General features: G+C 57.7%; 48 protein-coding genes, 2 tRNA genes and 3 rRNA genes (2 of these 53 cut by a window edge). 24 read left to right on the top strand and 29 right to left on the bottom strand.

The window, feature by feature from the left end; all coding sequences use genetic code 11:
- From LOY56_RS22445 to ppk2, 3 genes are all read right to left on the bottom strand, one after another.
- Nucleotides 1-15, bottom strand: the 5' portion of a protein-coding gene (locus LOY56_RS22445) for an AI-2E family transporter (protein ID WP_258617163.1). 1,086 nt of this gene lie to the left of the window's left edge; only the first 15 of its 1,101 coding nucleotides appear in the window; it begins with the start codon at nt 13-15; its stop codon lies off the left edge, out of view.
- A 99-nt stretch (nt 16-114) separates the two neighbouring features.
- On the bottom strand, nt 115-1,896 hold the full coding sequence (locus LOY56_RS22440) for a SulP family inorganic anion transporter (protein ID WP_258622842.1): 1,782 nt from the start codon (nt 1,894-1,896) through the stop codon (nt 115-117).
- Nucleotides 1,897-1,945: 49 nt separating this feature from the next.
- Entirely contained in the window at nt 1,946-2,770 is an 825-nt protein-coding gene (ppk2, locus tag LOY56_RS22435) for a polyphosphate kinase 2 (protein ID WP_258622841.1), read from the bottom strand.
- A gap of 340 nt (nt 2,771-3,110) precedes the next feature.
- Here ppk2 and LOY56_RS22430 point away from each other — a divergent pair, with 340 nt between their 5' ends.
- Both LOY56_RS22430 and LOY56_RS22425 read left to right on the top strand, forming a co-directional pair.
- Nucleotides 3,111-3,800, top strand: a complete 690-nt coding sequence (locus LOY56_RS22430) for an energy-coupling factor ABC transporter permease (RefSeq protein ID WP_258617162.1) — start codon at nt 3,111-3,113, stop codon at nt 3,798-3,800.
- 63 nt (nt 3,801-3,863) lie between these two features.
- Nucleotides 3,864-4,079, top strand: a complete 216-nt coding sequence (locus tag LOY56_RS22425; protein WP_258617161.1) for a hypothetical protein — start codon at nt 3,864-3,866, stop codon at nt 4,077-4,079.
- 9 nt (nt 4,080-4,088) lie between these two features.
- On the opposite strand, the gene yacG is transcribed toward LOY56_RS22425, so the two are convergent.
- The 5 genes from yacG to pilB are packed head-to-tail and all read right to left on the bottom strand — an operon-like array spanning nt 4,089 to nt 8,700.
- Nucleotides 4,089-4,289 (bottom strand): DNA gyrase inhibitor YacG, encoded by a 201-nt coding sequence (gene yacG / locus LOY56_RS22420; RefSeq protein ID WP_258617160.1) that lies wholly within the window; start codon nt 4,287-4,289, stop codon nt 4,089-4,091.
- The gene (coaE, locus tag LOY56_RS22415; RefSeq protein WP_258617159.1) at nt 4,286-4,909 is read right to left on the bottom strand and encodes a dephospho-CoA kinase; all 624 of its coding nucleotides are present in this window, start codon (nt 4,907-4,909) and stop codon (nt 4,286-4,288) included. The genes yacG and coaE overlap by 4 nt, the downstream gene beginning before the upstream one ends.
- Nucleotides 4,906-5,778: an A24 family peptidase gene (locus tag LOY56_RS22410; protein WP_258617158.1), complete on the bottom strand. Its 873-nt coding sequence runs from the start codon at nt 5,776-5,778 to the stop codon at nt 4,906-4,908. The genes coaE and LOY56_RS22410 overlap by 4 nt, the downstream gene beginning before the upstream one ends.
- Nucleotide 5,779: 1 nt before the next feature.
- The gene (locus LOY56_RS22405) at nt 5,780-6,997 is read right to left on the bottom strand and encodes a type II secretion system F family protein (RefSeq protein ID WP_258617157.1); all 1,218 of its coding nucleotides are present in this window, start codon (nt 6,995-6,997) and stop codon (nt 5,780-5,782) included.
- Nucleotides 6,998-6,999: 2 nt separating this feature from the next.
- Entirely contained in the window at nt 7,000-8,700 is a 1,701-nt protein-coding gene (pilB, locus tag LOY56_RS22400; protein ID WP_258617156.1) for a type IV-A pilus assembly ATPase PilB, read from the bottom strand.
- Between the two features lie 226 nt (nt 8,701-8,926).
- Here pilB and LOY56_RS22395 point away from each other — a divergent pair, with 226 nt between their 5' ends.
- Both LOY56_RS22395 and LOY56_RS22390 read left to right on the top strand, forming a co-directional pair.
- Nucleotides 8,927-9,337, top strand: a complete 411-nt coding sequence (locus LOY56_RS22395; protein WP_258617155.1) for a pilin — start codon at nt 8,927-8,929, stop codon at nt 9,335-9,337.
- A 314-nt stretch (nt 9,338-9,651) separates the two neighbouring features.
- Nucleotides 9,652-10,008, top strand: a complete 357-nt coding sequence (locus LOY56_RS22390) for a BON domain-containing protein (RefSeq protein WP_258617154.1) — start codon at nt 9,652-9,654, stop codon at nt 10,006-10,008.
- Nucleotides 10,009-10,209: 201 nt separating this feature from the next.
- Here LOY56_RS22390 and LOY56_RS22385 read toward each other — a convergent pair whose 3' ends face one another.
- From LOY56_RS22385 to dksA, 15 genes are all read right to left on the bottom strand, one after another.
- Nucleotides 10,210-10,500, bottom strand: coding sequence for a DUF2845 domain-containing protein (locus LOY56_RS22385; protein ID WP_258617153.1), 291 nt, complete (start codon nt 10,498-10,500; stop codon nt 10,210-10,212).
- On the bottom strand, nt 10,500-13,478 hold the full coding sequence (locus LOY56_RS22380) for a DUF748 domain-containing protein (protein WP_258617152.1): 2,979 nt from the start codon (nt 13,476-13,478) through the stop codon (nt 10,500-10,502). The genes LOY56_RS22385 and LOY56_RS22380 overlap by 1 nt, the downstream gene beginning before the upstream one ends.
- Before the next feature lie 61 nt (nt 13,479-13,539).
- A complete protein-coding gene (locus LOY56_RS22375) occupies nt 13,540-14,556 on the bottom strand; it encodes a class I SAM-dependent rRNA methyltransferase (protein WP_258617151.1) in 1,017 nt (338 codons plus the stop codon).
- A 199-nt stretch (nt 14,557-14,755) separates the two neighbouring features.
- Nucleotides 14,756-16,693, bottom strand: coding sequence for an acetate--CoA ligase (gene acs, locus LOY56_RS22370; protein ID WP_258617150.1), 1,938 nt, complete (start codon nt 16,691-16,693; stop codon nt 14,756-14,758).
- Nucleotides 16,694-16,925: 232 nt separating this feature from the next.
- A complete protein-coding gene (gene pgi / locus LOY56_RS22365) occupies nt 16,926-18,590 on the bottom strand; it encodes a glucose-6-phosphate isomerase (protein WP_258617149.1) in 1,665 nt (554 codons plus the stop codon).
- 230 nt (nt 18,591-18,820) lie between these two features.
- Nucleotides 18,821-19,201: an aspartate 1-decarboxylase gene (panD, locus tag LOY56_RS22360; RefSeq protein ID WP_258617148.1), complete on the bottom strand. Its 381-nt coding sequence runs from the start codon at nt 19,199-19,201 to the stop codon at nt 18,821-18,823.
- A gap of 190 nt (nt 19,202-19,391) precedes the next feature.
- Nucleotides 19,392-20,252: a pantoate--beta-alanine ligase gene (gene panC, locus LOY56_RS22355; RefSeq protein WP_258617147.1), complete on the bottom strand. Its 861-nt coding sequence runs from the start codon at nt 20,250-20,252 to the stop codon at nt 19,392-19,394.
- Nucleotides 20,249-21,049 (bottom strand): 3-methyl-2-oxobutanoate hydroxymethyltransferase, encoded by an 801-nt coding sequence (gene panB / locus LOY56_RS22350; RefSeq protein ID WP_258617146.1) that lies wholly within the window; start codon nt 21,047-21,049, stop codon nt 20,249-20,251. The genes panC and panB overlap by 4 nt, the downstream gene beginning before the upstream one ends.
- A gap of 307 nt (nt 21,050-21,356) precedes the next feature.
- Complete coding sequence (gene folK / locus LOY56_RS22345; RefSeq protein ID WP_258617145.1) at nt 21,357-21,842, bottom strand: 2-amino-4-hydroxy-6-hydroxymethyldihydropteridine diphosphokinase; 486 nt, start codon at nt 21,840-21,842, stop codon at nt 21,357-21,359.
- A gap of 3 nt (nt 21,843-21,845) precedes the next feature.
- Nucleotides 21,846-23,246 (bottom strand): polynucleotide adenylyltransferase PcnB, encoded by a 1,401-nt coding sequence (locus LOY56_RS22340; protein WP_258617144.1) that lies wholly within the window; start codon nt 23,244-23,246, stop codon nt 21,846-21,848.
- A gap of 710 nt (nt 23,247-23,956) precedes the next feature.
- Nucleotides 23,957-25,393 (bottom strand): sigma-54 dependent transcriptional regulator, encoded by a 1,437-nt coding sequence (locus LOY56_RS22335; protein ID WP_258617143.1) that lies wholly within the window; start codon nt 25,391-25,393, stop codon nt 23,957-23,959.
- Between the two features lie 22 nt (nt 25,394-25,415).
- Nucleotides 25,416-28,370, bottom strand: coding sequence for a sensor histidine kinase (locus LOY56_RS22330; RefSeq protein WP_258617142.1), 2,955 nt, complete (start codon nt 28,368-28,370; stop codon nt 25,416-25,418).
- On the bottom strand, nt 28,354-28,530 hold the full coding sequence (locus LOY56_RS22325; protein ID WP_003176118.1) for a hypothetical protein: 177 nt from the start codon (nt 28,528-28,530) through the stop codon (nt 28,354-28,356). The genes LOY56_RS22330 and LOY56_RS22325 overlap by 17 nt, the downstream gene beginning before the upstream one ends.
- 77 nt (nt 28,531-28,607) lie before the next feature.
- Nucleotides 28,608-29,504, bottom strand: a complete 897-nt coding sequence (gene gluQRS / locus LOY56_RS22320; protein ID WP_258617141.1) for a tRNA glutamyl-Q(34) synthetase GluQRS — start codon at nt 29,502-29,504, stop codon at nt 28,608-28,610.
- A 169-nt stretch (nt 29,505-29,673) separates the two neighbouring features.
- Nucleotides 29,674-30,117, bottom strand: a complete 444-nt coding sequence (gene dksA / locus LOY56_RS22315) for an RNA polymerase-binding protein DksA (protein ID WP_030130357.1) — start codon at nt 30,115-30,117, stop codon at nt 29,674-29,676.
- 333 nt (nt 30,118-30,450) lie between these two features.
- On the opposite strand from dksA, the gene LOY56_RS22310 reads away from it, so the two are divergent.
- Both LOY56_RS22310 and sfsA read left to right on the top strand, forming a co-directional pair.
- Nucleotides 30,451-31,623 (top strand): pyridoxal phosphate-dependent aminotransferase, encoded by a 1,173-nt coding sequence (locus LOY56_RS22310; RefSeq protein WP_258617140.1) that lies wholly within the window; start codon nt 30,451-30,453, stop codon nt 31,621-31,623.
- Entirely contained in the window at nt 31,623-32,336 is a 714-nt protein-coding gene (sfsA, locus tag LOY56_RS22305) for a DNA/RNA nuclease SfsA (protein ID WP_258617139.1), read from the top strand. Before LOY56_RS22310 ends, sfsA begins: the two co-directional genes overlap by 1 nt.
- Here sfsA and LOY56_RS22300 read toward each other — a convergent pair.
- Nucleotides 32,333-32,650 carry a Rieske (2Fe-2S) protein gene (locus LOY56_RS22300; protein ID WP_258617138.1) on the bottom strand — a complete coding sequence of 106 codons (318 nt, stop codon included), beginning with the start codon at nt 32,648-32,650 and terminating at the stop codon, nt 32,333-32,335. The genes sfsA and LOY56_RS22300 overlap by 4 nt on opposite strands.
- A 211-nt stretch (nt 32,651-32,861) precedes the next feature.
- Between LOY56_RS22300 and LOY56_RS22295 the strand changes: the two genes are divergently transcribed.
- Nucleotides 32,862-33,731 carry a ChaN family lipoprotein gene (locus LOY56_RS22295; protein ID WP_258617137.1) on the top strand — a complete coding sequence of 290 codons (870 nt, stop codon included), beginning with the start codon at nt 32,862-32,864 and terminating at the stop codon, nt 33,729-33,731.
- 266 nt (nt 33,732-33,997) lie between these two features.
- Here LOY56_RS22295 and LOY56_RS22290 read toward each other — a convergent pair whose 3' ends face one another.
- From LOY56_RS22290 to LOY56_RS22280, 3 genes are all read right to left on the bottom strand, one after another.
- On the bottom strand, nt 33,998-34,270 hold the full coding sequence (locus LOY56_RS22290) for a TfoX/Sxy family protein (RefSeq protein WP_007902045.1): 273 nt from the start codon (nt 34,268-34,270) through the stop codon (nt 33,998-34,000).
- Nucleotides 34,271-34,509: 239 nt separating this feature from the next.
- Nucleotides 34,510-34,854, bottom strand: coding sequence for a pentapeptide repeat-containing protein (locus LOY56_RS22285; protein ID WP_258617136.1), 345 nt, complete (start codon nt 34,852-34,854; stop codon nt 34,510-34,512).
- A gap of 91 nt (nt 34,855-34,945) precedes the next feature.
- Entirely contained in the window at nt 34,946-36,502 is a 1,557-nt protein-coding gene (locus LOY56_RS22280) for a bifunctional aminoglycoside phosphotransferase/ATP-binding protein (protein ID WP_258617135.1), read from the bottom strand.
- Between the two features lie 118 nt (nt 36,503-36,620).
- On the opposite strand from LOY56_RS22280, the gene mrcB reads away from it, so the two are divergent.
- Genes mrcB through LOY56_RS22265 form a run of 3 tightly spaced genes read left to right on the top strand, consistent with a single transcriptional unit; the run spans nt 36,621 to nt 40,025 of the window.
- The gene (gene mrcB, locus LOY56_RS22275) at nt 36,621-38,939 is read left to right on the top strand and encodes a penicillin-binding protein 1B (protein WP_258617134.1); all 2,319 of its coding nucleotides are present in this window, start codon (nt 36,621-36,623) and stop codon (nt 38,937-38,939) included.
- A gap of 16 nt (nt 38,940-38,955) precedes the next feature.
- The gene (locus LOY56_RS22270; protein ID WP_258617133.1) at nt 38,956-39,690 is read left to right on the top strand and encodes a M48 family metallopeptidase; all 735 of its coding nucleotides are present in this window, start codon (nt 38,956-38,958) and stop codon (nt 39,688-39,690) included.
- Nucleotides 39,690-40,025, top strand: coding sequence for a YqcC family protein (locus tag LOY56_RS22265; protein ID WP_258617132.1), 336 nt, complete (start codon nt 39,690-39,692; stop codon nt 40,023-40,025). The genes LOY56_RS22270 and LOY56_RS22265 overlap by 1 nt, the downstream gene beginning before the upstream one ends.
- Here LOY56_RS22265 and LOY56_RS22260 read toward each other — a convergent pair whose 3' ends face one another.
- Nucleotides 40,026-40,448, bottom strand: coding sequence for a DUF4124 domain-containing protein (locus tag LOY56_RS22260; RefSeq protein ID WP_258617131.1), 423 nt, complete (start codon nt 40,446-40,448; stop codon nt 40,026-40,028).
- A 401-nt stretch (nt 40,449-40,849) separates the two neighbouring features.
- Here LOY56_RS22260 and LOY56_RS22255 point away from each other — a divergent pair, with 401 nt between their 5' ends.
- The 14 genes from LOY56_RS22255 (at nt 40,850) to LOY56_RS22190 (ending at nt 56,287) form a co-directional block, all read left to right on the top strand.
- Nucleotides 40,850-42,574 carry an acetolactate synthase 3 large subunit gene (locus LOY56_RS22255; protein ID WP_258617130.1) on the top strand — a complete coding sequence of 575 codons (1,725 nt, stop codon included), beginning with the start codon at nt 40,850-40,852 and terminating at the stop codon, nt 42,572-42,574.
- Between the two features lie 2 nt (nt 42,575-42,576).
- Nucleotides 42,577-43,068, top strand: coding sequence for an acetolactate synthase small subunit (ilvN, locus tag LOY56_RS22250; RefSeq protein ID WP_003176102.1), 492 nt, complete (start codon nt 42,577-42,579; stop codon nt 43,066-43,068).
- A 48-nt stretch (nt 43,069-43,116) separates the two neighbouring features.
- Nucleotides 43,117-44,133: a ketol-acid reductoisomerase gene (gene ilvC / locus LOY56_RS22245; RefSeq protein WP_007948647.1), complete on the top strand. Its 1,017-nt coding sequence runs from the start codon at nt 43,117-43,119 to the stop codon at nt 44,131-44,133.
- 146 nt (nt 44,134-44,279) lie between these two features.
- Nucleotides 44,280-45,137, top strand: a complete 858-nt coding sequence (gene pssA / locus LOY56_RS22240; protein ID WP_095055878.1) for a CDP-diacylglycerol--serine O-phosphatidyltransferase — start codon at nt 44,280-44,282, stop codon at nt 45,135-45,137.
- 63 nt (nt 45,138-45,200) lie between these two features.
- Nucleotides 45,201-46,214 carry a protein-methionine-sulfoxide reductase catalytic subunit MsrP gene (gene msrP, locus LOY56_RS22235; protein ID WP_258617129.1) on the top strand — a complete coding sequence of 338 codons (1,014 nt, stop codon included), beginning with the start codon at nt 45,201-45,203 and terminating at the stop codon, nt 46,212-46,214.
- Nucleotides 46,214-46,834 carry a protein-methionine-sulfoxide reductase heme-binding subunit MsrQ gene (gene msrQ / locus LOY56_RS22230; protein ID WP_258617128.1) on the top strand — a complete coding sequence of 207 codons (621 nt, stop codon included), beginning with the start codon at nt 46,214-46,216 and terminating at the stop codon, nt 46,832-46,834. Before msrP ends, msrQ begins: the two co-directional genes overlap by 1 nt.
- 545 nt (nt 46,835-47,379) lie before the next feature.
- Nucleotides 47,380-48,916: ribosomal RNA gene (locus LOY56_RS22225) — 16S ribosomal RNA — on the top strand.
- Nucleotides 48,917-48,998: 82 nt separating this feature from the next.
- Nucleotides 48,999-49,075: transfer RNA gene (locus LOY56_RS22220), tRNA-Ile, on the top strand.
- A gap of 30 nt (nt 49,076-49,105) precedes the next feature.
- Nucleotides 49,106-49,181, top strand: a tRNA-Ala gene (locus tag LOY56_RS22215).
- A 235-nt stretch (nt 49,182-49,416) separates the two neighbouring features.
- Nucleotides 49,417-52,308, top strand: a 23S ribosomal RNA gene (locus tag LOY56_RS22210).
- A gap of 148 nt (nt 52,309-52,456) precedes the next feature.
- A 5S ribosomal RNA gene (rrf, locus tag LOY56_RS22205) occupies nt 52,457-52,572 on the top strand.
- The 16S, 23S and 5S rRNA genes sit together here with 2 tRNA genes alongside, the layout of an rRNA operon.
- A gap of 149 nt (nt 52,573-52,721) precedes the next feature.
- Entirely contained in the window at nt 52,722-53,381 is a 660-nt protein-coding gene (locus tag LOY56_RS22200; RefSeq protein ID WP_258617127.1) for a paraquat-inducible protein A, read from the top strand.
- Nucleotides 53,368-53,991: a paraquat-inducible protein A gene (locus LOY56_RS22195; RefSeq protein WP_258617126.1), complete on the top strand. Its 624-nt coding sequence runs from the start codon at nt 53,368-53,370 to the stop codon at nt 53,989-53,991. Before LOY56_RS22200 ends, LOY56_RS22195 begins: the two co-directional genes overlap by 14 nt.
- Nucleotides 53,984-56,287 carry an intermembrane transport protein PqiB gene (locus LOY56_RS22190; protein WP_258617125.1) on the top strand — a complete coding sequence of 768 codons (2,304 nt, stop codon included), beginning with the start codon at nt 53,984-53,986 and terminating at the stop codon, nt 56,285-56,287. Before LOY56_RS22195 ends, LOY56_RS22190 begins: the two co-directional genes overlap by 8 nt.
- Nucleotides 56,288-56,413: 126 nt before the next feature.
- On the opposite strand, the gene mksF is transcribed toward LOY56_RS22190, so the two are convergent.
- Nucleotides 56,414-57,671: the 3' end of an Mks condensin complex protein MksF gene (gene mksF / locus LOY56_RS22185; protein WP_258617124.1), read on the bottom strand. It continues 1,583 nt past the right edge of the window; 1,258 of the gene's 2,841 nt are visible here — the last part of the coding sequence; its start codon lies off the right edge, out of view; its stop codon occupies nt 56,414-56,416.

The following is a 57,671-nucleotide window of genomic DNA, read 5'->3' as shown; positions in this document are numbered from 1 at the left end:
GGGCGTGGGAACCATTGATTACCTCCAGTAGAGAGTTACAAAGGCTGCGATCGGTAAGTCCAGCATAGACGCGCTGGCAATCTGCGTGCTGGTCGCGGGTATCTTCGATGCTACTCAGTGATCCTGGTCCTCCCAATCCACCGGATGAATCATCAGATAGCTGTCGACTGCAGTGCCTATTGTTGGAAAGAACGCCGTTTCGCCAAGTCGCGCGAAAAGCCCGAATCGCTTCAGCTTGTCCTTGACCGGATCCTTCATCTCGGCCACGCACAACTTGATACCCGCCGCGTGCAAGGTTTCGTCCAGCTCCGCCAACATGTCGGCGGAGGTCACGTCCACGCTGGTGACAGGTTCCGCCGCAACGACCAACCAGCGCACTGGCGTAGGCGATGCCGCCACGGCGTCGAGCACTCGGTCGTGGAACAACTCGGCGTTGGCGAAAAACAACGGCGCATCCCAGCGAAACAGTACTAGACCGGGTACAAGGCGCGCGTCGGGATAGCGCTTGATGTCGTGATAACCCTTGACGCCTTCCGCGCGTCCCAGAACGGCAGAGTAAGGGCGCCAGCCATCCCACAGAAATTCGATGACGGCGATCACGATGGCCAGGCCGATGCCTTCAATCGCCCCCAGCACGGCCACGCCGACGGTGCAGACGATTGACAGCCAGAACTCCCAACGCTGGATTCGATAAATTCGTCGCAGGTCGCTGACCTCGATCAGGCCGATGGCGGAGGCGATCACCACCGCAGCCAGTGCGCTGGTAGGTAAATCCTTCAACAGGTCCGGTGCCACCACCAGCAGTAAGGCAACCGCAAGCGCGCCGATGACTCCGGTCAACTGGGTTTTGGCGCCTGCGGCCTCGGCCACGGGCGTACGTGACGAACTGCTGCTGATTGCAAAACCCTGAAAAAATCCGGCGGCCAGGTTGGCGACGCCGAGGCCCACCATTTCCTGGTTCGGGTCGACATAGGTACGGGTCCGCGCCGCATAGACACGCGAGAGCACGCTGGTATCGGCAAACGAAACCAGGGCAACGGCACAACCGCCGATCAGGACGGGGACGATATCGTCACGAGTGATCCAGGGGATGGCGAACGCAGGCAAGCCTTGTGGAAGAGAGCCGAGGACCGATATTCCGGACCGCGCTGCAAGGTCCAGCATGCCCACAACGACGGTCGCCCCTGCCACGGCAATCAGAATGCCCGGCACGCGCTTGTTGCCCTTGAGCAGCATAATCACGGCCAAGGTGCCTGCGCCGACCATGAACGCGGTCCAGTTGGTTTTCCCCTCCATTACAGCTGTAGCGATCGCCCACAGGTTTCTTAGCGGGCCGTCGGATTCAATCGAAAAACCGAAAAATTTGGGCAGTTGGCTGATCAATACCGTCAGCGCGATCCCGTTCATGTACCCGTAGCGGATCGGTTTGGAAAGCAGCTCCGTGACAAAACCCAGGCGCGCTATGCCGGCCAGGATGCACACAACCCCCGATACGATCGCCATCATGCTCGCAAGGGCGATGGCACGATGCGGATCACCGCCGGACAGTGGCAGCACGACGGCGAGAATGACGGCCGCCAGCGAGGAATCCGGCCCCAGCACCAGAATCCGGCTGGGTCCGAACAGCGCATAAGCGAGCAGCGGAACGATGGTCGCGTAAAGGCCATAGATGCCGGGTACGCCCGACGCCACTGCGTAGGCGATGCCGACAGGCACCAGCATCGTGGTCAGTACCAAACCGGCCACAAGGTCGTGCCTCAACCAGGCAATTTTGTATCCGCGTAGCGTGCGCAGTCCCGGTAGCCAGCGATCCCAACCGGCCTTGTCGCCGCCGGTATCCCGATGGGCAATCCGGCCCGGTTCCGGGACGGGAGGCGAAGCATCCGAATGGCTCATAGGACTGTGGCCCTCTGGTATACAGCGCAGATCCGCTTGAACGTGCCGGTCAGAATTTTTCTGGAATTCGCCGCAGCGGATGATTCGGTTCACGATAGCCGCCTGGTTTCTGCCGTTTGGGCAAAATCACCTTCTCGCGCGGTACATTCTTGTACGGAATGCGGCTGAGCAAATCAGAGATGATGTTGAGGCGGGCCCGCTTTTTGTCGTTCGAGTTGGCCACAAGCCAGGGAGCATGATCGGTGTCGGTCGCCTTGAACATGTCGTCGCGTGCGCGCGAGTAGTCATACCAGCGGCTGTATGACTTGAGATCCATTGGCGTCAGTTTCCAGATTTTGCGGCCATCCTTGATCCGCGCCTCGAGCCGGCGGGTCTGCTCCTCTTCGCTGACTTCCAGCCAGTACTTGAACAGCATTACGCCCGAGTCGACCATCATGCGTTCCATGAGGGGAGCCAAGGCCAGGAAACGGGTCGTCTGTTCATCGGTACAAAATCCCATCACCCGTTCGACCCCTGCGCGGTTGTACCAACTGCGATCGAAGATCACCACTTCGCCGGCCGCTGGCATGTGCGACATGTAGCGCTGCATGTACATCTGGCTCTTCTCGCGATCGGTCGGTGCAGGTAGCGCGACCACCCGAAAGACACGCGGGCTCACCCTCTCAGTGAGCGCCTTGATCGTGCCGCCCTTGCCGGCACCGTCGCGCCCCTCGAAGACGATACAAATCTTGATGCCTTTCTGTTTCACCCATTCCTGCAACTTGACCATTTCGATGTGCAGCCGGCGTAACTGCTCAAGATAGTCTTTGTTCGTCAGTTTCAAGGGTTCAGCGGCGTTACTTTTAACAGCGGGTTTCTTCTTATCCTTTGCCATGACCAAAGCCTCACAGATGCCAGTCGCATTGCTTCGAGCAAAACTGGCGTCAGTCGTGGACGGCCCTCTGCTCTTGACGTTCAACTTCATACCAACCGCGTGAGTCTAGTTCATTGTTCAACCTCCATTTCCTTGCCGTCACCGAACAGTGAAGAATTCGGATAAACCTCTACCTTGACCTCGGATTCTCTACTCGCCGGGGTAAACGCGCGACACGGCCAGTCAGAAACGCCGGTATAGACTGAGAGCAATCACGACGGGAGAGACGCGTGAAATATAGAACAGTGTTGCTGCTCAGTCTTTTGCTTCGGGGAGCCCCGGCGCCTAGGAATGCACGCCCATGATTGGCGCTGAACTGCTGTCACCGCAAAGCCTCACAGTCGGCTGGCTGATTTACCTGCCGGCGGTGATCTGGGCTGTCTGTCGAGCGCCCTGGGTTGAATTGTTCAGCGATAGCCGCCGTCAGCATCTGTTGTTCGGCACGGTGTTCGCGCTGTTCATGCTTTGGCTGGTGCGACGGGACTTTGATACTGGCGTGTCCTATCACTTCATCGGCATGACGGCGGTGACGTTACTGCTGGATTGGCCGTTGGCGATTGTCGGCGGGTTGGTCGCGCAAACGGGATTGGTGCTGCTCGGGCGGCAGGACATGGCGGCCATGGGGGTCAACGGCGCGCTGCTGATTCTGCTGCCGGTGCTGATTACCGAGTGCTGCGCCATCCTGGTCGAGCGCGCGCAGCCGCGTAATCCCTTTGTGTACATCTTCTGTTCCGGCTTTTTTGCCGCTGCGTTGTCGGCCCTGTTGTGTTTGATTCTGGCGCTCACGCTGCTGTGGTACGACGAACGTTTCGCCATGCCCTATTGGCTGGAAGATTTTGTCGGTTACCTGTGGCTGCTGATTTTCCCGGAAGCGTTTATCAACGGCATGGTGGTCAGCGCATTGGTGGTGTTCTGCCCCGAATGGTTGGAGACGTTCAATCGCACGCGCTACCTTTCGGCCCCCTGGAAAGATGACGACCCCAAATCTTGATCCACATCAAATCCAAAAAACGTTGCCGAATCCATGCTCTGGAAAACCTTCAGGAGCAACGGCATGAGTGTGTACGAGTGGGCCAGACAGGAATTGCGTCAGAGTGTGGATATGGCGCAAGAGGTGGGCTTCGATCCGGGATTGAGCCTGCGCGCCTTGCTCAGTGCGGTAGTGCAGCAGAGCAAGGCGGTACGCAATATCGAAGACCTGGCCGATGAGTTGCGGTTTCTCGCCGAGAACCTCGACGAAGGCCAGGACTACGGCTTTATGCGGCCCTGAGGGTCGGGATCAGTGACGCGGGTCGAAGTCTTCGCTGAACAGTTCGTCTTCGGCATCCGGGCTCACCGGGATCTTGTGTTCTTCCGACGCCCAGGCGCCCAGGTCGATCAGTTTGCAACGGTCCGAACAGAACGGCCGGAACGTATTTTCGGGGCTCCATTCGACAGGGGCGCCACAGGTTGGGCAATCGACGGTTGGGGTTTGGCTCATGACTGGCCTCCACGCAAAGTAAGGTAAAAGTGATGCAGGCGTTCGACCTCGCTGTGCAGCCAGGCGAGGTCGCGGTCGTTGACCACCACATCGTCGGCATGGCTCACGCGGTCCTGTCGGCTGGACTGGGCCTTGAGGATCGCCTGGACCTGCTGTTCGCTGGTCTGGTCACGCTGCAGGGTGCGTTCGATCTGTAACTGTTCCGGGGCATCGATCACCAGGACCCGTTGGGTCATGGCGTACTGCCCGGACTCGATCAGCAGCGGCGAAACCAGAATCGCGTAAGACGATTGTGCCTTGGCCAGATGGTGGGTGATTTCTTCGGCGATCAGCGGATGCAGCAGCGCTTCGAGCCAGCGGCGTTCATCCGGCACTTCGAAGATCAGCTTGCGCAGCGCCGCGCGATCCAGTTGGCCGTCGACTTGCAGCACGCCGGGGCCAAAGTGCTCGGTAATCTTCGCCAGTGCCGGGCGACCGGGTTCGACCACCCAGCGAGCTGCATGATCAGCGTCCACCACGTGCACGCCCAGATCGATGAAGTGCTGGGCTGCCGCGCTTTTGCCGCTGCCGATGCCGCCGGTCAGGCCGAGAATCCAGGGTTTTTCCACAGGGGTATTCATTTCAAACCGACAAACTGCCAATAGAAGCCGGTTATTTGACCACCCCAGAGCAAGGCAATCCAGCCGGCAATCGCCAGATAAGGGCCAAAGGGCAGCGGCGTCGAGGTTTTCGCGTCCCGCAGGCGCAGTAAAATCACCCCGATGATGGCGCCCAGCAGCGATGACAGCAGGATGGTCATGGGCAGTATCTGCCAGCCGCCCCAGGCGCCGAGCATCGCCAAGAGCTTGAAGTCACCGTAGCCAATGCCGTCCTTGCCGGTGATCAGCTTGAACAGCCAGAACACCGTCCACAAAGCCATGTAGCCGGCCACCGCACCCCAGAGCGCATCATGCAGTGAGACGAAGAGCCCGAAGCTGTTGACGATCAACCCCAACCATATCAACGGCAGCACCAGCACGTCCGGCAACAGCTGATGCTCGGCATCGATCAGGCTCATCGCCAAAAGGCCCCAGCTCAGGACCAGCACCATGCAGGCCTGCCAACCGAAGCCGAAATGCCAGGCGACGAACGCCGACAGCACGCCACAGGCCAGTTCGGTCAGCGGGTAACGTTTGCTGATCGGCGCCGCACAGTTGGAGCATCGCCCGCGTAAAAACAGGTAACTGAGCACGGGAATGTTTTCCCACGCTCGAATCCGATGGCCGCAGTCGGGGCACTCGGAGTGAGGAAGTATCAGGTTGTAAGCCGGGCCGGGGGCTTCGGGTGGCAAATCCAGTACGTCATGGGCCTGCAGGCGCCATTCACGCTCAAGCATTTTCGGCAAGCGCCAGACCACCACGTTGAGGAAACTGCCGATCAGCAAACCGATCACCAATGCCGTGATCGTGAAGGCCAGCGGGTTGAGACTCAGAAATTCGTTCAAGGACATATCAGATCGCTGAGCCAAGTTGGAAGATGGGCAGGTACATCGCAACCACCAGGCCGCCGACGATAACCCCCAGCACCACCATGATGAAAGGCTCCATCAGACTGGTCAGGTTATCGACCATGTTGTCCACCTCAGCCTCGTAGAAACTCGCGACCTTGTCGAGCATGTCGTCCAGAGCGCCGGACTCTTCGCCAATGGCCGTCATCTGAATCGCCATGTTCGGAAAGATGCCAGAGGTGCGCATGGCAAAATTCAGCTGCATGCCGGTGGAAACGTCCTGCTTGATACGTAACACCGCGCGCTTGAACACGATATTGCCGGTTGCGCCCGCCACTGAATCCAGAGCTTCGACCAATGGCACCCCGGCGGCAAATGTGGTCGACAAGGTGCGGGCGTAACGGGCCACGGCGGACTTGTACATGAGCGCGCCCACCAACGGCAGTTTCAGCAGCCAGGTGTCCATCCGGTCACGAAAGCCCGGGGACTTTTTAAAGGCGTGACGCACGCCGAAGAATGCTCCAGCCAGCACGCCGAGCAGCATCCACCACCAGGCCTGCATGAACTCCGACAAGCCGATGACCATCACGGTGAATGCCGGCAACTCGGCACCAAACCCGGAGAACACCGACTCGAATTGCGGCACCACCTTGACCAGTAGAATCCCGGTCACAATGATCGCGACGAATACCACGGCCAGTGGGTAGGTCATGGCTTTCTTGATCTTGGCCTTGAGGCTTTCGCTCTTTTCCTTGTAGGTCGCCACCCGTTCCAGCAACGTATCCAGAGCGCCGGCCTGCTCGCCGGCATCCACCAGGTTGCAGTACAGCTCATCGAAATACTGGGGTTTCTTGCGCAGGGCCGCGGCGAAACTGTTGCCGGCCGCGACTTCCTGTTTCACCTCGTCCACCAGCTTGCGCATGTTCGGGTTGTCGAAGCCCTCGCCGATAATGTCGAACGATTGCAGCAACGGTACGCCGGCTTTCATCATGGTCGCCATCTGCCGGGTAAACAGAGCAATGTCCAAGGGCTTGATACGTTTGCCGGCACTGAAAATGGACGCGGTTTTTTTTCGAACCTTGCCCGGGTTGATGCCTTGCTTGCGCAACTGCGCCTTGATCAGCGCGGGATTCTGGCCGGTCAATTCGCCGGTCATTCTTGTGCCTTTTTTGTCTTTGCCTTCCCAGGCATATACGCTGATTTTCGCTGCTTTGACCGCCATGTTCAGTCCTTGGTGACCCGGTTGATTTCTTCAAGGCTGGTGATGCCTTGCATGGCCTTGAGCAGGCCCGAAGTACGCAGGTCATTGAAGCCGTCCTTGCGCATCTGGATATCGATTTCCAGTGAATTGCCTTCGGCCATGATCAGCCGTTGCAGGTCCGGAGTATTTTTTACCACTTCATAAATCCCTACGCGCCCTTTGTAACCGCCGTTGCATTGATCGCAACCGACCGGTTCATAGATCGTGAACGAGCCGATCCGTTCCTCGGGAAAGCCTTCTTTGAGCAACGCCTCGCGGGGAATCTCGATGGGTTTCTTGCAATGGCTGCACAGTTTGCGCGCCAGGCGCTGGGCGATGATCAGGCTGACCGAGGTCGCGATGTTGAACCCCTGAATCCCCATGTTGTGCAAGCGGGTCAGGGTTTGCGCGGCGCTGTTGGTGTGCAGGGTGGAAAGCACCATGTGCCCGGTCTGGGCGGCCTTGATGGCAATTTCGGCGGTTTCGAGGTCGCGGATTTCGCCGACCATGATCACGTCCGGGTCCTGACGCAGAAACGAGCGCAGCGCCTGGGCGAAATCCAGTCCTTGCCGGGCATTGACGTTGACCTGGTTGATGCCTTCGATGTTGATTTCTACCGGGTCTTCGGCAGTGGAAATATTGATGTCGACGGTGTTGAGTATGTTCAGCCCGGTATAAAGCGACACCGTCTTGCCCGAACCGGTGGGGCCGGTTACCAGGATCATCCCCTGTGGCTGCTTGAGGGCGGCCATGTACAGGTCTTTTTGCTCGGGTTCGTAACCGAGGGCATCGATGCCCATTTGTGCACTGGACGGGTCGAGGATCCGGATCACCACCTTCTCGCCCCACAGGGTCGGCAGGGTATTGACCCGGAAGTCGATGGATTTGCTTTTGGACAGATGCATCTTGATTCGCCCGTCCTGGGGTTTGCGCCGCTCGGAGATGTCGAGACTGGCCATGACCTTCAGCCGGGAAGCAATGCGGTTGGCCAGTTGCGTCGGCGGCCTGGCGACCTCCCGCAGCATGCCGTCGGTGCGCATCCGCACGCGGTAGATTTTTTCATAGGGCTCGAAATGCAGGTCGGAAGAGCCGCTCTTGATCGCATCGAGTAGCATCTTGTGGACGAAGCGAACCACGGGCGCGTCATCGGTATCTTGCCCTGCAATGGGGTCCTGTTTCTGCTCATCGACCGACTCGATGTCCAGCCCGTCGAGCTCGACATCGGCCATGTCTTCGAGGCCGGTGGAGTGGTTGTCGAAGAATTTTTCGATGGCGTCGCTGAGCTTGTCTTCCTCGACCAGAATGGCTTCGGTGTTCAGCCCGGAGCTGAACTGGATGTCGTTGATGGCTTGATGATTGGTCGGGTCGGAAATCCCCACGAATAGCTTGTTACCTCGCCGCCAGAGGGGCAGGGCATGGTGCTGACGGATCAGCTTCTCACTGACCAGTCCTCGGGGTTGGGTGTCCTTATCCAGGCAGTTGAGGTCCAGCAGGGCCATGCCGAAATGCTCCGAAGCCACCTCGGCGACCTGCCAGCTTTTCAGCAGTTTGTTTTGCACCAGATAGCTGACCAGCGAGATTCGATTGCGTTGGGCTTGCTGATGCGCCTGTTGCGCACTTTGATCAGTGATGAGTTCGGCCAGCACCAATTGCTTGGCCAGACCGCTAAGGGCAATGTCATTCATTGGGACACCGGACGCAGACAGTTAATGACTTATAGCCTAGTCAAGCAGTGGAACCAAACCAGCCGGGGTGAGGTGACAAAAAGTGTCAGATAGTGCGGATCCTTGGAGTAGGAAAGATCTTTACCGCGCGCTTTTGGCCCGCAGGCAGGGGGGCGCGCGGCTTGGCATGACCTGTGCTGTGCCTTGTTCAGATCATGAGATTTCGACTCATGCATGGAGCCTGTCTATGAAAAATCAAAATGGTTTTACTCTGATCGAACTGCTGATCGTGGTGGCGATCATCGGGATTTTGGCGACGTTTGCATTGCCGCAGTATTCGAAGTACCAGTCGCGGGCGAAAGTCACTGCTGCGCTTGCAGAAATTTCGGCACTGAAAGTGCCTTTCGAAGACATCATCAACCAGGGCACTAACCCCACCCTCGCACTGATCGGCGGTACGCTGACCACCGGTAATTGCACGATTACGGCATCGGGTACCGCCTCTGACGGTGCAGGTACAATTGGTTGCACGATTCTCAACGCTCCAGGGCCGGTACTCAGCAAAACCATCACACTTACGCGCACGCTCGCCGGTGGGTGGACTTGCGCCACGACGGCTGCACAGGAATACGCGCCTAAAGGCTGCACTGGCGCCTGATCCATTTTCATCCTTCAAAGGCCCCGCGTTCCACGACGCGGGGCATTTTTTTGCTCGGCATTTAAGGGCGATTTAGATAATCAAGAAAATCCCGACAATTCATGGCCTTAGGCCTGCGTTAAAACCCGCAAGTTGCATGTAGATAATTTCGTAGTCATGCAATTTGCATGATTTCGAAAGTTGCCTTTTTTTATAAGCTATTGATTTACGGTGTTTATTTTTTATCGAGTCGTTGGCACAGCGTTCGCACTATCTCCTGTAACCCTGCTGACAAGACACGCAGCAGACTTTCCAGAAATACAGGAGTTACTCGTATGAAGAAGTTCGCTATCGCTGCCGCTACTGCTACCGCGTTGACCCTGACTATGGCCAACGCCGCATTTGCAGAGACCACCCAAGCGACTCAGGCACCCATGATGCTGGCCGCCGGTGAAGTTACTGAAGCGAAAGAGGATGTTTCCGATACCTGGATCACCACCAAAGTCAAAGCAGACCTGGTCACCGAAAAAGGCATCCCAGGCACCGACATCAAAGTCGAAACCAACAAAGGCGTTGTTTCCCTGTCTTCCATGACCGTTCTGACAGACGCTCAGAAAACAACCGCCGTGGCGATCGCCAAGAACATCAAAGGTGTCAAAGCGGTGTCCGCTGACGGCCTGAAGTCCGAGTAAAACAAGGCTTCTCGCCTGGACCGGGAGAAGGTGCGGTAGACGGGCCGGGTCATACGTCTGCCGCGACTTGAGAGTTCATGCGAAGGCCACAAGGATGTGGCCATTACAGGCCCCGGCATTCGTGTCGGGGCCTGTTCTATTGGGAGCAACGCAAAAACAACTGTGGGAGCGGGCTGGTACCCACATTGGATTGTGGTGGATTCAATTCCCACGCTTGCTGGTGATTCGAACCAACCGGTTTCCTTCAAAGCGCAGGTACTGATACATCCCGCTGTTGGGCCCGTAGGTCCATTCCTCGACCTGAAACTCTTCGCGCCGATTGGCGCTGCGCTTGTAGCCCAACGCGTCGCGGGCCACGGGCTCTCCACATTTGTGCAGCACTTCGCCGGCCCTGTCCCCCACGCTGATCAATTGACTGCCGCAGCGCAGGGTATCGGCCGCCGCTGCCTGGCCGGCAATCAGCATCAGGCCCAGACACCATCGCAGGCTCATCACTCGGCATCCAGGTGCAGAGGGGTTACGACGCGACCATCGCTTTCAGCCTCACCGAGGCTGGCGTCGACGAAGTACACGCGGTCATCGGCCAATTGCCCCTTGTCCACCAGATAATCCTTGATGCTGCTGGCCCGTTCTTGCCCCAGTTGACGCAACAGTACCTCACTGGAACTCCAGAAGCCGATCACGCTTTCGCGCATTTTTTTGCTGCGTTCTTCCTTGCCAAGATCCTTCCATTCGGCGGGCGGCTGGGTCTTCAGGCGGGTGCGGTAGATCCCTTCAAGCAGCGGGCCTTTCTCGTTGTCCGGAACATCCAGCAACGAGGCCTGGGCCGGCACCTTGTCACCGCGGCGCTGGAGCATTTTGTAGTAGTTGTACTGGTATTCCCGCTCCAGTCGTTGCTCGGCAATCAGCGGGCCATCGCTGCGCTTGGCGGCGGTGCCTTCGATTTCCAGGCGCAGCGCCGGACGTTCCTTGAGCGCCTGAGACAGTTTGACCAGCGCCGCTTCGGCGTCTTTGCTCAGGTCGCTTGAACCCGGTGCGAACGCCACGGTGCCCAAGTCTTGCGAACCACCACCGCTGACCAGCCCGCCAATCATTTTGAAGGGCGCTGCGGCGGCTTTGACGATCAGATTACGCAGGGTCTGCCAGATAATCGGCATGACACTGAACTGCGGGTTGTTCAGGTCGCCGCTCACCGGCAGCTCGATGGAAATCTTGCCATCGACATCCTTGAGCAAGGCAATCGCCAGCTTCAGCGGCAGGCTCACGGCATCTGGGCTGTCGACTTTCTCACCCAGTTGCAACTGCTCGACCACCACTTTGTTTTCGGCCAGCAGCTGACCGTTGGTGATCTTGTAATGCAGGTCGAGATTGAGTCGGCCCTTGCGGATTCGGTAACCGGCGAACTTGCCGGAATAAGGTGTCAGGGTGGTCAGTTCCACCCGTTTGAAACTGGTGGCGATGTCCAGGCTGGCCATCGGATCGAACGGGTTGACCGAACCCTTGATGGTCACCGGCGCATAGCGGTCGACCTTGCCTTTGACGTCGACGCTAGCCGGTTTTGCATGGCGGCTGTCGATGGTGCCGATCTTCCCGTTGAGCTGTTGAATGGCGGTGGCGAAGTTCGGGGTCAGGCTGAAGTCGGCGAAGTTTGCCGAACCGTCATTGATGGCAATGCCGCCGATGTGAATGCCCAGCGGTTTTTCTTTACCGGTTGCCGGTTTGGCCGCGACGGTTTTGGTGCCGGAGTCGGCCGGTTGCGGGATCAGCAGGTCATCGATATTGGTGGTGCGGTCATCGTTGATCATGAAGCGTGCATAGGGCTGGAACAGGTTGACCTTGTCGATCGACAGGCTATCGCCATGCTGGTAGTTCAGGCCTTCGAGCACCAGTTGCTGCCACTTGAGGAAGTCGCGGGTTTTCAGGGTGTCGAGGGTGTGCAGTTGATCGACCTGGGCACGGCCGGTGACGCTGAACGCCAACGGCTCGGTGCTTTTCAGGTCGACCGCCAGATCACTGCCCAGCATGCCGCTTCGCAGTTCGAGACGAATGAACGGGTTGATGTAGGACTGCGCAACGCGCAGGTCGATGTCTTGGGTCTGCACGTTCAACTTCGCGCTGATCGGGGCCAGATTGACCACACCGTCCGCGGTGATCTTGCCTTGTTTGCCCACGCCGGCGTCGAGCTTGAGATTGAAAGGGGAACCATTGAGGCTGTCGAAATTCTGCAGGTCCAGGTTCAGCGGGCCCAGCTCCAGCGCCACCGCCGGTTGTGCCTTGCGGTCGGCCAGGTGCACCTGATAATCACGTAGCTGCACGTCTTTGAGCAGCACCTGCCAAGGCTTACTCGGCGCAGGCTTCGGCGAATCGGCCGCTGCTGGTGCACTGATCGGTTCGGCATTGGCCTTGGCGGCTGCTTTGGACGGCTGACTGGCGAACAGTTTTTGCCAATCGAGTTGCCCATCGGCCTCGAGGGCGGCCCAGGTTTCCAGTTTCTGGCTGCGGATCTTGCCGACCACCACTTGCTGTTTGGCCAGATCCACGGTGGTTTCGCTGATCTCTAGCCGCTCGAGCTTCGCCAGTGGTCGACCGTCCGGAGTCTGGATGGCGAAAGGGGCGACGCTGACGGCAACGTTGCTCAACAGCAGTTCGGTTTCCTTGGCCAGGTTGAGTTTGTAGTCGGTGCTAAGGCTGACGACCCCATCTTTGAGTGCGAGTGGCACAGCATCGCGCACATAGGGCCAAAAGGATTTCATCTTGCCATCGGTGATTTTCAGCTTACCTTCGGACGCGATCGGGATCAGGCTGAAGTTACCGGTCCAGTCGATCTGTCCTCCTGCCGGGCCGACGGCCACCAGCGTCATGTCGGCGCTGTCTTCGGGTAGGGTGCTGAGGTTTTTCAGTTCGAAGTCGAGTTTGTCGTAGAGGAATTCGATGGGTTCGCTGGGCCGTGCATCCTCGAAATGGACGGAGCCGCTGGCCAGTTTGATCCGCTCCACGCGCAGCGGGAATGGTTTGGCGTCCGGATCGACCGGAGTCGGTTCGCTGGCGGGGATGTTGAACAGGCCGAGCAGGTTGAGTTTGCCGTCCTTGCCGAAAAGGATTTCGGTCTTGGGTTTGTCCAGTTCGATATCGGACAGGTGCAACGCCTTGGTCCAGAGACTGTCAATCTGCAGGTTGGCATACAGGCGCTCGAAGCCCACTTGTTCCTTGCCCGGCTCGCCGATGACCAAGCCCCAAAGAGTGACTTCAAGGCTGAACGGGTTGAGTTCGATCCGCTGAATCGTCGCGGGTATGGTGGCGTAGTTGGCCAATTGTTGGTTGGCAACCCGCAACGCGATGCCCGGCAAAATCAAAAAACCCAGCAGGCTATAAAGCGCCAGGGCAGTCAACAAGGCGCCGATAGCGCGAATCAATCCTTTGGGCATGTGTGGCTTCATCTGTCGGAATCGGAGAGCCTTGGAGTATGGCATGCGTTAGCGGTTCCGAAGCAATTGCCCTTTATAGGAATTGTCTGATTATCGGCGCGGATTTTCAGAGTTGCAGGATCAGCGTTTTCAACGGCGGCTGTTGATCCATCGACGGGAAATCGCTGCCCGGTGTCAGCGCCGTCCACTCGCGCACTGGGCGCCCTGCCTTCTCTGCGCAGCGCAGAACCTGTTCGCGCCAGTCGTCCATGCTGACCTTCGCCAGGTTGTTGCAGCAAATCAGTACGCCATCGTCGGCGGTGGTCAGCAGCGCCGGTTTGAGCAGGCTCTGATAGTCGCGCAACAGGTCGACCGTGCCGAAAGCGCTCTTGGCCCATGCCGGAGGATCAAGCAGCACCAGATCGTACTGACGCGGGTCCATGCGTTGATAGTTCGGCAGTTTCTGGCCGCGACGCTGGCTGATCGGCAGACCGGCCAGTTGGCGGATCGCCGGGAAATAATCGGACTGAATGAATTCCATCGTCGGCAATTGTGGGTTGAGCAAACCGTTCTCACGGCCGACCGCCAGATTGCCTTCGGCAAAGTCCAGGTTACACACCTCGCTCGCACCACCCGCCGCAGCGCTGAGGCCGACGCCACAGGTGTAGGCAAACAGGTTCAGCACACTTTTGTTTTTGCTGTGCGCCTTGACCCAGCCACGAGCGTTGCGCAGGTCGAGAAACAGCAATGGGTCCTGGCCGGCATGACGCCCGCGAACCCGGTAGTTCAGTCCCCATTCGTGGCCGATCAAATCTTGCAGGGCGGCTTCGTCGGCGCGGTAGACGGTGTCTTCGCGGTCGATGCGCGAGTTGCCACGGGAACGGTCGTTGTAGACCAGCAGGGTGTCGAGGCCCAGCTGTTGATTGACGGTCTCGTGCAGTTGCAGCAGGGCGTCACGCTCCAGTGCCTGATGAAAACTCTGCACCAACAGTTGCGGGCCGTAGCGGTCGATGGTCAGGCCGCCAGCGCCTTCCTGGCTGCCGTGGAACAGGCGATAGCAATCGGTGCCTTGCTGATGCAGCTCGGCAAGCAGGTCTTGACGATGATCGAGGGCGGCGCGCAGCGCCTGATTCAAGGAAGACATGCTGGGCGCCTTGCAGGAGGGAATTGGGGGCGCGGGAGTTTAACAGCTTGGACGATGAAGAACCTGTACCTGTAGCGAGGCTTGCCCGCGAAGAGCGATAACTCGGTGCAGCAGATAAACCGCGTCATCGTTCTTCGCGGGCAAGTCGGATCGCCGCAGCGCTCGCGCCTACAAGGATGTGATTAGCGCTCACACGGGCTCATTGGTTCAGGCGTTGATCGATCAGCCCTTGTACCACGCTCGGATCGGCGAGAGTCGAGGTGTCACCGAGGCTGTCCAGCTCGTTGCAGGCGATCTTGCGCAGAATTCGTCGCATGATCTTGCCCGAACGGGTTTTCGGCAGGGCCGGAGCCCACTGGATCAAGTCCGGTTTGGCGAAACTGCCGATTTCCTTGCTGACATGCGCCAGCAATTGTTTCTTCAATTCGTCGTTGGGTTCGGTGCCATTCATGGGCGTGACGAAGGCATAGATGCCCTGGCCTTTTATGTCATGGGGGTAACCGACCACGGCGGCCTCGGCAATGCTGTCGTGCAGCACCAGCGCGCTTTCCACTTCGGCCGTGCCGATGCGGTGCCCGGAGACGTTGATCACGTCGTCGATGCGCCCGGTGATCCAGTAGTCGCCGTCCTCGTCGCGACGTGCGCCGTCGCCGGTGAAGTAATAGCCGGGGTAGGGTTTGAAGTAAGTTTCGATCATCCGTTTCGGGTCGCCGTAGACGCTGCGGATCTGCGCCGGCCAGCTGGACTTGATGGCCAGTATGCCGCTGCCCGCGCCTTTGATTTCCTTGCCGTGTTCGTCGAGCAATACCGGTCGCACGCCGAACATCGGTTGGGTGGCGCAACCGGGTTTGATCCGTTGGGTGCTGACCAGCGGACTCAGCATGATTCCGCCGGTTTCGGTCTGCCACCAGGTATCGACAATCGGGCAGCGCTGCTCGCCGACCGTATTGAAATACCACTCCCAGGCTTCCGGGTTGATGGGTTCACCGACGGTGCCGAGTAATCGCAGGCTCTCGCGGGACGTTTCCTTCAACGGTTCGGGGCCTTCACGCATCAGCGCACGTAACGCGGTCGGAGCGGTGTAGAAGATGTTCACGTGGTGCTTGTCGATCACCTGCCAGAAGCGCGAGGTGCTGGGGTAACTCGGCACGCCTTCGAAGATCAGCGTGGTCGCCCCGTTGGCCAGCGGCCCGTAGACGATGTAGCTATGGCCGGTGACCCAGCCGACATCGGCGGTGCACCAGAAGACTTCACCGTCGCGATAGTCGAGGACGTACTTGAAGGTCATGGCGGCCTGCAGCAGGTAGCCGCCGGTGGTGTGCAGCACGCCTTTGGGTTTACCGGTGCTGCCGGAGGTGTAGAGGATGAACAGCGGGTCTTCGGCGTCCATCGGCTCTGGCGGGCAGTCGTCGCTGACGTCGCGCAAAGCCTGGTGGTACCAGATGTCCCGATCGTCGACCCAGTTAACCTTGCCTTGGGTACGTTCGACCACGATCACAGTGCTCACGTCCGGGCAGCTTTGCAGCGCCGTGTCGACGTTCTGTTTGAGCGGCACGAATTTACCGCCGCGCACGCCTTCGTCGGCAGTGATCACGGTGCGGCAATCGGCGTCGAGAATCCGGTCACGTAGCGAGTCAGGGGAGAAGCCGCCGAACACCACCGAATGAATCGCGCCGATCCGCGCGCAGGCGAGCATGGCGTAGGCGGCTTCGGGAATCATCGGCATGTAGATGCACACGCGGTCGCCTTTCTTCACGCCACGGCTTTTGAGCACGTTGGCCAGTCGACAGACGTTGTGATGGAGTTTTTTGTAGGTGATCTGGGCGGATTCGGCGGGGTCATCGCCTTCCCAGATGATCGCGGTTTGATCGCCGCGTTTTTCCAGGTGACGGTCGATGCAGTTGTAACTGACGTTTAACTGTCCACCCGCGAACCAGCTCGCCTCACCGGTTTTCAGGTCGTAACGCTGGACGGTTTGCCACGGTGCGCTCCAGTCGAGAAAGCGTGTGGCCTGTTCGGCCCAGAAGGTGCTGGGGTGTTCGACGGATTGGCGGTACAGGCGTTGGTAGTCGTCTTGACTTAACTGTGCAGCCCGGCGAACGGCATCGGCTTTGGGGAACGTGCTGATATCGAACATGACGGTTCCTTATTCTTGTTTTGCGACAAGAGGGGAGCTGCGCGACCCTCGTAGGAACTGCCGAAGGCTGCGATCTTTTGATCTTGTTTTTTACAATCAAGATCAAAAGATCGCAGCCTTCGGCAGCTCCTACACAGTGATAGCGCACGCCACCGATTTTGCGGTAAACCCGGTGCCGTGGAACTGTCGGTGCTACAAATTGAAGGAGCGGGTGAACTGCCCCTTCAGCCTATCATCCGCGGTGACGACCGCGGAAGTAGTTGATCAAGCCTTGGGTGGAGGCATCGTCGGCCGGGGTTTCTTCGCTGCCGACCAGGCGGTTGTAGACGCCTTTGCCCAGTTCCTTGCCCAGTTCCACACCCCATTGGTCGAAGGCATTGATACCCCAGACCACGCTTTGCACGAAGACTTTGTGTTCGTACAGCGCCACCAGCGCGCCAAGGCGACGCGGGCTGATGCGTTCGACCACCAATGTGTTGCTCGGACGGTTGCCCGGGATCACCTTGTGTGCCGCCAGCTTCTGCACTTCGTCCTCGCTCATGCCCTTGTCACGCAGCTCGGCTTCGGCCTCGGCGCGGGTCTTACCGAGCATCAGCGCCTGGCTTTGCGACAGGCAGTTGGCATACAGCCACTGGTGGTGGTCGGACACCGGGTTGAAGCTGACGATCGGCACGATAAAGTCGGCCGGAATCAGCTGGGTGCCCTGGTGCAGCAACTGGTGGTAAGCGTGCTGACCGTTGCAGCCGACGCCGCCCCAGATCACCGGGCCAGTGTCGGTGGACACTGGCGTGCCGTCCTGACGCACGCTCTTGCCGTTGGATTCCATGTCCAGCTGTTGCAAGTGTTTGGTGATGTTGCGCAGGTAATGGTCGTACGGCAGGATCGCGTGGCTTTGCGCGCCCCAGAAGTTGCCGTACCAGACACCGAGCAGCGCCAGCAGCACCGGCATGTTTTGTTCGAATGGCGCGCTCTGGAAATGCTGGTCCATGGTGTAGGCACCGGACAGCAGCTCCTTGAAGTTCGACATGCCAATGGCCAGGGCAATCGGCAGACCGATAGCCGACCACAGCGAGTAACGCCCGCCGACCCAGTCCCACATCGGGAAGATGTTTTCTTCACGAATACCGAATGCCACCGCCGCAGCATTGTTGCTGGAAACGGCGATGAAGTGGCGATACAGCTCGGCTTCCGAACCGCCCTGAGCCAGGTACCAGGCGCGTGCGGCCTGGGCGTTTTTCAGGGTTTCGAGGGTGTTGAAGGATTTCGACGAGACGATGAACAGCGTGGTCTCGGCGCGCAGCTTCATGGTCAGTTCGTGGAATTCGCTGCCGTCGATGTTCGCCAGGTAATGGCAGCGCACGCCTTTCTGGGCGTAGGACAGCAATGCTTCGGACACCAGCTCGGGACCGAGGAACGAGCCGCCGATGCCGATGTTCACCACGTCAGTGATCGGCTTCTCGGTGTAACCGCGCCACAGACCGTCATGAATGCGGCCCACGAGGTCGGTGATCTGGTTTAGCACCTTGTGCACATCGGGCATCACATTGACGCCGTTGACCGACAGCTTGTCGCCCACCGGTCGACGCAATGCGGTGTGCAGGGCCGGGCGCCCTTCGGAAGAGTTGACGATTTCGCCCTCGAACAACGCTTTGATCGCGCCCTTGAGGTCGACTTCGTTGGCCAGGCCCACCAGCAGATTGCGGGTCTCGGCGTTGATCAGGTTCTTCGAGTAGTCGAGAAACAGGCCGCAGCTGCTAAGGGTGAATTGGGTAAAGCGCTGCGGATCGGCATTAAAGGCTTCGCGCATGCTGAAATCCTGCATGGCTTGGCGGTGGTCATTCAACGCTTGCCAGGCGGGCAGAGCGGTAACGTCGTGGGGAGTGCGGTAATACGCCATCGCTGCGGTTTTCCTTTTTACTTGAACGGCCTTTTGAACACTAAAAATCCCGGAGAGCCACGGGGGGGCGTCCGGTCAGCTGCGTCGACACGATTTATGGCGCAGGGCGAATACAGTAAACCTCGCGCTGCAATCTGTCTTGACTTTGTCTGACCTGCTCCCGGTACTTTTTTAACATTTAAACCGGGAGCGGCCCGACAAACGGAAGGCTGACAGAGGAAACGGCTCGATCAGGCGACCTGAACCGGAATGGCATTGGTGGTGTGGCTCAGCTCGTTACCTGGCGCCATGTAGAGCATGCGCGGCTTGAAGTTGAGCAGTTCGGCTTCGCTGTAGTGGGCGTAAGCGCAGATGATCACGCGGTCGCCGACCTTGGCCTTGTGCGCCGCGGCACCATTGACCGAAATCATGCGCGAACCTTCCTCGCCACGAATCGCGTAGGTAGTGAAGCGTTCGCCGTTGTCGATATTGTAGATCTGGATCTGTTCGTACTCACGGATGCCGGACAGGTCCAGCCATTCGCCGTCGATGGCGCAGGAACCTTCGTAATCGAGTACAGCGTGGGTGACTTCGGCGCGATGCAGCTTGGCCTTGAGCATGATGGCGTGCATGAGTATTTCCCCAGGTCGGAATCGAACGGCGGGCAGTTTGCCCGAAGGCTTTGTGGGCGGCAATACGATGTGGGAATTGACAAAGGCCAATGTAGAAGCGGGCTTGCCCGCGATGGCGCGCTAACAGTCAACATCTATGTCGACTTCTAAATCGCTATCGCGGGCAAGCCCGCTCCCACAGGGTTTGTGTTCAGACGGAGGTGTCGAGGTTCAGATGCAGGTTGTCGATCAACCGCGTCGTGCCCAGGAACGCCGCCACCAGAATCACCAGATCCCGATCTTCGGCCGTCGCCGGACGCAAGGTCAGCGCATGGCGAATTTCCAGATAATCCGCACGCAGGCCAGCGGCTTCAAGCTGTTTGATCTGCTCATTGATCAACGCCGGATAATCGCGCTCACCCTGTTTAATCGCATCGGCAATTTGGGTAAGGGTGCGATAGACCACTGGCGCTACGGCACGCTGTTCTTCGCTGAGGAAACCATTGCGCGACGACAACGCCAGACCGTCGGCGGCACGCACGGTGGGTTCGCCGATGATCTGGATCGGCATGTTCAGGTCATGCACCAGGGCGCGAATCACTGCCAGTTGCTGGAAGTCTTTCTGGCCGAAGATCGCCAGGTCCGGCTGGACCATGTTGAACAGCTTGCTGACGACGGTTGCCACCCCTTCGAAATGCCCCGGACGGCTGGCGCCGCACAAGCCTTCGCAGAGTTGTGGCACGCTGACACGGGTCTGGTCGGCCATGCCGTCGGGGTACATTTCTTCGACGGTGGGTGCGAACAGCAGATGGCAACCGGCCTCGAGCAGTTTCTCCTGATCGGCAGCCAGGGTTCGCGGATATTTGTCGAGGTCTTCACCGGCGCCGAATTGCAGCGGGTTGACGAAAATGCTCGCGACCACGAAATCCACCCGTTGGGTGGCCTTGGTAATCAGCGCGATATGCCCGCTGTGCAGGTTGCCCATGGTCGGCACGAAGCCGATGCGCTTGCCTTCGTTACGGGCACGGGCTACGGCGGCCCGCAGTTCGCGTACGGTTTTTACGGTGTTCATGCAGAGAATCCGTGTTCGATACCTGGGAAAGTCGCCGCTTTGACTTCAGTGACGTAAGCGCTCAAGGCGGCTTGAATGCTGGTCTGGCCAGTCATGAAGTTCTTCACGAACTTCGGCACACGGCCGGTAATGGACAAGCCCAGCATGTCATGCAGAACCAGTACCTGGCCGTCGGTGCCACTGCCGGCACCGATGCCGATCACCGGGATACCCACCGCCTGGGTGATTTCTTCGGCCAGTTCGCTGGGCACGCATTCGAGCAGCAGCATGGCCGCTCCGGCCTGTTCCAGGGCAATCGCGTCGGCACGCATCTGCCGCGCCTGGTTCTCATTGCGGCCCTGGACTTTATAGCCGCCGAGGATGTTGACCGATTGCGGTGTCAGCCCCATGTGCGCGCACACCGGGATGCCACGTTCGGCCAGCAGACGGATCGAGTCCGCGAGCCACAATGCCCCTTCAACCTTGACCATGTTGGCACCGGCCTGCATTAACAGGGCGCTGTTGGTCATGGTTTGTTCAATGGTGGCGTAGGCCATGAAGGGCAGGTCGGCGAGGATCAGGGCATCGGCGTTGCCACGTTTGACGGCTGCCACGTGGTAGGCCATTTCAGCGGTGGTCACCGGCAGGGTGCTGTCGTGACCTTGCAAAACCATGCCGAGGGAGTCGCCCACCAGCAGCACTTCAACCCCGGCCTCGTTGCAGGCATGGGCGAAGGTCGCGTCATAGCAGGTCAACATGGTGATCTTTTCACCTTTCTGCTTGAGGCTCTGGAGCGTAGTCAGGGTGATGGCTGGCATGAAAAAATCCTCATTACAGGCGCTGTGAAAACTACTGCGAGTAACGCGCGTGATTCGTCATTTATGCAGGCGCACCTTCTTTCGTGGTGCTTGTAAGGCCTGGATTGCGCCCTTTGGCGCCGCGTTGGCGGCAGCGGGACGCCTATAGTCGTGAGGAGAACCCGGGAAGTCAATTGCATGTGTTACCGCATTGTTACGCATGGGGTGTTACCGGCGTTACTGATGCGGTTCAGCAGGTTTTATGGGCGGGGCGTGCTGCAGATGTGGCATCTGGCACCAAACCGCCGCTACCACAGGGGGATTTGCGTTAAATCGGCGGGTGCCGTTCCAACCCGACGAACGGGCAGGCAGCGAGCAATTCTGTGAGGGTGCGGCCATCGGCCAGGCGCAGATTAGCCGGTGCCAGCTCGGCCAGCGGATAGAGCACAAAGGCCCGTTCCTGCAGGTGGTAGTGGGGGACTTTGAGGCGGGGTTCGTCGATCAGTCGATCGCCGAACAGCACGATGTCCAAATCCAGTGTGCGCGGGCCCCAGCGTTCAAGGCGCTCGCGGCCTTGGCCATGCTCGATGGCTTGCAGCGCATCCAGCAGCTCCAGCGGCGCGAGATTGCTATCGAGCGCGGCAACTGCGTTGGTGTAACGCGGTTGGCCGGGCAGCAGCGAATCGCTTTGATAAAAACCGGAAACCCCGATCAGTTCGGTTTGCGGCAACTGCGCCAGCGCTTCGACAGCGCTGCGCAACTGTTCAGCGGGGTCAGCCAGATTGCTGCCCATGCCGATGTAAATGCGTTCCATGGCTTATTCGCCTGTAGCGCTCGGTGCGCCGGCCGCGCGTTTGCGCTTGGCACCGCCGCTACGGCGACGTTTGCGTGGAGCACCAGTACCGTCGTCCTTGCCGCTGAGGTCGCGGATCATGTCCCGGCGTTCGCTGTCGTTGGCGTCCTGATAGTCGGTCCACCATTCGCCCAGGCCATCGGTCTGCTCACCGGCGCTTTCGCGCAGCAGCAGGAAGTCGTAACCGGCACGGAATCGCGGGTTGTCCAGCAACAGGTCGGCGCGTTTGCCACTGCGCCGTGGCAGACGCTCCTGCATGTCCCAGATCTCGCGGATCGGCATGGTGAAGCGTTTTGGAATGGCGATGCGTTGGCACTGTTCGGCGATCAACTCGTGAGCGGCTTCCTGCATCGCTGGAATCGGCGGCATGCCGCGTTCTTGCAGACGCAATACACGGGCCGGCAGGGCAGGCCAGAGCAGGGCGGCAAACAGGAACGCCGGGGTGACCGGTTTGTTCTGCTTGATTCGCAGGTCCGTGTTGATCAGTGCTTCACTGATCAGCGTATGCGTGTAGGTCGGGTTGTGCTCCAACGCTGCCGCACTGGCCGGGAACAACGGATCGAACAACTGCAGGTCGACCAGCATTTCGAAGGTGTCCGCGGCATGGCCGGAGAGGAACAGCTTGAGCACTTCTTCGAACAGACGGGCCGACGGGATCTCGCGTAGCATCGGCGCCAGTTCGCGGATAGGTGTGGCGCTATGTTTTTCGATGCCAAAATTCAGCTTGGCGGCGAAACGCACGGCCCGCAGCATCCGCACCGGGTCTTCCTGGTAGCGTTGCTTCGGATCGCCAATCAGGCGGATCAGGTGATTGCGGATGTCGTGTACGCCGTTGGCGTAGTCGAGAATGCGTTCGCTGACCGGATCGTAATACAAGGCGTTGATGGTGAAGTCGCGGCGTTGCGCGTCTTCTTCCAGGGTGCCATAGACGTTGTCACGCAAAATGCGCCCGCTTTCATTACGAGACGATTGATTGCTGTCTTCGTCCTCGTCGTTTTGCGGGTGATTGGCGCGGAAGGTCGCGACTTCAATGATTTCGCGGCCAAAGTGGATATGCACCAGTTTGAAACGCCGACCGATAATCCGTGCGTTGCGAAATTCGGCGCGTACCTGTTCAGGCGTGGCGCTGGTGGCGACGTCGAAATCTTTCGGCGTGATGCCGAGCAGCATGTCACGCACACAGCCGCCGACCAGGTAAGCCTGGTAGCCGGCGTTCTGCAAACGTTCGACGATGTTGACCGCATAACGGCTGAATTGTGCTTTTTGCAGCGAATGTTGGCCGCTGTTGAGCACTTCAGGCGTACTGCGAATGTGTTGCGTATGACGCTTGGGAGAACGGAATGACTGGAACAACTTCTTCAGCATGGGATGCACTGTTTGAAGGAATGTTCGGCCATAACGAAGAATGACCGCATGATGGGCGGGGATTCTAGCATTTAGTCGGGGGATGGTGTAGGAAGCTGCGCAAGCGTGTGAAGGGGATGTCGCGTGGCGTGCCCAAACGGCAGAAACCACAAGGGGAGCCGAAGCTCCCCAAGAAGTAGTTGCGTGCTCTATTTTTATTATTGGTTTCGGGCTTCTTGTTTTTGTTGAGTGCCCTCGTCATGAAGTTTTCCTTCATGACCCTCCCAATCGGGAGCCAAGAGCAAACGGATTGCTTTGGTCGCTGTGTTGCTGTGATCCTTCGATCCAACCAGTTCAGGCACTGTCTTGGGACAGTTTTTTATTATTCTCAGCCTGGTCGTGGGGCAAGCCCCAAATGCAACGCCTCTCCAAAAGAATCAGTTAGCTACGCCTCTCGCCGTCTTGTTTTTATTGTGCGTGAGTCGATTCGTCTTATTTTTATTGTCTTATGCATTACTTGTTATTGTTCTTGTACCAATCATATAGCAGGGGGCGTGCCAACTTTTGTGAAGCCCAGTAAAACAAGGGGTTAGGCGGGCTAATGGTGTTTTTCGAGGCCCAAAAAAACCGGGGCTTCGTTACCGTAAGCCCCGGCTTCTGTTACGTGAAAAAGTTGAGGTAACAGTTTTTTCACAATGTCATGTGTTACCCGCACATCCGATAGGTGCGGTTCAGCTCTCGCTGGCCACCCCGGTCTTGCGCCGCGGAATGCCCAGGCGCTGACGGCGTTCCCACAGGCATTTGCGGCTGACCCCGAGTTTGCGGGCCAGTTCGGTTTCGGTCATGTGGTCCTGATGCTCAAGAACGAAGTGCTGGAAGTAGTCTTCCAGGGACAAATCTTCGGTCGGTTCGTGGCTGGTGTTACCGGCGCCATTGCCCTGCTGGGGCGCCAGGCCAATGAAGTCGTCGTCATCCAGATCGCTCAGTTCGATGTCGATGCCCAGCAGTTCTGCGGAAATCTCCGGGCTTTCGCACAGGATCACCGCGCGCTCGACTGCGTTTTCCAGTTCGCGAACGTTACCCGGCCAGGAGTAATGCCGAATCGCCTGTTCTGCATCCAGGGCGAATTTCAGATCTGTACGGTTGACCCGTGCGCTCTGCCGCGCGAGGAATGCAGTGGCAATTTCATTGACGTCGGCGCCGCGCTCGCGAAGGGCCGGCAGCTTCAGGGCGATCACGTGCAGGCGGTAATACAAGTCTTCACGGAACTGACCAATCTTCGCCAGGCTCTTGAGGTCGCGGTGGGTCGCGGCGATCAAGCGTACATCGACCTTCTGCGACTGCACCGAACCGACCCGGCGGATTTCGCCTTCCTGCAACACACGCAACAGGCGGGCCTGGGCTTCCAGTGGCAGTTCGCCGATTTCATCGAGGAACAAGGTGCCGCCGTCCGCCGCTTCCACCAACCCGGCACGCCCGGCACTGGCGCCGGTAAACGCGCCTTTTTCGTGGCCGAACAGTTCTGACTCGATCAGGCTTTCCGGAATGGCTGCGCAGTTCACCGAAATCATCGGTGCCTTGGCACGTTTGGACAAGTTGTGCAGCGCGCGGGCCACCAGTTCTTTACCGGTACCGGATTCACCCTGGATCAGGACATTGGAATCGGTCGGCGCGACTTTGCGGATCTTGCTGTAGAGGTCCAGCATCGGCGGACATGAACCGATAATGCCGATTTCGCCGTTACTGTTATCAACAGCGTTTTTCGCGGCGCCATTGCCCGTTTTACCGACGAGCGGTTCACCGCTGGCTTGCGCCGATTGCCGGTCACGCAGGATTCGCGCGACGGCCTGGAGCATTTCGTCGTGATCGAAAGGCTTGGCGATGTAATCCACCGCGCCCATCTTCATTGAGTCGACGGCCGAACGCAGGCTGGCGTAACTGGTCATGATCAGCACCGGAGTGCCCTGGCCAAGTTTGATCAACTCGGTACCCGGTGCGCCCGGCAGACGCAGGTCGCTGACGATCAGGTCAAATGTGGGGATGCTGAAACGCTCTTGTGCTTCCTGCACGGATCCGGCTTCGCTGACCTGGTACTGGTTACGTTCCAGCAGACGGCGCAAGGCGGAGCGGATAATTGTTTCGTCTTCGACGATCAAAATGTGCGGCATTGATTCGATACTCTCGACGGTCTCAGTTCACAGCGGACGTCGCTTCGACATGACGCGGCAAGGTGACCCGGATCCGGGTGCCGCGTTGGCTTTGAACATCAGCCGGGCTGTCGATGGTGATTTGTCCATAATGCTCTTCAACGATGGAATAGACCAGTGCAAGGCCCAGACCGGTGCCTTCGCCAGGATCCTTGGTGGTGAAGAAGGGTTCGAACAATCGGTCCATGATGCTCGAGGGAATACCGCTGCCTTCGTCTTCGACGATCAGATCGACCGTGTGTTCGCCGGCTTCGCTTTTGACTCGTACCGCACTGCCTGGAGGCGAGGCGTCGCGGGCGTTTGAAAGCAGGTTGATCAATACCTGGGCGAGCCGCTGCGGGTCGCCTTCGACCCAATGATCAGGGTCGCACAGGTTGTAGAACTGTACTTCGAAATTACGCCGGTTCAGGGCCAGCAGGCCAATGGCATCCTGGGCCACTTCCGCCAGACAGACGGGCTCGTCACTGTGCTGATAACTGCCGGCGTGGGCGAAGCTCATCAGCGACTGGACGATGCGTGACACGCGTTTGGTCTGCTCGAGGATCTGCCCGCTGATTTCTGTGAGTTCGGCGTCTTCCTCACGCTCTTCACGCAAGTTTTGCGCGAGACAGGCAATGCCGGTGATCGGGTTGCCGATTTCATGGGCCACGCCGGCCGCCAATCGACCGATGCTGGCCAGGCGCTCGGAGTGCACCAGTTTGTCTTCGAGCATCTGGGTTTCGGTCAGGTCTTCCACCAGCAGCACCAGGCCGCTGTTACCCGGCGCCAACGGTTCATCGATCGCCGCTTTGTGCAGGTTCAGCCAGCGTGTCTGACCGTCGAGGGCCAGGTGCTGTTTGTGCAAATGCTCATCCGGCAGATTGATGAAGCCTTGCAGCAGTTCTCTCCACGGATCACCAATGGTGCTCAGGCGCGAACCGACCACACGCTGCGCGGCAATCCCGGTCAGTTCCTCCATGGCCTTGTTCCACATAAGGATTTCCTGATCCTTGGCCAGCGAGCACACGCCCATCGGCAATTCCTGCAAGGTCTGGCGGTGGTAGCGGCGCAGGGCATCGAGTTCGGCGGCAAGGCCGGTGAGACGCGAGTGGTAGTCCTCAAGGCGGCTTTCGATGAAGTGGATGTCTTCGGTGACGTAGTTTTCGCCGCCAGCCTTGTAGGGCAGAAAGGTTTCGACCATGTCCTGCGCCACGCTCGGCCCCATCAGGCCGGAGAGGTTGGCTTCGATACGGTCACGCAGGCGGCGCAAGGCGTATGGCCGGCGTTCATCGAACGGCAGATAGAGGTCACGCAGCGCCTGTTCGACTTCTTTCTGCGCGGCCTTGGCGCCCAGCGGCTTTGCCAATTGCGTGGCAAATTCCTGAGGCGAGGCGGCATGCAGTTCGCGGCGTTGCGGGCGGCGAACGTTGTCCACCGCGCAGGCTTCGGCGGCGCTGGCCTCTTCGGGGCTGGCGTTGGTGAACAACGAAATCAGGGTGAACATCAGCACGTTGGCGGCCAGCGAGGCGATTGCTGCCATGTGCCAACTGGTGTCGTCCAGCACGTAAATCATGTTCAACAGTGGAATGTAGAAGCCTTGCAGATTGCCGACCAGCGGCAGCAGCATGGTCACCAGCCACACCAGAATCCCCGCCAGTAAACCTGCGATGAAGCCGCGACGGTTGGCGGTCGGCCAGTACAGCACGGACAACACCCCCGGCAGGAACTGCAACGTGGCAACGAAGGCAACGATGCCGAGGTTGGCCAAATCCTGCTCGGCGCCCAGCAGCAGGTAAAAACCGTAACCGGCCATGATGATCGCGACGATCAGCGCCCGGCGGGTCCATTTCAGCCAACGGTAAATATTGCCTTCGGCCGGCGGCTGATAGAGCGGCAGCACCAGATGGTTCAGCGCCATCCCGGACAGCGCCAGCGTGGTGACGATGATCAGTCCGCTGGCCGCTGATAATCCGCCGACATACGCCAGTAGCGCCAGGGCTTTGCTGTTGGCAGCGATGCCGATCCCTAGGGTGAAATATTCCGGATTGGTCGTGGCCCCGAGTTTCAGCCCGGCCCAGAGAATCAGCGGCACCGCCAGGCTCATCAACAGCAGAAACAGCGGTAAACCCCAACTCGCACTGACCAGCGAGCGCGGGTTGAGGTTTTCGGTAAAGGTCATGTGGTACATGTGCGGCATCACAATCGCCGAGGCGAAGAACACCAGCAGCAGCGTGCGCCACGGGCCTTCCTGCAATGGCGTGTGCAAGGCGGCGAGGGCGGTCTGGTTTTGCAGCAGCCACAGTTCCAGCTGCTGCGGGCCGTCGAACACGCCATACAGCGCATACAGACCGACGCCGCCAATCGCGATCAGTTTGATCACCGACTCGAAGGCAATCGCGAACACCAGGCCTTCATGTTTCTCGCGGGTAGCGATGTGGCGTGAGCCGAAGAAAATCGTGAACAGCGTAATCAGTGCGCAGAAGCTCAGGGCCACGCGATGCTGCACCGGCTCGCGGGTGAGGATGCTGATGGAGTCGGCCACTGCCTGAATCTGCAACGCCAGTAACGGCAGTACGCCGATCAGCATGAAAATCGTCGTCAGCGCACCGGCCCAGGTGCTGCGGAAACGAAACGCAAACAAGTCGGCCAGGGACGAGAGTTGATAGGTGCGGGTGATTTTCAGGATCGGGTACAACAGCACCGGCGCGAGCAGAAAGGCCCCGGAAACCCCAAGGTAGCTGGAGAGAAAACCGTAGCCGTACTGATAGGCCAGGCCCACCGTGCCATAAAACGCCCAGGCACTGGCGTAGACGCCCAGCGACAGGGTGTACGTCAGCGGGTGGCGAATGATCGCCCGGGGGATCATGCCCCGTTCGCTGACCCAGGCCACGCCGAACAGCACCGCCAGGTACGCGGCGCTGATCAGGATCATCTGGGTCAGGCTAAAGCTCATCGGCATCTTTTTGGCTCTGCAGGATGAAGGTCACGACAATCAGAATCAGCCAGAGCAAATAAGGGCGATACCAAGCGCCCGTGGCGTCGATCCACCAATCCATGATGGCCGGGGAGAACAGATAAATCCCCACTACCAGGAGCAGGACCAAGCGATAGATGTACATCCCGGCCTCTCTTTTTTATGCGCGTGCCCGAAAACGTGCGGCGATGGTAACGGATGGGCGCGCCACTGCAAGTGGCATCACTGCAGTTGCGCTTCGGGCAACGTCAGTGTGCGCGGGATCAGCGAGGCATCCCAGTGGGCAATTCCCCAGTTCAGCACTTCCCGTGGCGTGGCGTCATTCAGTTCGGTCGCAGGTTTGTGCCCCAGCGCCCGCAATGCGCGCAGCAACAGCGGTGTGGCCTGATCTTCGGTCAGCGGCGGCGAGCGATAGGATTTGCCGAGCTTGTGGCCGTCCGGCTGGGTAATCAGCGGGATGTGCAGGTAGCGCGGTTGCGGCAGGCCGAGCAGTTCTTGCAGATAGAGCTGGCGCGGCGTGGAATCCAGCAAGTCGGCCCCGCGCACGATATCGGTGATGCCTTGCCAGGCGTCGTCCAGCACCACCGCCAATTGATAGGCGTAGAGCCCGTCGCGGCGGCGGATCACGAAATCACCGACCTCCCGGCCCAGGTGTTGACGGAATTCGCCCTGCACCCGGTCGATGAAGTGGTATTCCAGCTCCGGTACACGCAGGCGGATGGCCGCGTTCTCTGCGCCGTGCCCCGCGTTGCGGCAGAATCCGGGATAGATGCCGTGATACGGCTCCAGTTGCTTGCGCGAACAGGTACAAGCGTAGGCCAGGCCCTGATTGAACAGGCGACTGATGACTTCGTCATAGGCTGCGTGCCGCTCACTCTGTCGGACCATGTCGCCATCCCACTCGAACCCGTAGCTTTCCAGCGCCTTGAGAATTGCCGCCTGAGCACCGGGCTCTTCCCGTGGCGGATCGAGATCTTCCATGCGCACCAGCCAGCGGCCACCGACCGAACGGGCATCGAGGTAGGAGGCCAGTGCTGCGACCAGCGAACCGAAGTGCAAATGGCCACTGGGCGTAGGGGCGAAGCGTCCGATGTAGGCGGGGGGTGCGATGGCGGTCATAAGGGCGATGTCAGGGTCTGTTCAATCGTTTTGAGCATGGCTTGAAGCCGCCTTCGTCGGATCGGCGCCAATCCGACGAAGGCGATTTTAAAGACGCAACAAATCAGCAAATGTCAGAAACAAAAAACGGAGCGTTCGCACGCTCCGTTCTTCGTTCAAGTCGCAAAGATTACTTGCCGACTTGCTTTTCCTTGATTTCCGCCAGGGTCTTGCAGTCAACGCACATATCGGCGGTAGGGCGGGCTTCCAGTCGCTTGACGCCGATTTCGACGCCACAGGACTCGCACCAGCCGTATTCTTCGTCTTCGATCAATTGCAGGGTTTTGTCGATTTTCTTGATCAACTTGCGCTCGCGGTCGCGGGCGCGCAATTCGAGGCTGAATTCTTCTTCCTGGCTGGCACGATCTGCCGGGTCCGGGAAGTTGGCCGCTTCGTCTTTCATGTGATCAACAGTGCGGTCGACTTCCTGCATCAAGTCCTGTTTCCACTTGTTCAGGATCTTGGTGAAGTGAGCGCGCATGGGCTTGCCCATGTACTCTTCGCCCTTCACTTCTTTGTAGGGTTCGAAGCCGCTGATCGACTGGTTCTGTTGTTGCTTTGCTTGGGTGGGCATGAAATGGACCGCCTCTACTCTTGTAATCCATTGCGCAGGATTGCTCCATCACCGACACCTGCCGGCCCTGCGGCTGCAAGCGGGCGAACTTACCAGATCAAATCGGGCCGCGCCACTCCCGGATATCGAGCCTGCGGCCCGAGGCGCTTGCAAAAGATTGCAAAGCCTTGCCTGGTGGCTCTGGAGACCTGATCAATTATTGATTTTAGTCAAACCTGGGGCCTACGCTTGAATCGTTTGAAACCCGCGTTATATGGGCTCTGACCGCTTTAGGTTCTCGCTCGTTCCTGCGCTTGGGTAGAATCGATTTTTCCCCGTCGTAAGGAAGGCTAAATGGCTCAGTCCTACAGTGCGCGCAGTCGCGCTATCGAACCGTTTCACGTTATGGCCCTGCTGGCGCGCGCCAATGAGCTGCAAGCGGCCGGCCACGACGTGATTCACCTGGAAATCGGCGAGCCGGACTTCACCACCGCCGAGCCGATCATCCAGGCCGGCCAGGCCGCGCTGACGGCGGGGAAGACCCGTTACACCGCCGCTCGCGGCATTCCCGAGCTGCGCGAAGCCATTTCGGCGTTTTATCAGCAGCGTTACGGGTTGAACATCGATCCACAACGCATCCTCATCACGCCCGGTGGTTCAGGCGCGTTGCTGTTGGCCAGTGCCTTGCTGGTAGACCCAGGCAAACACTGGCTGCTGGCAGACCCGGGTTACCCGTGCAACCGGCACTTCCTGCGGCTGGTGGAAGGCGCGGCGCAGCTTGTTCCTGTAGGTCCGGACGTGCGTTATCAACTGACCCCGGACCTGGTCGCGCGTCATTGGGATCACGACAGCGTCGGTGCCCTGGTGGCCTCGCCGGCCAACCCGACCGGGACCATCCTGACCCACGACGAATTGGCCGGGCTCTCTGCCGCGATCAAGGCCCGTCACGGCCATTTGGTGGTCGACGAGATCTACCATGGCCTGACTTACGGCACGGAGGCGGCCAGCGTGCTGGAAGTCGATGACAGCGCCTTCGTTCTCAATAGTTTTTCCAAGTATTTCGGCATGACCGGCTGGCGTCTCGGTTGGCTGGTAGCGCCAGAAGCGGCGGTCGGTGAGCTGGAGAAACTCGCCCAAAACCTCTATATCAGCGCGCCGAGCATGGCCCAGCACGCCGCATTGGCGTGCTTCGAACCCGCCACCATCCAAATTTTCGAGGAGCGTCGCGCCGAGTTCGGCCGACGTCGTGATTTCCTGCTGCCAGCCTTGAGGGAGTTGGGCTTCGGTATCGCCGTGGAACCGGAAGGTGCGTTCTATTTATACGCCGATATCAGCAAGTTCGGCGGCGATGCCTTCGCGTTCTGCCGACATTTTCTCGAAACCGAACACGTTGCGATCACCCCGGGCCTGGATTTTGGGCGTTATCAGGCCGGGCATCATGTGCGGTTTGCCTACACACAAAGTCTTTCACGCTTGCAAGAAGCGGTTGAGCGGATCGCTCGCGGTTTGAAGAGCTGGCAAGGCTGATGCGCTTTCATCCTCCCCTCGAAGAAGGTCGCTTGATTCGTCGCTATAAACGTTTTCTCGCCGATATCGAAACCGTTGGCGGCGAATTGTTGACCATTCACTGCCCGAACACCGGCTCGATGCTTAATTGCCAAGTCGAAGGCGGGCAGGTCTGGTTCAGCCGTTCCAGTGACCCCAAGCGTAAGTTGCCCGGCACTTGGGAAGTCGGGGAAACCCCGCAAGGGCGGTTGTTTTGCGTAAACACCGGGCGTGCCAACGGTTTAATCGAAGAGGCGTTGCGGGCCAATGTCATCACCGAGCTGAACGGCTTTACCGAACTGAGGCGCGAAGTGGCCTACGGTCAGGAGAGCAGCCGCATCGATTTCCGTCTCGATTACCCGAGTGGGCCCGCGTATGTGGAAGTCAAAAGCGTCACCCTGGGCTTCGATGGCTCGTTGGTGGCGGCGTTTCCCGACGCGGTGACCCAGCGCGGGGCCAAGCATTTGCGGGAGTTGGCGCATTTGGCCCGGGACGGGATTCGTGCAGTGCAGTTGTATTGTGTGAACCTGACCGGCATCGACTCCGTGCGTCCTGCGGAAGAAATCGATTCGGCCTACGCGGCGGCGTTACGCGAAGCGGTGGCGTGCGGGGTCGAAGTGCTGGCGTATGGCGTGCACTTGACCCATGAAGAGATGGTGGTCGATCGGCGGCTGGAAGTGCTGTTAAACAGTTAGAGCGTGACCCAAATCCCTTGCTCGTCTTCATGGCAGGGGATGGTGGTCAGGGATTGCCCGGCGCATGGCCCGGCGACACATTCGCCGTCTTCGATCAAAAACAGTGCGCCGTGGGTGGCGCACTGGATCAGGCTATTGCTGGGGTCGAGAAACTGGTCCGGCTGCCACTCCAGTCCGACGCCCCGGTGCGGGCAGCGATTTTCATACACATACACCTGGCCACCCCGACGCACGGCCAGAAGTTTCTGACCGTCGACGTTGAAACCGCGACTGCTGGCGTCAGCCAATTCGGCGCCTGTGCAAAGAAGCTTCATGTTTATCCCTCAAGTCCTGCAGACCGATATGTCCGAGCGTTCAAATTCAGGTAATTATCAAATGGCCGCTCACCCACGGGGCGATTTGCCTGATGCCGAGGATACTTGGCCTGTCCTCTCGATGCGGGGAAAACCTTTTAAGGAAGTCGTTTATGCGCCTGGACGTTCCGGTCGACATACTGTTGAGCATCGCCCTCAGAGGTGTTTAGGGATGAAAACACGTGTGATGGTTTTTCTGGCTGCGCTATTACTGAGTGGCTGTCAGCGTGTATCGGCACCGCCGCCGGTCAGCGGAGAGATCCTGGACCTGCGCAGTGGTCAAGCCCTGACAGCGCAGGAACTGCTTGCACGGTTAGCCAAACCTTCGCGGTTGATCGTCGGCGAGCAGCATGACAATCGTGATCATCATCAACTGCAATTGTGGTTATTACAGGCGCTGGGTAAGCGGCGGCCTCAAGGCAGTTTGCTGCTGGAAATGCTCAGGCCGGATCAGCAAGCGCGCGTCGATCACGTCAGGCATGCTTCACCGCTACCTGCTGACTTGCCCAATGCATTGGCCTGGCAATCGGGTTGGGACTGGAATCTGTATGGGCCAATCGTTGGTTTTGCCCTGACTCAGCCGTACCCGTTGCTGGCGGCCAATCTGGATACGCTTGAAATCCGTACTGTCTATGCCAAACCGCCGACATTGAGCGGTTCGCGCTCCAACGCCCCGATGGTTAAAGAGACATTGCTGGCACAAATCAGCGATTCCCACTGCGGCTTGCTGCCCACATCGCAAATGCCCGCGATGCTGGCCGTCCAGCAGCAGCGTGACCGGCGGATGGCCGAGCGATTACTGGCCGCACCGACGCCTTCACTGCTGATTGCCGGCGCGTACCACGCACGCAAGGATGTCGGGGTGCCGATCCATGTGCTGGATCTGGGTGAGCCTGAAGCGCCGATGGTATTGATGCTGGCGGAGCAGGGCGCTGAGGTCACGCCGGCCATGGCCGATTACGTCTGGTATGCGCCCGCCACGCCGCCCCAGGATGACTGCGCGCAGATGCGTAAACAGTTCGGCAAGCCGTCAGGTCAGTAACCGTGGCGAGTTTTCCACAGGCAAAAAAGACCCGGCAAAAGCCGGGTCAAATAACCGTGATTAGCCTGATGAGGAGATAATCTGAGAGTCCGAACCAAGGGCTTTTCAGAATATCGACCAGTCTCGCGACCAGTTGTGATAATAATAGCGATTCTCATTACTAAGTCAACCGCTGATTCTTGATTTCTGTGAAGCCCACCAGTTTCCTTGGTAAGGGCCCAGCAATCATTGGTCTTCAAGCTGTGTAGGCAAGCGTAATTACCCATTCAAATCTTGTGGCGTGACGAGATAGCATCCAGCTGTTTGTTCAAAGCTTCCTTGCGCTCGGCGGGAATGTCGTTCCAGTGAACATCCATTAGCGCGCCTTCGATCGCATACAACAACACCTTGGACGCCCGAAAACCGCGTGTGCGCACGGCTCGATAAGCATCCACAGCTCCCAACCGACGCAAGTCCGAGGCACTGTGGATGCCCACGGCATGCAGCCATTGCGCCGACGTCTTGCCAAGATTTTTCAGGTGTTGCAGTTCATCATTCATCAAGCCTCCTTGCGACAGCCGAACGGTGCGTGGGCGAGCCTCTCAGGAGTGTAGCCATCAGTAGGAAAAGCGTGATTGTTTGGTCGGTTTCGACGCAAAAGCTTCTAAGAGGCGGGCTCAAGAAGGTGTGTGAAAAGGCTGCGAGTGCCGTCGGAAGTCGGGCGGAGGATTGAGTTTCAGAGTAAAAAAGTACAGAGTCCAGCGCAGGGCAGGGGCGCCGGACTTGGCAGAACGTCGTTTTAGCGGGTGCGATAACGCAGTCGGGTCCCGAAATTCATCGACATCAGAATCTCATCGGCACTCAGCTCTGGCGGGAAATAGGTGCCGGAGATCTGCGCGTGGGCCAGGCTCGCGCCTTCCAGGGAAGCGTTGCGTAAGTCAATGCCGCGCAAGTCGGCAGAGCGGAAATAGGCATCGGTGAAGTCAATGCCGTCGGCATTCAGTTCACGCAGATCGAGACCACGGAAGTCGCCACCGACCATGTCGATAGGTCCATCCTTCGGGCGTTCGTTGTTGAAGGCTGTGATGTCGTCTTTGTGCAGCAAGGCATAAAGCGGGGTATCGAGAAGTTTCGGCTGGCTCATGTCGCATCACCTGATGGTTTTGTGACGCCAGTATAGTGCCACTATTCGGCAGCCGTGAAGCCGGTGAAGGCTTCACGGTTGAAATAGTTTTTTACAGACCTGGAAGACGTTGGCGAATCTGCGCCACGACAATATCGAGCGTGCCACTTTCATTGGTCTGGACGCGTTTGCTGCACAGAATTTCTGCTGGCGTCAGGGCCTCGCGTCTGGCTTGCTGGGCGGCGATAACGGTCAGGTTGGCGTCGGATGGATCGTTATTGTCTGCCTGACGTTGCTTCAACCAGCTCTCGATCACTGCTTGCGGTGCGTCGCAGTCGAGAATCAGGAATGGCGCCCCCGTGGCTTCGGCGATTTTTGCCGCGCCGTCGCGTTGGTCGCGCTTGAGGTACGTGGCATCGACCACTACCGGGAAACCGGCATGCAAAATTACACCGGCAATTTCATGCAGACGGCTGTAAGTAGCGGCGCTGGCATCGGCACTATAAATGCCGGCCTGCAGGGCGTTTGGTACGGCTTGCTCGCCGAACAGACGCTTGCGCTCGACATCGGAGCGCAGACGAATGGCGCCCAGCGCTTCCACCAGGCGCATGGCCACGTGACTCTTGCCGACGGCGGAAACACCGTGGGTAATCGCCAGGAAGCGCGAAGGGATAGTGCTGTAGCTTTCCGCCAGGTTGGCGTAGTTGCGGTACTGGCGCAGCGTAGTAGCACGCTGCACCGGATCGGCCTCGGCGGGCATGCTGAACAGGCTGACCTTGGCGCGAACCAGTGCGCGGTAAGCTTTATAGAAATTCAGCAGCTCCAGGCCCTGATAGTCGCCGGTCAGCTCCAGGTATTGGCTGATGAAACGGCGCGCCAGGCTCTTCAGGCCACGGTCTTCCAGGTCCATCGCCAGGAAACCGGTGTCGGCGTAAACGTCGGTGAAGCGGAACGGTTCGTTGAACTCGATGCAGTCGAAGATCACAACCTTGCCATCGATCACGGTGGCGTTGCCCAAGTGAATGTCACCGTGGCATTCACGGATGAAACCATCGGCCTTGCGTTGGACGAACAGCGGCTTGAGGCGTTCGAAGCTGCTTTCGGCCCAGGCTTGCAGCGCCTCGAGTTGCAGCAGGTCAGCCTTGTCGCTGAGGAACGGATGGATCTGTTCGAAGTTCTGCCGTACCGGCGCCATGACGCTGTCCGGTGTGCCAGCTTCATGTTCAGCAGGTACTTTCGGCGCGCTGAGGTGGAATTGAGCGATCTGCGCGGCCATCTCATCGATGTGTGCAGTAGTCAATTCGCCGTTGGCTTGCAAGGTGCTGAGCAATTGGCTTTGTGGGAACTGACGCATTTTCAGGGCGTAATCGACAACCGGTCCCTCGCCACCCAGTTGTGGTGCCTCGGCGCTGCCAGTAATCGGCAACACTTCAAGATACAAATCATGGGTCAGGCGCTGGTTCAGGCGTAGCTCTTCAGCGCAGAAATGCTCGCGAGCCTTGAGGCTGGTGAAGTCGAGGAAACCGAAATTCACCGGCTTCTTCACTTTATAGGCGTAGGGGCCAGTGAGCAGCACCCAGGAGATATGGGTCTCGATGACCTGGAACCCTTCGACGGGATGCGGGTAGAGGGCCGGGTTTTGCAGGGCAGCGATCAGGGACTGGCTCACAGGCGATCCTTCAGAGTCTGGGGAAAATTCAAGGCCGCCATTATGGCCGCAAGTCCGCCCGACGCAAACCTCGGCGGGCGCCTGTTGAGGATGAATAAAGTGCGTATAATCCGCCGCCATGACTCGTACTCGATCCCCCCGCACCCCCAAAAAACCACCTTCCAGGGGCATGCGCCCGTGGCTGGGCTGGGCCCTTAAACTCAGCCTGGTCGGCCTTGTGGTGCTCGCCGGATTCGCGGTTTACCTCGACGCTGTGGTCCAGGAGAAGTTCTCCGGCAAGCGCTGGACCATCCCGGCCAAGGTGTACGCGCGCCCGCTCGAGCTGTTCACTGGCCAGAAACTGAGCAAGGAAGACTTCCTCACCGAGCTCGATGCCCTGGGCTACCGACGCGAAGCCGTCAGCAACGGCCCCGGCGCGGCGGCGGTCAATGGCAATACCGTCGATTTGAATACCCGAGGTTTCCAGTTCTATGAAGGCATGGAACAGGCCCAGCCCGTGCGTGTGCGCTTCTCCGGCGATTACGTGGCCGAGCTCTCGGCGACCAACGGTTCGAAGCTTTCTGTGGTGCGACTGGAACCGCTGCTGATCGGCGGGATTTACCCGAAAAACCTCGAAGACCGCATCCTGATCAAGATCGATCAGGTTCCGCCGTATCTGCTTGAAACCCTGGTTGCCGTAGAAGACCGGGATTTCTACAGCCACTGGGGCGTGTCGCCGAAGTCAATTGCCCGAGCCATCTACGTCAACACCTCGGGCGGCAAGATGACGCAGGGCGGCAGTACGCTGACGCAACAGTTGGTCAAGAACTTCTACCTCACCAGCGAACGCAGCCTGACCCGTAAGCTCACCGAAGCCATGATGGCGTTGTTGCTTGAGCTGCATTACGACAAGCGCGAAATTCTTGAGGCTTACCTCAATGAAGTGTTCGTCGGCCAGGATGGTCAGCGCGCGGTGCACGGTTTTGGCCTGGCCAGCCAGTTCTTCTTCGGGCAGCCATTGTCCGAGCTGAAACTGCATCAAGTCGCTTTGTTGGTGGGCATGGTCAAGGGGCCGTCCTATTACAACCCGCGGCGCAACCCTGAGCGGGCGCTGGAACGGCGCAATCTGGTGCTCGATGTTCTGAAGGAACAAGGCGTTGCCACCGACGAGCAGGTTGAGGCGGCGAAAAAAATGCCGTTGGGTGTGACCACTCGCGGCAAATTGGCCGACAGTTCGTTTCCGGGCTTCCTGGACTTGGTAAAGCGTCAATTGCGCGAAGACTACCGCGACGAAGACTTGACCGAAGAAGGCCTGCGGATTTTCACCAGTTTCGACCCGATCCTGCAGATGAAAGCCGAGGCGTCGGTCAACGACACCTTCAAACGCCTGTCCGGACGCAAGGGTTCCGATGAGGTTGAGGCGGCCATGGTCGTGACCAACCCGGAAACCGGCGAAGTCCAGGCCATGATCGGTAGCCGTCAGGCGAGCTTTGCCGGTTTCAACCGGGCGCTGGACGCGGTACGACCGATCGGCTCGTTGATCAAGCCGGCGGTTTATCTGACTGCCCTTGAGAAACCGAGCCAATACACGCTGACCAGTTGGCTGTCAGACGACTACTTCTCGGTAAAAGGCGCGGACGGTCAGGTCTGGAAACCGCAGAACTATGATCGCCGTTCCCACGGTACGGTGTTCCTTTATCAAGGGTTGGCGCATTCCTACAACCTGTCCACCGCGCGTCTCGGGTTGGCGGTGGGTGTGCCGAATGTCTTGAAGACCTTGGCGCGTCTGGGAGTGAGTCGCGAATTCCCGGCGTTCCCGTCGATGTTGCTCGGTGCGGGCGGTATGACCCCGATCGAAGTGGCGACCATGTACCAGACGCTGGCCAACGGCGGATTCAATACGCCTATGCGCGGGATTCGCAGCGTGCTGACTGCCGAGGGCGAGCCACTCAAGCGTTATCCGTTCCAGATTCAGCAGCAATTCGACCCGGCCTCTATTTATCTGATCCAGAGCGCCATGCAACGGGTCATGCGTGAAGGTACGGGCAGTTCGGTTTACAACGTGTTACCAAAAACCCTGACCCTGGCCGGTAAAACCGGTACCAGTAACGATTCGCGGGACAGTTGGTTCGCCGGTTTCAGTCAGGATCTGCTGGCGGTGGTCTGGCTGGGGCGCGATGATAACGGCAAGACACCATTCACCGGTGCCACCGGTGCGTTGCAGGTCTGGACCAGTTTCATGCGCAAGGCCGATCCGCTGCCGCTGGACATGCCGCAGCCGGACAATATTGTTCAGGCCTGGGTCGATTCGCGCACCGGGCAAGGTTCTGAAGGCAGCTGCCCAGGCGCGGTGCAGATGCCGTATATTCGCGGCAGCGAACCGCCTCCCGGTGCTGCTTGCGGTGGCGAAAACCCTGCAGAATCGGTGATGGATTGGGTCAAGGGCTGGATGAATTAAGCAAAGAGGGTTTCAAGTGAACAAGTGGTTGATTCCAGCAGTGACCGCCGTGGCTTTGCTCAGCGGCTGCTCCACCGTACAACGTGGTTCGATTCCGGTTGTGGATTCCGGTAGCGCGGTTTCGAACAGTGAACGGATACAGGCGAATGGCGGTTACCGTCAGACGACGGTAAAGCGTCCTGTGCAAGGCCAGACTCAGGCAATCCCGCAAGGTGACACTGGCGTTGTGGTGATGGTGCCGGGTGGTGGCGCTGTTTCTTCCGCACCGATCAGCACTTCGCCGATTACCCCAGGCCCGATCACTCCGGGGCCGATCGATACCTCGCCGGTCCAATCGGCACCGATTAACCAGGGCAGCTACAGCATGCCATCGACGCCCAGCGGAATTCCTTCGGCGAGCGTCGGCGGCCTGTCTGCCGATGAGCAACTGGACGGTCCGGTCCTGGCGTTGTTGACCACTGCCCAGCAGCAACAGGCCAGCGGCGACCTTAATGGTGCGTCCTCTAGTCTCGAGCGCGCCCAGCGTGTTGCGCCGCGTGAGCCGCAAGTGCTTTATCGCCTGGCCCAGGTGCGTATGGCTCAAGGCGATGCGGCACAGGCCGAGCAATTCGCCCGTCGTGGTTTGACGTTCGCCAGTGGTCGTCCGGCCCTTCAGGCCAGCCTGTGGGAGTTGATCGCCCAGGCTCGTGAGAAGCAGGGTGACTCCGCCGGTGCCGCGTTGGCTCGTCAGAAGGCCAAGGTCTCGCTGTGATGGATGCACGCTTCCCGAAGATTGCCGAACAGTTGCTGTTGATCGAACGCGAACTGCGCGTCCAGGGCTGGTGGGACGAAGTTTCGCCATCCGCTGAAGCGCTATCCAGTGTCGAGCCGTTTTCGGTGGATACGCTGGATTTCGAGCAATGGCTGCAATGGATCTTCCTGCCAACAATGAAGTCGATCCTGGAGCAAAACCTGCCATTGCCCAACGCGTCGGGGATCCAGGAGATGGCCGAAATGGTCTTCGCCGCCCGCAACGTCCAGGGCAAGGATCGGCAGCTTCAGGTCTTGCTCAAAGAGTTCGACCTGTTGATCACCGCCACTCGCTAACTACTGGCAATTTTTCGCAATCTGTTTCTGGGCTTCGGTCATGCGCTCCTGACGTTGTTGGTCGGTCAGGCGGCGCGTCTCACCGTCGACCTCCTCCCGTAGTCGCGGATTATTCTGCAGTTGAGCCAGGTTCGTTCGGGCCTGTTCGCAGAATACTTTTAGCTGGGTTTGCTGCTCGGCGACCTGCTTTTTCACTTTGTTGTCGATGGCCCGTTGATCGCCTATCACGTTGCTGCGCGTTGGTGTACTTGGTCTGCCGACGGGCGGGGCGGGCGTCACCACGAGGGTGGGCTCCTGGCCTGGGGGCGGTTGCGCATCAAAATGGGTAACGCCCTGGGCATCGACCCATTTATAGATCTGACCCGCCATGCACAAAGGGCTCAGACTGATCAGCAAGCCAGCGGTGAAGAGGAGCGTTCGCATGCCATTTCCTTGTCATGGGTGCGCAATCGAAGCTAACACAGTTGCGGTTTAAAGGTTTTTTCTTGCGTTCTCATGCGCTTAGTTCGAATAAAGCACATTGACGGCTTGACTTGCGATGGGCGAAACAGAAGAATCCAAAGTCCGCTGTAGAGGGACTGCCAGAAGCAGACCCACTCGGTAGATCATGAGGCGCACACCCGCGCCGACCTGTTACACCCGCAACGCGTTACCTCGCGCTGGGTGGGAAAGGCCCGCAACACTTGGGACGATCCCAATACTTGCTCAGTCAGTGCTGACGTAGTCGGCGACCACCGTCGCTCATGCTCTGCCGAGAAGTAAACCTATTAAGACCCGTCCTCTGTGTATGTGGGCGGTATTCTGGCGTTTTAGAGGTGAACAACGTGGAGCTTTTATCTGGCGGTGAGATGCTCGTCCGCTTTTTGCGTGACGAAGGCGTCAAATATATCTACGGGTACCCGGGCGGTGCTCTTCTTCATGTCTACGATGCCCTGTTCAAAGAACCGGAAGTGACCCACATCCTGGTTCGTCACGAGCAGGCTGCGACCCATATGGCAGACGGTTATGCCCGTGCCACCGGTAAAGCCGGTGTGGTACTGGTAACCTCCGGCCCGGGCGCAACCAACGCCATCACCGGTATTGCCACGGCCTACATGGACTCCATTCCGATGGTGATCATTTCCGGCCAGGTGCCTAGCACCCTGGTAGGCACCGATGCATTCCAGGAAACCGACATGATCGGTATCTCCCGGCCAATCGTGAAGCACAGCTTCATGATCAAGCATGCGTCGGAAATCCCGGAAGTCATGAAGAAAGCGTTCTACCTGGCGCAATCCGGTCGTCCTGGTCCGGTCGTTGTCGATATCCCGAAAGACATGACCAATCCGGCCGAAAAGTTCGAATACATCTTCCCGAAAAAAGCCAAGCTGCGTTCCTACAGCCCGGCCGTTCGCGGTCACTCCGGGCAAATCCGCAAGGCAGCTGAAATGCTCCTGGCGGCCAAGCGTCCTGTGCTTTATGCAGGCGGCGGCGTGATCCTCGGTGGTGGCTCCGCGCCGCTGACCGAACTGGCGAAGATGCTCAACCTGCCAGTAACCAATACCCTGATGGGCCTGGGTGCCTACCCTGGCACCGACCGTCAGTTCATTGGCATGCTCGGCATGCACGGCAGCTACACCGCCAACCTGGCGATGCACCATGCCGATGTGATCCTTGCAGTCGGCGCGCGCTTCGATGACCGCGTGATCAACGGCCCGGCCAAGTTCTGTCCGAATGCCAAGATCATTCACATCGACATCGACCCGGCTTCGATCTCCAAGACCATCAAGGCAGACGTGCCTATCGTCGGCCCGGTCGAGAGTGTCCTGACCGAAATGGTCGCGATCCTCAAGGAAATCGGCGAGACCCCGGACAAGGACTCCGTTGCCAGCTGGTGGAAGCAAGTCGATGAGTGGCGCGGTGACCGCGGCCTGTTCCCTTATGACAAGGGCGACGGCAGTGTGATCAAGCCGCAGACTGTGATCGAAACCCTGTGCGAAGTGACCAAGGGCGACGCCTTTGTGACCTCCGACGTGGGTCAGCACCAAATGTTCGCTGCGCAGTACTACACGTTCAATAAGCCGAACCGTTGGATCAACTCCGGTGGCCTGGGCACCATGGGCTTCGGTTTTCCGGCGGCCATGGGCATCAAGCTGAGTTTTCCGGATGACGACGTCGCCTGCGTAACGGGTGAGGGCAGCATCCAGATGAACATTCAGGAACTGTCGACCTGCCTGCAATACGGTTTGCCGGTAAAAATCGTCATTCTGAATAACGGTGTGCTGGGTATGGTTCGCCAGTGGCAGGACATGAGTTATGGCAGCCGCCACTCGCACTCCTACATGGAATCATTGCCTGACTTCGTCAAGCTGGCCGAGGCGTATGGTCACGTTGGCGTGCGCATCACCGAATCGAAAGATTTGAAGTCGAAGATGGAAGAGGCGTTCGCCATGAAAGATCGCCTGGTGGTTATCGATATTTCGGTCGACACCAGCGAGCACGTCTACCCGATGCAGATCAAAGACGGCTCCATGCGCGATATGTGGCTGAGCAAGACGGAGCGTACTTAATCATGCGGCACATTATTTCCTTGCTTCTGGAAAACGAACCGGGCGCTCTGTCTCGTGTAGTCGGCCTGTTCTCACAGCGCAACTACAACATCGAAAGCTTGACCGTGGCACCCACCGAAGACCCGACCCTGTCGCGTCTGACGCTGACCACTGTCGGCCATGATGAAGTCATCGAACAGATCACCAAGAACCTGAACAAGCTGATCGAAGTGGTAAAACTGGTCGACCTGTCGGAGAGTGCTCATATCGAGCGCGAACTGATGCTGGTCAAGGTCAAGGCCACCGGCGCCCAGCGCGCCGAGATCAAACGCACTACCGATATTTATCGTGGGCAGATCGTTGATGTCAGCGCTAGCGTGTATACCGTTCAATTGACCGGTACCAGCGATAAGCTCGACAGCTTCATTCAATCGATCGGGACTGCCTCGATTCTGGAAACCGTACGCAGTGGCGTCACCGGGATTGCCCGCGGCGACAAAGTACTGAGCATCTAAACCAAATTAGCGAATGGCCTGAACGGCCAGGATATAGAGGGGAATTTCATGAAAGTTTATTACGAAAAAGACTGCGACCTGTCGATCATCCAGGGCAAGAAAGTTGCCATCATCGGTTACGGTTCCCAGGGCCACGCTCAAGCGTGCAACCTGAAAGACTCCGGCGTTGACGTTACTGTTGGTCTGCGTAAAGGTTCGGCCACTGTTGCCAAAGCTGAAGCCCACGGCTTGAAAGTGACTGACGTTGCTTCCGCCGTAGCGGCTGCCGACCTGGTCATGATCCTGACCCCGGACGAGTTCCAGTCTGCCCTGTACAAGAACGAAATCGAGCCGAACATCAAGAAAGGCGCTACCCTGGCCTTCTCCCACGGTTTCGCGATTCACTACAACCAGGTTGTGCCACGTGCTGACCTCGACGTGATCATGATCGCGCCGAAAGCTCCGGGCCACACCGTGCGTTCCGAGTTCGTCAAAGGCGGCGGTATCCCTGACCTGATCGCTATCTACCAGGATGCTTCGGGCAACGCCAAAAATGTTGCACTGTCCTACGCCGCTGGCGTTGGTGGCGGTCGTACCGGCATCATTGAAACCACCTTCAAGGACGAGACCGAAACCGACCTGTTCGGCGAACAAGCCGTTCTGTGCGGCGGTACTGTTGAGCTGGTAAAAGCCGGTTTCGAAACCCTGGTTGAAGCTGGCTACGCGCCGGAAATGGCCTACTTCGAATGCCTGCACGAACTGAAGCTGATCGTTGACCTCATGTACGAAGGCGGTATCGCCAACATGAACTACTCGATCTCCAACAACGCTGAGTACGGCGAGTACGTGACCGGTCCGGAAGTGATCAACGCCGAATCCCGTCAGGCCATGCGCAACGCCCTGAAACGTATTCAGGACGGCGAATACGCCAAGATGTTCATCAGCGAAGGCGCCACCGGCTATCCTTCGATGACCGCCAAGCGTCGTAACAACGCCGCTCACGGTATCGAAATCATCGGTGAGCAACTGCGCTCCATGATGCCGTGGATCGGTGCCAACAAGATCGTCGACAAAGCCAAGAACTAAGTCCCGAGCTTGTACGGAAAACGCGGCCTAGGCCGCGTTTTTTCGTTTGGATCCGCCGGTTCTGGTATAAAGCTGCATTGTTTGCGGCCGAACCGTCGTCCCAGACACCTGTCGAAACTTTCCACCCCGTTGCAAGGTAAATGTCCATGAGCGAACGTCCCGAAGAGCCAAAGCAGGCTTCTGACGCCGAAAGCCTTCTGCCTATCGATGAACACATCGAAGAAGGGCATGACGCTGAAGGTCGTAAAGTCCGGCATCGTGGTATCTATCTTCTGCCGAATCTGTTCACCACTGCGAACCTCTTCGCAGGGTTCTATTCCATCATCAACTCGATGAGCGCCCAGAGTGCCTTGAGTGCCGGTGATGCGATCGGCGCGAGCAAATATTTTGCGTTTGCCGCGATCGCGATTTTCGTCGCCATGGTACTCGACGGCCTCGACGGTCGTGTTGCCCGTATGACCAATACCCAAAGTGCTTTCGGTGCCGAGTACGACTCGCTGTCGGACATGGTTGCCTTTGGTGTGGCGCCGGCATTGCTGGCATTCGGATGGGCCCTGGGTGACATGGGCAAGGTCGGCTGGATGGTGGCCTTCATCTATGTAGCGGGGGCGGCATTACGTCTGGCTCGTTTCAACACTCAGGTCGGTACCGCAGACAAACGTTACTTCATCGGTCTGGCCAGCCCGGCTGCCGCCGGTGTGGTTGCGGGCATTGTCTGGGCATTCAGCGACTACGGCATTCAGGGTTCCAAGATGTCGTTCCTGGTTGCACTGATGGTTGCCGCCGCTGGCATGCTGATGGTCAGTAACATCAAGTACAACAGCTTCAAGGAGCTGGACTTGAAAGGGCGCGTTCCCTTCGTCGCGATCCTTGCTGTGGTATTGGTATTCGCCGTTGTGTTCAGTGATCCGCCGCGCATCCTGCTGCTGGTTTTCCTCGGCTATGCGGCTTCTGGGCCGGTGCAGTACCTGTTACGCCTTCGTCGGCACAAAAAAGCCGAGTGATGTAATTTCCCTCATACTCCGCAGTCTATGGGTGCATCTGTCCTCCAAAGCTGCGGAGTTGTCATGCTGATCAAAGTCCCCAAAGCGTCTGACTGTCATGAGTCGGACGTCACGCCTGAATCCCTCTACCTTTCTCGTCGCAGTGTAGTAGGTGCCGCCGTCGCCAGTTTGGCGGTGAGCAGTCTGCCGCGTTGGGCGAGTGCCGACGATGTTGCGCGTTATGCTGATGTCGAGCCTGGCAAGGCGCCGTCTTGGTTTGCCGAAAAGCTTCCTTTCACCAAATGGGGGGCGGTCAACGTCAAGGACGAGGCGATCACACCTTTCAAGGATGCGACTCACTACAACAACTTCTATGAGTTCGGTACCGATAAAGGTGATCCCGCGGCCAACGCTGGTGCGCTGAAAACCGAACCGTGGAGCGTAGTGGTGGACGGGGAGGTGGGTAAGCCGGGGCGGTATGCGCTGGAAGACTTCATGAAGCCTTATCAACTGGAGGAGCGCATCTATCGTCTTCGCTGTGTGGAAGCCTGGTCGATGGTCATTCCGTGGATCGGTTTTCCTCTTTCGGCCTTGCTCAAGGAGGTCGAGCCAACCTCCAAAGCCAAGTTCATTCGCTTCGAAACCTTGCAGGATCCCAAAACTATGCCCGGGCAGCGTTCCGGTTTTGCCCTGATTGACTGGCCTTATGTAGAAGGGCTGCGTCTGGATGAGGCGATGAATCCGTTGGCGATTCTTGCTGTGGGCATGTACGGGCGTGAGCTGCCGAATCAGAACGGTGCGCCGCTGCGTCTGGTGGTGCCTTGGAAGTACGGCTTCAAGAGCATTAAATCCATCGTGCGGATCAGCTTGGTCAGCGAGCAGCCGAAAACTACCTGGCAGAGTATCGCCTCGGATGAGTATGGTTTTTATGCGAACGTGAACCCGACAGTCGATCATCCGCGTTGGACCCAGGCACGGGAGCGGCGTTTGCCGAGCGGTCTGTTCAAACCCAATGTGCGGGACACGCAAATGTTCAATGGTTACTCGGATGAAGTCGCTTCTCTATATACAGGGCTCGATCTGCGGAAGAATTACTGATGCGATATCCGTTCTGGCGTATTGGCGTCTTCATCGCTGCAGCGATTTGGCCGCTGCTTTGGTTGTATCAGGCCTGGGAGGATGTGTTGGGGCCAGATCCGGGCAAGGTACTGGTTGATCGGCTGGGATTGGGGGCGCTTGTCCTGCTGCTCATTACATTAAGCATGACGCCTTTGCAGAAGCTCACCGGTTGGCCGGGGTGGATAGCGGTTCGGCGGCAGTTGGGGTTGTGGTGCTTCGCTTATGTGGTTTTGCATTTGAGCGGTTACACGGCGTTCATCCTCGGCTTTGATTGGTCGCAGCTGGGTATCGAGTTGCGCAAGCGGCCGTACATTATTGTCGGGGTCCTGGGGTTTCTCGGTTTGTTGGCATTGGCGGTTACCTCCAATCGCTACAGTCAGCGGCGTTTAGGTTCTCGCTGGAAGAAGTTGCATCGATTGGTCTATGGGGTTCTCGGGCTCGGATTGCTGCATATGTTGTGGATTGTGCGTGCCGATCTCAAGGAGTGGGTGATCTATGCTTTTATAGGTGCGTTGTTGTTGGTGTTGAGATTGCCGCCTGTAACCCGCCGGATTCAACGTTTAACAGCCCAAAAGGCACCTTCTGCAAGAAAGGCGTAATTAGAGGTTGACGGCAGATTCTGAAAGCCTATAATTCGCCCCACTTCCGGCGCAGTCGAAACGGAAAATTCCTTGGTAAACAAAGAGTTACGCAGTTTTCGACAGTGGTTACGCTTCAGTTTATCGAAGCCAGAAGGAGTTGAAAGGGCAGTGTTGGTTGGCTCTTTTGACGGTTCGATCTTCTCGGTCGAAAGCGGAGAAAAAGAGGTGTTGACAGCAGCGAGTAACGCTGTAGAATTCGCCTCCCGCTAACGAGAGATCGAAAGCGCAAGTGGTTGAAGTTGTTAAGGAAAACCTTGAAAACTTCTGAAAATAACCGCTTGACAGCAACAGAGGCTGCTGTAGAATGCGCGCCTCGGTTGAGACGAAAGATCTTAACCAACCGCTCTTTAACAACTGAATCAAGCAATTCGTGTGGGTGCTTGTGGAGTCAGACTGATAGTCAACAAGATTATCAGCATCACAAGTTACTCCGCGAGAAATCAAAGATGTAACCAACGATTGCTGAGCCAAGTTTAGGGTTTCTTAAAAACCCAAAGATGTTTGAACTGAAGAGTTTGATCATGGCTCAGATTGAACGCTGGCGGCAGGCCTAACACATGCAAGTCGAGCGGTAGAGAGGTGCTTGCACCTCTTGAGAGCGGCGGACGGGTGAGTAATGCCTAGGAATCTGCCTGGTAGTGGGGGATAACGCTCGGAAACGGACGCTAATACCGCATACGTCCTACGGGAGAAAGCAGGGGACCTTCGGGCCTTGCGCTATCAGATGAGCCTAGGTCGGATTAGCTAGTTGGTGAGGTAATGGCTCACCAAGGCGACGATCCGTAACTGGTCTGAGAGGATGATCAGTCACACTGGAACTGAGACACGGTCCAGACTCCTACGGGAGGCAGCAGTGGGGAATATTGGACAATGGGCGAAAGCCTGATCCAGCCATGCCGCGTGTGTGAAGAAGGTCTTCGGATTGTAAAGCACTTTAAGTTGGGAGGAAGGGCAGTTACCTAATACGTAATTGTTTTGACGTTACCGACAGAATAAGCACCGGCTAACTCTGTGCCAGCAGCCGCGGTAATACAGAGGGTGCAAGCGTTAATCGGAATTACTGGGCGTAAAGCGCGCGTAGGTGGTTCGTTAAGTTGGATGTGAAATCCCCGGGCTCAACCTGGGAACTGCATTCAAAACTGACGAGCTAGAGTATGGTAGAGGGTGGTGGAATTTCCTGTGTAGCGGTGAAATGCGTAGATATAGGAAGGAACACCAGTGGCGAAGGCGACCACCTGGACTGATACTGACACTGAGGTGCGAAAGCGTGGGGAGCAAACAGGATTAGATACCCTGGTAGTCCACGCCGTAAACGATGTCAACTAGCCGTTGGGAGCCTTGAGCTCTTAGTGGCGCAGCTAACGCATTAAGTTGACCGCCTGGGGAGTACGGCCGCAAGGTTAAAACTCAAATGAATTGACGGGGGCCCGCACAAGCGGTGGAGCATGTGGTTTAATTCGAAGCAACGCGAAGAACCTTACCAGGCCTTGACATCCAATGAACTTTCCAGAGATGGAAGGGTGCCTTCGGGAACATTGAGACAGGTGCTGCATGGCTGTCGTCAGCTCGTGTCGTGAGATGTTGGGTTAAGTCCCGTAACGAGCGCAACCCTTGTCCTTAGTTACCAGCACGTCATGGTGGGCACTCTAAGGAGACTGCCGGTGACAAACCGGAGGAAGGTGGGGATGACGTCAAGTCATCATGGCCCTTACGGCCTGGGCTACACACGTGCTACAATGGTCGGTACAGAGGGTTGCCAAGCCGCGAGGTGGAGCTAATCCCATAAAACCGATCGTAGTCCGGATCGCAGTCTGCAACTCGACTGCGTGAAGTCGGAATCGCTAGTAATCGCGAATCAGAATGTCGCGGTGAATACGTTCCCGGGCCTTGTACACACCGCCCGTCACACCATGGGAGTGGGTTGCACCAGAAGTAGCTAGTCTAACCTTCGGGAGGACGGTTACCACGGTGTGATTCATGACTGGGGTGAAGTCGTAACAAGGTAGCCGTAGGGGAACCTGCGGCTGGATCACCTCCTTAATCGACGACATCAGCTGCTCCATAAGTTCCCACACGAATTGCTTGATTCATTGAAGAAGACGATAAGAAGCAGCCCGAAATTGGGTCTGTAGCTCAGTTGGTTAGAGCGCACCCCTGATAAGGGTGAGGTCGGCAGTTCGAATCTGCCCAGACCCACCAATTTTGTGTGGGAAACGCCTGTAGAAATACGGGGCCATAGCTCAGCTGGGAGAGCGCCTGCCTTGCACGCAGGAGGTCAACGGTTCGATCCCGTTTGGCTCCACCACTACTGCTTCTGTTTGTTGAAAGCTTAGAAATGAGCATTCCACCAAGACGGTGTTGAATGTTGATTTCTAGTCTTTGATTAGATCGTTCTTTAAAAATTTGGGTATGTGATAGAAAGATAGACTGGATGGCACTTTCACTGGTGTTGTTCAGGCTAAGGTAAAATTTGTGAGTTTAATCGCGAATTTTCGGCGAATGTCGTCTTCACAGTATAACCAGATTGCTTGGGGTTATATGGTCAAGTGAAGAAGCGCATACGGTGGATGCCTTGGCAGTCAGAGGCGATGAAAGACGTGGTAGCCTGCGAAAAGCTTCGGGGAGTCGGCAAACAGACTTTGATCCGGAGATGTCTGAATGGGGGAACCCACCTAACATAAGTTAGGTATCTTAAGCTGAATACATAGGCTTAAGAAGCGAACCAGGGGAACTGAAACATCTAAGTACCCTGAGGAAAAGAAATCAACCGAGATTCCCTTAGTAGTGGCGAGCGAACGGGGACTAGCCCTTAAGTGGCTTTGAGATTAGCGGAACGCTCTGGAAAGTGCGGCCATAGTGGGTGATAGCCCTGTACGCGAAAATCTCTTAGTCATGAAATCGAGTAGGACGGAGCACGAGAAACTTTGTCTGAATATGGGGGGACCATCCTCCAAGGCTAAATACTACTGACTGACCGATAGTGAACTAGTACCGTGAGGGAAAGGCGAAAAGAACCCCGGAGAGGGGAGTGAAATAGATCCTGAAACCGTATGCGTACAAGCAGTGGGAGCCCACTTTGTTGGGTGACTGCGTACCTTTTGTATAATGGGTCAGCGACTTATTTTCAGTGGCGAGCTTAACCGAATAGGGGAGGCGTAGCGAAAGCGAGTCTTAATAGGGCGTCTAGTCGCTGGGAATAGACCCGAAACCGGGCGATCTATCCATGGGCAGGTTGAAGGTTGGGTAACACTAACTGGAGGACCGAACCGACTACCGTTGAAAAGTTAGCGGATGACCTGTGGATCGGAGTGAAAGGCTAATCAAGCTCGGAGATAGCTGGTTCTCCTCGAAAGCTATTTAGGTAGCGCCTCATGTATCACTGTAGGGGGTAGAGCACTGTTTCGGCTAGGGGGTCATCCCGACTTACCAAACCGATGCAAACTCCGAATACCTACAAGTGCCGAGCATGGGAGACACACGGCGGGTGCTAACGTCCGTCGTGAAAAGGGAAACAACCCAGACCGTCAGCTAAGGTCCCAAAGTTATGGTTAAGTGGGAAACGATGTGGGAAGGCTTAGACAGCTAGGAGGTTGGCTTAGAAGCAGCCACCCTTTAAAGAAAGCGTAATAGCTCACTAGTCGAGTCGGCCTGCGCGGAAGATGTAACGGGGCTCAAACCATACACCGAAGCTACGGGTATCACTTAGGTGATGCGGTAGAGGAGCGTTCTGTAAGCCTGTGAAGGTGAGTTGAGAAGCTTGCTGGAGGTATCAGAAGTGCGAATGCTGACATGAGTAACGACAATGGGTGTGAAAAACACCCACGCCGAAAGACCAAGGTTTCCTGCGCAACGTTAATCGACGCAGGGTTAGTCGGTCCCTAAGGCGAGGCTGAAAAGCGTAGTCGATGGAAAACAGGTTAATATTCCTGTACTTCTGGTTATTGCGATGGAGGGACGGAGAAGGCTAGGCCAGCTTGGCGTTGGTTGTCCAAGTTTAAGGTGGTAGGCTGGAATCTTAGGTAAATCCGGGATTCTAAGGCCGAGAGCTGATGACGAGTGTTCTTTTAGAACACGAAGTGGTTGATGCCATGCTTCCAAGAAAAGCTTCTAAGCTTCAGGTAACCAGGAACCGTACCCCAAACCGACACAGGTGGTTGGGTAGAGAATACCAAGGCGCTTGAGAGAACTCGGGTGAAGGAACTAGGCAAAATGGCACCGTAACTTCGGGAGAAGGTGCGCCGGTGAGGGTGAAGCATTTACTGCGTAAGCCCATGCCGGTCGAAGATACCAGGCCGCTGCGACTGTTTATTAAAAACACAGCACTCTGCAAACACGAAAGTGGACGTATAGGGTGTGACGCCTGCCCGGTGCCGGAAGGTTAATTGATGGGGTTAGCTAACGCGAAGCTCTTGATCGAAGCCCCGGTAAACGGCGGCCGTAACTATAACGGTCCTAAGGTAGCGAAATTCCTTGTCGGGTAAGTTCCGACCTGCACGAATGGCGTAACGATGGCGGCGCTGTCTCCACCCGAGACTCAGTGAAATTGAAATCGCTGTGAAGATGCAGTGTATCCGCGGCTAGACGGAAAGACCCCGTGAACCTTTACTATAGCTTTGCACTGGACTTTGAATTTGCTTGTGTAGGATAGGTGGGAGGCTTTGAAGCGTGGACGCCAGTTCGCGTGGAGCCAACCTTGAAATACCACCCTGGCAACTTTGAGGTTCTAACTCAGGTCCGTTATCCGGATCGAGGACAGTGTATGGTGGGTAGTTTGACTGGGGCGGTCTCCTCCTAAAGAGTAACGGAGGAGTACGAAGGTGCGCTCAGACCGGTCGGAAATCGGTCGTAGAGTATAAAGGCAAAAGCGCGCTTGACTGCGAGACAGACACGTCGAGCAGGTACGAAAGTAGGTCTTAGTGATCCGGTGGTTCTGTATGGAAGGGCCATCGCTCAACGGATAAAAGGTACTCCGGGGATAACAGGCTGATACCGCCCAAGAGTTCATATCGACGGCGGTGTTTGGCACCTCGATGTCGGCTCATCACATCCTGGGGCTGAAGCCGGTCCCAAGGGTATGGCTGTTCGCCATTTAAAGTGGTACGCGAGCTGGGTTTAGAACGTCGTGAGACAGTTCGGTCCCTATCTGCCGTGGACGTTTGAGATTTGAGAGGGGCTGCTCCTAGTACGAGAGGACCGGAGTGGACGAACCTCTGGTGTTCCGGTTGTCACGCCAGTGGCATTGCCGGGTAGCTATGTTCGGAATAGATAACCGCTGAAAGCATCTAAGCGGGAAACTAGCCTCAAGATGAGATCTCACTGGGACCTTGAGTCCCCTGAAGGGCCGTCGAAGACTACGACGTTGATAGGTTGGGTGTGTAAGCGCTGTGAGGCGTTGAGCTAACCAATACTAATTGCCCGTGAGGCTTGACCATATAACACCCAAGCAATTTGCGTCGAAAGGCCAGATTGCGGTGTGTGAAGACGCAACGAACCGAAAGTTCGAGAAACAAACACACAAATCTATTACATACCCAATTTGCTGAAGCGAGGCCAGCTGGTCACGACTCAGTACCCGAATTTCTTGACGACCATAGAGCATTGGAACCACCTGATCCCATCCCGAACTCAGCAGTGAAACGATGCATCGCCGATGGTAGTGTGGGGTTTCCCCATGTGAGAGTAGGTCATCGTCAAGATTGAATTCCGAAACCCCTATCTGCGTCTGCAGGTAGGGGTTTTGTTTTGTCCGCAGGAAAAGAACGCGTCGGCGATAGCACAAAATTGCACAGTTATTTTCGAGTCAGGCCACTAGAATAGGTCCAACTTTTTTGGAGCCAGAGCCTTTATGCCAGATCCGGTTGACGCCCCTGGGTTGTCAGATTTACCGCTGGATGACTTGGTAGCGTGTCATGAGTGCGACTTGCTGATGCGCAAGCCTGAGCTTGCTCTTGGTGAGAAAGCCATCTGTGTACGCTGCGGTTATGAGCTGTATGCCCATCGACACAATGTCGTGCAGCGCAGTCTCGCCTTGGTCATTGCCGCACTGTTGTTGTTCATCCCAGCGAACTTTTTACCCATCATGCAGCTCCATCTACTCGGACAGTCATCGCACGACACTGTCTGGACTGGCGTTGTCGGCCTGTTCGATACCGGTATGCGAGGCGTAGCGGCAGTGGTATTTCTTTGCAGCATGGGAATACCACTGCTCAAGCTGCTTTGCCAACTATTCGTATTGCTGAGTATTCGCTTCGATATCGGACGCAGTTACGGCTTGTTGCTCTACCGTATTTATCACCATCTACGAGACTGGGGGATGCTCGAGGTTTACCTCATGGGCGTACTGGTTGCGATCGTCAAATTGGCCGACATGGCGGCTATCACCGTAGGTCTTGGTCTGGCGTGCTTCATCAGTCTGTTGTTGGTTCAGGTCTGGCTGGAAGTGGTGATGTCACCGCACCAGATTTGGCAGGCGCTATCAGGAGAAGATGCCCATGCGGGCGATTGATGCAGGCATTTTGATTTGTGCCGAATGCCATGAGTTGAACAAGCAGGAAACCGATGCCGAGGAGCAGGTTTGCACCCGCTGCGGTGCGCTGGTTCACGCCCGCCGCCCGAACAGCCTGATGCGCACCTGGGCGTTATTGATCACAGGCGCGATTCTCTACATCCCGGCCAACGTGCTGCCGATCATGACCGTCAGTTCCCTGGGGCAGGGCGATCCGAGCACTATCATGTCTGGGGTGATCCAACTGGTTCAGCACGGCATGATTCCAATCGCCGCCGTGGTTTTTATCGCCAGCATTCTGGTACCTACGTTCAAGCTGGTAGGCATCGCACTGTTGCTCTTTTCGGTGCAGCGCCGCCAGCCGCTCTCGGCACGCCAGCGCATTTGGATGTACCGCTTTATCGAGTTCATCGGCCGGTGGTCGATGCTGGATATCTTTGTGATCGCCATCCTGGTGGCGGTTGTGAATTTTGGACGGCTTGCCAGCGTCGAAGCCAATCTTGGCGCCATCGCCTTCGCCAGTGTGGTGATTCTGACGATGCTTGCCGCAGTAACTTTCGATCCCCGACTGATTTGGGATAACACGGAGTCGGACGACGACCATGACTGATTTGCCTAAAGCGAAAACCCGACCGGCCTCGAACTGGTCAGCCATTTGGGTGTTGCCCCTGATCGCCTTGATCATCGGTGGCTGGCTCGGCTGGCGTGCCTATAGCGAGACGGGCATTGAGATTCAGGTGCGCTTCGAAAGCGGTGAAGGCATTCAGGCCAATAAAACCGAAGTCGTCTACAAAGGCATGTCGGTCGGCAAGGTGAAAGCTCTGAAACTCGATGACGAAGGAAGCTCCAAAGGAGTCATCGCTACCATCGAGATGAATAAGGACGTGGAGCAATACCTCAGGACCAGCACGCGTTTCTGGCTGGTCAAACCGAGCGTGAGCCTGGCCGGTATCACGGGCCTGGAGACGCTGGTTTCGGGGAATTACGTTGCCGTCAGCCCTGGCGAAGGCGAGCCGACACGCAAGTTCAAGGCCTTGGCCCAAGAGCCTCCGCTATCAGACGCTCAACCCGGCCTCCACCTGACCATCAAGGCGGATCGCCTCGGCTCGCTGAATCGTGGAAGCCCGGTATTCTACAAACAGATCCAGGTCGGTCAGATCAAAAGCTACGTGCTGTCCGCAGACCAGAATACTGTCGAGCTCAAAGTCTTTATCGAGCCAACCTACGCCAACCTGGTGCGTAAACACACGCGTTTCTGGAATGCCAGCGGCATCAGTATCGACGCCAACCTCTCTGGTGTGAAAGTACGTAGCGAGTCCCTTGCCAGCATCGTCGCCGGTGGTATTGCATTTGCCACTCCGGAAAATCGCAAGGACAGCCCGCCTACCGATCCAAGTCTGCCGTTCCGGCTCTATGAAGACTTTGATGCAGCCGCCGCCGGTATTCGTGTCAAGGTCAAACTCAGCGATTTCGAAGGCCTGCAGGCCGGTCGTACACCGGTGATGTACAAAGGCATCCAGGTCGGTAATTTGAAGGCGCTCAAGGTTGACCCGGACCTGTCCAGTGCGACTGCTGAATTGACCCTCGATCCGCTGGCTGAGGAATACCTGGTCACCGGCACCCAGTTCTGGGTGGTCAAACCATCGATTTCGCTCGCCGGCATAACCGGCCTGGAAGCGCTGGTCAAAGGTAACTACATCGCCGTGCGCCCCGGCGACAAGGGCGGTGCACCGCAGCGTGAGTTCGAAGCCCGAGCCAAGGCGCCGCCGCTGGATCTGCGTTCGCCTGGCCTGCACCTCGTGTTGTTCACCGACAACCTTGGTTCTCTGGAGGTCGGCAGTCCGATTCTCTACAAACAGGTCAAGGTCGGTTCGGTTCAGAGCTATCAATTCTCCCGCACCAAAAAGCAGTTGGTGATCGGGGTGCATATCGAGAAGGAATACGAAGGGCTGGTCAACGCCTCGACACGTTTCTGGAATGCTAGCGGCATTACGCTCACCGGTGGGTTGACCGGCGGCATCCAGGTCAAAAGTGAGTCGTTGCAAAGCTTGATGGCCGGCGGGATTGCCTTCGAAACCCCGGAAGCCAAAGCGCCGTTGCAGAAGCGTATTCCACGTTTCCGCCTGCATGCGAGCCATGACGATGCAACGCAGAAAGGCACTGTGATCACGATCAAGGTCGATCGCGCCGATGGCCTGCGCAGTGGCACGCCGGTTCGATTCAAAGGCTTGGACGTTGGCAAGATTGAGGACGTCGACCTCACTGATGACCTGCAATCAGTGCTGCTGACCGCGCGGATCATAGAAGTGCCGGAGCGTATCGCTCGGGTCGGCAGTCAGTTCTGGGTGGTCAAACCTGAGCTAGGTCTGATTAAAACTTCGAACCTCGAAACGTTGGTCACCGGGCAATACATCGAAGTGCAACCGGCGCCGAAAAACCTCGGCCCGCAGAAGAACTTCGTGGCCCTGACCACCCCCCCCGAAATCGCCAAGGAAGAGGCAGGTTTGAGTCTGGTATTGAGTGCTGCTCGTCGGGGTTCGCTGAAGATAGGCGTCCCCGTCACCTATCGTGAAATCACCGTAGGCAAAGTGACCGGCTATGAACTGGGCCAGACGGCTGATCGAGTGTTGGTGCACATCCTGATCGAGCCGAAGTACGCGCCGCTGGTGCGCAGTGGTACGCGATTCTGGAACACCAGTGGTTTTGGTTTTGACTATGGCTTGTTCAAAGGCGCGACAATACGCACTGAATCGCTGGAGACGCTGGTTCAGGGCGGTATCGCCTTTGCCACTCCGGATGGCGACCGCATGGGGGGGCCGGCGCGGCCCGAGCAAACCTTCCCGTTGTTCGACCAGTTCGAAGATGAGTGGCTGACCTGGGCGCCGAAGATTTCGATCGGTAAGTAATCTGTCGGCGCCTGTACTGCCTTCGCGGGCAAGGGCTAGGCGCCCCCCTGCTCCTACAATGAAAAGATAAAAAAAGGCCGCGATCCATTGGATCGCGGCCTTTTTGTTGGCTTGGATTAAGTCAAATCAGACCGCATCCAGCTCTGGCTCATCAGCTTGTACAACAACGGTTGCCTTCACTTCATCATGGCGACGGATGTACTTCCAGTCCGCCTCGTCGATGTAGATGCCGTTCGGGCCACTGCCGCCTTCCAGATCGATGGCGACACTGGCGCAAACTTGCGGCTTCACACTCGCCAGAATCGGCACGAAGCCCAATTGCAGGCTGGTTTCCAGCAGCGCTGCCTGGTTCTTCTCGTCGATGTCCGCCGCCTCGTCGAGGTAGTACGGCAGGCGCACGCGACCGGCCAGGTCGCGGTCCATCAAGTGCAGCAACAAGTACATGTTGGTCAGCGCCTTGATGGTCATGGTGGTGCCGTTGGACGCCGCGCCGTCGATGTCGGTGTGGATCACCGGCTGGCCGTTGACCTTGGTGATCTCGAACGCCAGCTCGAACAGATCCTTGAGACCGAGTTGGTTGTGGTTCGCCGCCACCAGCCGCGCCAGGTATTCCTTGGCTTCTTCGTTCTTGTTGTCCTGATCGGCGCTTTGGCTCAGGTCGAAGACGGAAAGGGTTTCGCCTTCTTCGTACTGACCGGCGCTGTGGATGATCTGGTCAATGTGCTTGAGCGCTTCCTTGTTCGGCGCGAGCACGATGCGGAAGCTTTGCAGGTTGGAGACCTGACGCTTGTTGATCTCGCGGTTGAACAGCGCCAGTTGGTGTTCGAGGCTGTCATAGTCGCTGCGGATGTTACGCAGGGTCCGGGCGATGTCGGTAACTGCGGCACGGCGGGCCTTGCCGAGGGTCAGCGCTTCATCGGTGCGGTGAGCGTACGCGTTGATCAGCAGTTGCAGACGACGCTCCATATCGTCTTCGCTGTCGAATTTGGCCACGCCCTTGAGGCGAACCTGAGCGTACAGCGCGTCGATCTGCCCGTCGCTGCGCAGCAATCCTTGCCAGCTGTCCTGATAGTCATTGAGCAACGGCAGCAGGTTATCCATGGAATCGTCGATCGGGTCCATGAACGGCGTGCCGAATGGCAGGTCCGCTGGCAACAGCTGACGACGGCGCAGGGCGTCGTCGAGGGTGCGTTGCTTGGCTTCCATGTCGCCGATCTGCCGGCCGACCAGTTGCAGCTTGGCCGACAGTTGCTGGACGCGCTCGGTGAAGGCATCGCTGGAACGTTTCAATTCGTCCTGAGCGGCTTCCATCTGCGCCAGTTGTTCCAGCTTGTCGCCTTCCTCGGCGCTCAGGGTTTGCGCGCGGCGGAAGTCTTCCAGGGCT

Origin of the sequence: Pseudomonas sp. B21-048 (assembly GCF_024748615.1) — a bacterium.
In the GTDB taxonomy this organism is placed as follows: Bacteria; Pseudomonadota; Gammaproteobacteria; order Pseudomonadales; family Pseudomonadaceae; genus Aquipseudomonas.
This window is presented reverse-complemented; position numbering and strand designations above follow the sequence as displayed.

Excerpts from the sequence above, each read along its gene's own strand:
- panC (WP_258617147.1), bottom strand. The coding sequence starts at position 20,252 with ATGAACACCGTAAAAACCGTACGCGAACTGCGGGCCGCCGTAGCCCGT.
- yacG (WP_258617160.1), bottom strand. The coding sequence starts at position 4,289 with ATGAGCCAAACCCCAACCGTCGATTGCCCAACCTGTGGCGCCCCTGTC.
- LOY56_RS22330 (WP_258617142.1), bottom strand. The coding sequence starts at position 28,370 with ATGCCGATGAGCTTTAGCCTGACCCAGATGATCCTGATCAGCGCCGCG.
- panB (WP_258617146.1), bottom strand. The coding sequence starts at position 21,049 with ATGCCAGCCATCACCCTGACTACGCTCCAGAGCCTCAAGCAGAAAGGT.
- ilvN (WP_003176102.1), top strand. The coding sequence starts at position 42,577 with ATGCGGCACATTATTTCCTTGCTTCTGGAAAACGAACCGGGCGCTCTG.
- LOY56_RS22300 (WP_258617138.1), bottom strand. The coding sequence starts at position 32,650 with ATGAAGCTTCTTTGCACAGGCGCCGAATTGGCTGACGCCAGCAGTCGC.
- LOY56_RS22340 (WP_258617144.1), bottom strand. The coding sequence starts at position 23,246 with ATGCTGAAGAAGTTGTTCCAGTCATTCCGTTCTCCCAAGCGTCATACG.
- msrQ (WP_258617128.1), top strand. The coding sequence starts at position 46,214 with ATGCGATATCCGTTCTGGCGTATTGGCGTCTTCATCGCTGCAGCGATT.
- LOY56_RS22290 (WP_007902045.1), bottom strand. The coding sequence starts at position 34,270 with ATGAATGATGAACTGCAACACCTGAAAAATCTTGGCAAGACGTCGGCG.
- ppk2 (WP_258622841.1), bottom strand. The coding sequence starts at position 2,770 with ATGGCAAAGGATAAGAAGAAACCCGCTGTTAAAAGTAACGCCGCTGAA.
- msrP (WP_258617129.1), top strand. The coding sequence starts at position 45,201 with ATGCTGATCAAAGTCCCCAAAGCGTCTGACTGTCATGAGTCGGACGTC.
- LOY56_RS22190 (WP_258617125.1), top strand. The coding sequence starts at position 53,984 with ATGACTGATTTGCCTAAAGCGAAAACCCGACCGGCCTCGAACTGGTCA.
- LOY56_RS22260 (WP_258617131.1), bottom strand. The coding sequence starts at position 40,448 with ATGCGAACGCTCCTCTTCACCGCTGGCTTGCTGATCAGTCTGAGCCCT.
- LOY56_RS22395 (WP_258617155.1), top strand. The coding sequence starts at position 8,927 with ATGAAAAATCAAAATGGTTTTACTCTGATCGAACTGCTGATCGTGGTG.
- panD (WP_258617148.1), bottom strand. The coding sequence starts at position 19,201 with ATGCACGCCATCATGCTCAAGGCCAAGCTGCATCGCGCCGAAGTCACC.
- ilvC (WP_007948647.1), top strand. The coding sequence starts at position 43,117 with ATGAAAGTTTATTACGAAAAAGACTGCGACCTGTCGATCATCCAGGGC.
- LOY56_RS22390 (WP_258617154.1), top strand. The coding sequence starts at position 9,652 with ATGAAGAAGTTCGCTATCGCTGCCGCTACTGCTACCGCGTTGACCCTG.
- LOY56_RS22410 (WP_258617158.1), bottom strand. The coding sequence starts at position 5,778 with ATGTCCTTGAACGAATTTCTGAGTCTCAACCCGCTGGCCTTCACGATC.
- LOY56_RS22375 (WP_258617151.1), bottom strand. The coding sequence starts at position 14,556 with ATGTCTTCCTTGAATCAGGCGCTGCGCGCCGCCCTCGATCATCGTCAA.
- pssA (WP_095055878.1), top strand. The coding sequence starts at position 44,280 with ATGAGCGAACGTCCCGAAGAGCCAAAGCAGGCTTCTGACGCCGAAAGC.
- sfsA (WP_258617139.1), top strand. The coding sequence starts at position 31,623 with ATGCGCTTTCATCCTCCCCTCGAAGAAGGTCGCTTGATTCGTCGCTAT.
- LOY56_RS22310 (WP_258617140.1), top strand. The coding sequence starts at position 30,451 with ATGGCTCAGTCCTACAGTGCGCGCAGTCGCGCTATCGAACCGTTTCAC.
- mrcB (WP_258617134.1), top strand. The coding sequence starts at position 36,621 with ATGACTCGTACTCGATCCCCCCGCACCCCCAAAAAACCACCTTCCAGG.
- LOY56_RS22295 (WP_258617137.1), top strand. The coding sequence starts at position 32,862 with ATGAAAACACGTGTGATGGTTTTTCTGGCTGCGCTATTACTGAGTGGC.
- LOY56_RS22440 (WP_258622842.1), bottom strand. The coding sequence starts at position 1,896 with ATGAGCCATTCGGATGCTTCGCCTCCCGTCCCGGAACCGGGCCGGATT.
- LOY56_RS22265 (WP_258617132.1), top strand. The coding sequence starts at position 39,690 with ATGGATGCACGCTTCCCGAAGATTGCCGAACAGTTGCTGTTGATCGAA.
- LOY56_RS22380 (WP_258617152.1), bottom strand. The coding sequence starts at position 13,478 with ATGCCATACTCCAAGGCTCTCCGATTCCGACAGATGAAGCCACACATG.
- LOY56_RS22430 (WP_258617162.1), top strand. The coding sequence starts at position 3,111 with ATGATTGGCGCTGAACTGCTGTCACCGCAAAGCCTCACAGTCGGCTGG.
- LOY56_RS22385 (WP_258617153.1), bottom strand. The coding sequence starts at position 10,500 with ATGAGCCTGCGATGGTGTCTGGGCCTGATGCTGATTGCCGGCCAGGCA.
- LOY56_RS22325 (WP_003176118.1), bottom strand. The coding sequence starts at position 28,530 with ATGTACATCTATCGCTTGGTCCTGCTCCTGGTAGTGGGGATTTATCTG.
- coaE (WP_258617159.1), bottom strand. The coding sequence starts at position 4,909 with ATGAATACCCCTGTGGAAAAACCCTGGATTCTCGGCCTGACCGGCGGC.
- LOY56_RS22200 (WP_258617127.1), top strand. The coding sequence starts at position 52,722 with ATGCCAGATCCGGTTGACGCCCCTGGGTTGTCAGATTTACCGCTGGAT.
- acs (WP_258617150.1), bottom strand. The coding sequence starts at position 16,693 with ATGTTCGATATCAGCACGTTCCCCAAAGCCGATGCCGTTCGCCGGGCT.
- folK (WP_258617145.1), bottom strand. The coding sequence starts at position 21,842 with ATGGAACGCATTTACATCGGCATGGGCAGCAATCTGGCTGACCCCGCT.
- gluQRS (WP_258617141.1), bottom strand. The coding sequence starts at position 29,504 with ATGACCGCCATCGCACCCCCCGCCTACATCGGACGCTTCGCCCCTACG.
- LOY56_RS22285 (WP_258617136.1), bottom strand. The coding sequence starts at position 34,854 with ATGAGCCAGCCGAAACTTCTCGATACCCCGCTTTATGCCTTGCTGCAC.
- LOY56_RS22195 (WP_258617126.1), top strand. The coding sequence starts at position 53,368 with ATGCGGGCGATTGATGCAGGCATTTTGATTTGTGCCGAATGCCATGAG.
- LOY56_RS22405 (WP_258617157.1), bottom strand. The coding sequence starts at position 6,997 with ATGGCGGTCAAAGCAGCGAAAATCAGCGTATATGCCTGGGAAGGCAAA.
- dksA (WP_030130357.1), bottom strand. The coding sequence starts at position 30,117 with ATGCCCACCCAAGCAAAGCAACAACAGAACCAGTCGATCAGCGGCTTC.
- pilB (WP_258617156.1), bottom strand. The coding sequence starts at position 8,700 with ATGAATGACATTGCCCTTAGCGGTCTGGCCAAGCAATTGGTGCTGGCC.
- LOY56_RS22425 (WP_258617161.1), top strand. The coding sequence starts at position 3,864 with ATGAGTGTGTACGAGTGGGCCAGACAGGAATTGCGTCAGAGTGTGGAT.
- LOY56_RS22335 (WP_258617143.1), bottom strand. The coding sequence starts at position 25,393 with ATGCCGCACATTTTGATCGTCGAAGACGAAACAATTATCCGCTCCGCC.
- pgi (WP_258617149.1), bottom strand. The coding sequence starts at position 18,590 with ATGGCGTATTACCGCACTCCCCACGACGTTACCGCTCTGCCCGCCTGG.